The organism is Spirosoma koreense (assembly GCF_054777875.1).
Window position 1 is genome coordinate 2,710,562 of the sequence record NZ_BAAHAC010000022.1, and the last position, 57,671, is coordinate 2,768,232.

Consider the following 57,671-nt stretch of genomic DNA (forward strand, 5'->3'; position numbering starts at 1 on the left):
CTTTGCCCGGTGCGGGTTCGAGGTAGAGGCCCGTCGAGCCCCGAAACTGCAAAATCTCCATGTCCTGATTGACCACCACGCTGGCCGGTACGTACTGGTTCAGCAGCAGATTGTCTACCAGGCTGTCCAGGTCGGCCCCTGACGACCACCGATCCTGCCTGGGCGACTGGCTACGGCCGGTCGTTTCGGGCAGCAGGGGCGGAGACAGGGCAATCGTCGGGGGGCGGTTTATCCCACGGTCGCCTTCGAGCTGGCGGGGCGTCATGGTAAACGTCACCCGGCTGTCGATGTCGTTCTTGCGCGAGAAAATCTTGTAGTTTTTCTCGATCTGCGAGAACATCTGTGCCGACGTGCCTACCGTTTCGGACTTACCCAGAATTAGATAACCGTTTGGGTTGAGGGCATAATGAAAGGTAACGATGGCTTTGCGCTGAAGGCTCGTGTCGAGGTAAATGAGCAGGTTGCGGCAACTGATCAGATCGAGCCGCGAGAAGGGCGGATCTTTCAGCAGGTTGTGCGGAGCGAACACGCACAGGTCACGTACCGACTTGTTGATGCGATAATGATCGTCTACTTTGGTAAAAAAGCGCTGCAGCCGCCGGGCCGATATGTCCATCACTTCCCCGCGCGTATAGCTACCCAGCCGGGCTTTTGCCACCGCCGACTCGCTGAGGTCGGTGGCAAACAACTGAATGTTGCGGCTGAGGGCGCGCTCGCCCAGCACTTCCAGCAGCATGATGGCGATGGAGTAAGCCTCCTGCCCGGTCGAACAGGCCGGCACCCAGATCCGGATCGGCTCCTGCGGGTTTTTTTCCCGTACCAGCTGTGGCAACAGCACTTTCTGGACGTAATCCATCGTGTCGGCATCGCGGAAAAAGCTGGTTACGTTGATCAGCAGATCATCGTAGAGCTGCGTGGCTTCGTCGGGGTGCTGGCGCAGGTAGTCGGCATATTCGCGGAGCGAATTGAGCTTAAAGAGCAAGGTCCGCCGGATGATGCGCCGGCGAATAGTGGTTATTTTATAGTGGCTGAAATCGACGCCGGTAGCCCGGCGCAGCAACTGGATGATGCTCCGCAGGTCTTCGCTGGAAGCCGCCGAGGGGTCTTCCAACTGCGTCTCCAGGTTTTCACCTTCCTGCGCTTCGGTCGTCGTCGTTTGCTGGAAGAGCGCTATCTGCTGGCTCAACCGCTTCAGTTCATTGGCAATTTCGGCCGGCGGCAAAACGCGGTCGACGACGCCTTCCAGGATGGCCGAGCGGGGCATGCTCTGGAACCGGGCTGTTTCATCCTGGGCAAAGGTTATTCCTCCGGCGGCCTTGATGGCCCGCAACCCCAGCGTTCCGTCAGACGCCGTCCCCGACAGGACCACCGCAATGGATCCTTCCTTCTGCCGTTCGGCCAGCGACAGAAAAAACTGATCGATGGGCATGTGCAGCACCGGGCGGGGTAGCCGGGGCTGCAAGGTCAGTACGCCGTCGAGCACTTCCAGATCCCGATCGGGGGGGATGATATAGACCTGGTTGGGCTGAATCGGCATCAGGTTCGTAGCCTCCTGAACCGGCATGGGAGTGGCCCGGCCCAGGATGTCTGAAAGCCTACTGGTCTGAGTAGGGTCGAGGTGCTGAATGTAGACATAAGCCAGTCCTGTATCGGGCGACAGATTCTTTAGGAGCTCAACCACAGCTTCCTGCCCCCCGGCCGAGGCTCCAATGGCAACGATAGGAACGCGGGAAGATCGGTTAGGTTGGGTGGATACTGGAGTAGATTTCTTTTTTGCCATGATTTAAAGGAGACTGCCAAACTAAGTTGCAGAAGGGCGGTTTACTGAGTGAGCGTAATCGACTTGCCGGTATACTGATCCTGATGGCTATGACGGTGTCTACTAAAAAGACGGGGAAAGCGTAGGAGAAAGTCAACGATTTCTGCATCGAAAACAGGTCAGCTACCTTGCCTTTTATGAATAAAACAGAAACAAAAACGGTGGGTCAACAGCGGTCAGTAGCATAAACATTTTATAAAAGTAAACTTTCCCACCAATATGGCAAAACGTGATATTATTGTCATTGGCGCGTCGGCCGGTGGCGTATACGCCTTGAAGGATCTGGTAGCCGCGCTACCGTCCGATCTGCGGGCGTCGATCTTTGTTGTCCTGCACGTATCGCCCCATTCGCCGAGTTTTCTGCCCGATATTCTTGCTGCAGCTGGACCCCTGGAAGCCGTACATCCCCGAGATGGTGAACTGATCCAGCCGGGGCGCATCTACGTAGCTCCGCCCGATCACCACATGCTGATCGAATTCGATCAGGTGATCGTGAAAAAAGGACCGAAAGAAAACCGGTTTCGCCCTTCGATCGATGCGCTGTTTCGGTCGGCGGCTTATACCTACGGTACGCGGGTCATTGGGGTAGTGCTGACGGGGATGCTCGACGACGGCACTTCGGGCATGTGGTCGATCAAGCGACTCGGCGGTGCCTGCATCGTACAGGAGCCGGACGATGCCATGTACAACAGCATGCCCAACAGTGTGCTGGATTACGTCGATGTCGATTACGCCCTGCCGCTGGATCAGATTGCACCCTTGCTGAGCCGGTTAAGTACCGAAACCGTCCTTAGCCGGGAAGACCTTAGCCCGGAAGAACAGGAACTGATGGAAACCGAAATAAACATCGCTGCGCAGGACAACGCGTTCGAACTCGGGATGATCGATATGGGCGAACTGACACCCCTGACCTGTCCGGAGTGTAATGGTAGCCTGGTCAGCATCCGAGAAGGCAAACTGATCCGGTACCGCTGCCACACGGGGCACGCCTTCACGGCGAGTTCGTTGCTGGCCGAAACCACCAAGGTGGTGGAAGAATCGTTCTGGAAAGCGGTTCGCAGCCTGGAGGAAACAGTCATTCTGCTCGAACAGTCCGGAAAGCAGTTTGCCGAAGGCGGGAATGAAGAAGCCGCAGAACAGTTTTTCGAGAAAGCGCGGGAAACCCGCGAACGGGCCCGCATGACGCATGAGTTCGCCTTTCAGACGGAAAAATTCAGTGGCGACAGCACCATCCCCAAAATCGTTTCCTGACCGTTCCGGTTTTTTTGTCGTGCCCAGACTTCGCTTCGCCCTTGACAACCAGATATTTATTGGCCGGGCATAAGCAGTTTTACCCGGTGAAGCGGCACCGGCCAATGTCTCTGCCGGCATCGTCAGATTCTGGAAACCATCTCAACGAGACCCGTCCGATCCCGGCGGTAACGAGGTAGTTTATCGCCTAAAACGTGATCGGCTGACCCTGTTACAAACCTTTTGAGAATAGTTAGGTAGCGGGCCCTTTATTTATCAACCATATCGGCAAATCGTGGTTATAACCAGGTACATACAAACTCAACTGGTTATGACAAACGTGAATACCAATTTCCACAAATCTGTTTCTTCGACCAAAACCGCACCAACGCCCATCTCGGGTCGGCTGGCTCTTCTGGGCTGCTGGCTGTCGCTCGGCCTGCTGACCCTGCTGACAGCCTGCCAGGACCACTTGGCCCCGCAACCGGGTCAGGTCATTCAGGACAACGGTCCTAAACCCGACTGGGGGCCAACCATCACCCCGCAGATGCTGGCGGTCATCAATGAATTAGGTCGGCTGGCACCTGTACCCCTTAATGTGTTGCCACCCAGCGAAGCCCGCAAACAACCTTCTTTCAAGGACGCCGTAAACTCACTGCTGGATAAGAACCACCTGGCGCGGCCGATGGCCAACGTCACCAAGCGCGAACAGATGATTCCCGGCGCGGGGGGCGTGCCGATCAGCGTAAAAATTTATACGCCCAATGGGGTCAGTGGTACCATGCCCGTCATCGTATACTACCACGGGGGCGGCTGGGTCATTGCCAATACGGAAGTTTACGAATACTCGATTCTGGCGCTGGCCGAAGAAACGAAAGCTGTGGTGATTTCGGTCGACTACCGATTGGCTCCTGAAAACAAGTTCCCGACGGCACACATGGATGCGTATGCAGCCTACAAATGGGTTCGCAACAACCAGGCAACCCTAAACGGCAATGGGAAAGTAGCCGTTGCGGGGGAGAGCGCCGGGGGCAATATGGCCATTACGGTGAGTACCATGGCGCGCGACAGCAACCTGACCAGGCCGGTGCACATTCTATCGGTTTATCCGGTAGCCGACAACGACATGACGACGCAATCGTACCTGCAGTATGCTAATGCCAAACCGCTGAATCCGCCCCTAATCAAGTACTTCACGGATAACTACTTCAACAGCCCCGCCGATGGCGACAGCCCCCTGATTTCGCTGGTCGACAAGGCCGATCTGTCTAACCTGCCACCGGTAACGATCATCGGGGCGGAAATCGATCCGCTGCAGACGGAAGGCATGAAACTGCGGGATAGGCTCGCGTTTTTTAACGTGCCGGTTACCTATAAACTATACATCGGCGTAACCCACGAATTTTTCGGCATGTATGCCATCGTTCCCGAAGCTCAGCAGGCTCAGCAACTCGCGGCTACCCAGCTGATCAATGCGTTTAAGTAAGTAGTCATCGATTAGTCATGGATCGTCATTCATGGGAAGAGGTTCGTTCTTACAACCCCTGATCATGAATGACGATCCATGACTGCTATTTACTCCAACGACTGTACCTGTATCTTCGCCAGTCTGAGCATCTGATCGGCAAGGTCGGTCATGTCCCGAAGTTCGGCGACGATTTGCTCGTAGCGGGCCAGAACAGCCTCGATGGCAAAAGCCGACCGGTCGAATACCAGCACGTGATAAGCGGAGGGCAGGATCGGAACCAGGCGAGGGGACAATTCGACATAAACGTTGGGGGCGTGGGCAGAGACATTGACACTGTTGACAAAATCGAGCTGACGAACCTTGTAACAGGCCAGGGCAAATTCATTGTCAGACATACGGCATGCGGGTGAAAAGCCTCTTCGATCGGTTACTAACGGACAAGTAATTAAAAAAAACAGCCAGCGCCAAACGCGGGCGCTGGCTGTCGAGCTAACCCATCTTAACGTAAGAACATCCTCTAAACCAGCTCACGACCGGCTCGGGCAGGGGAGTGAGGAAACGGGCAGGTGTGTACCTGAGGGGCCGAAGGCGGTCAACAAGCCGCTAAATAGAGTAAACCAACCAGGTAAATCAGTCTGAAAATTGCAAAACAATCTTCTTAGACAGGAATTTAAGGATACATGAATACCGTTTCATCCACGCCAGTACTGACCATTCCTGTCGATAGTCCGACTGTACTCGATCCGCTTCTTTCCCGAATAGCCCAGGCGGCCCCCGCTACCGATCAGGAGGGCGCTTTTCCCGAAGACGCCTTTCGCTGGCTGGCCGAAGCCGGTCTGCTGAGCATCACACTACCAGGCCGCGAGCTGGACTTTGCTACGGGTCAGACGGCCCGGTTGCTTCAACTGCTGAAGCGACTCGGCTCGGCCAACCTATCGGTCGGGCGGGTGTATGAAGGCCATATCAATGCCCTGTACCTGATTCATCTCTTTGGTACGCCCGAACAGTGCCGAAGGTGGTATGCCGACATTACGGATCATCAACGGTTGTTCAGCGTCTGGAATACCCAGGGTGGAGACGGACTACATATCGACGCGGTTCCGTCCAGTATCGAACCGAGCCACTACCGGTTGCGCGGAAGCAAATTATTCTGCTCGGGAGCCGGCTGGATACAACGACCGCTCGTTACGGGCGAAGTCGACGAGCCGGCGGGCGGCTGGCAAATGGCCATCATTCCCAGTAATCAGGATACTCCCGTGCACGAAGACAAACGGTTCTGGCAACCACTCGGCATGCGGGCATCGGCAAGCTTCAAACTCGATTTTACAGGAGTTGAGCTCACCGGGGCCGACTTGCTGGGCCAACCCGGTGATTATTACCAGCAGCCTTACTTCAGTGGGGGCGCGATCCGCTTTGCCGCGGTTCAGCTTGGGGGCGCTGAAGCCATCTACGAAGCCACCCGTCAGTTTCTGGCCGACATGCACCGCACGCAGGACACGCTCCAGCAGACCCGACTCGCCGAGATGGCTTTCCTGATCGAGTCTGGTAATCAGTGGCTGCGCGCAGCTGGCGATAACACCGATCAGTGGCTGGCCGAAGGCGAAAGCTGGCGGAAAGTCGTTGCTTATGCGAATATGACCCGATCCGCTATCGAGGATATCTGCCTGCGGGTTATGCCGCTGGCCGAACGCTGCGTGGGCGCCCGTGGTTTGCTCCGACCTCATCCGTTTGAGCGGATTCACCGCGACCTGACTTTATACCTGCGCCAGCCCGCGCCCGATGCTACGCTGGTCGATATTGGAAACTACGTACTGAACAATTCCCTTTCGGCCCATGAACTCTGGTGATACACAGGCTACCACGCTTGAGGAAGAAGCCCGTTGGCTCGACGACGTACGTACCATCGGTTCGGCACTGGTGGTGGCTCCCCATCCGGATGATGAATCCCTCGGCTGCGGAGGTACGGTGATCCGGTTACGGCAGTTGGGCTACGATGTTCATGTCGTATTCGTTAGCGACGGCACCCTGTCGCACCCGAATTCGCCCAGCTACCCGGCCGAACGATTGCGGGTGCTGCGGGAGACGGAAGCGCTGGCGGCTTTAGCGCTTCTGGACGTCGATGCGGGGGGCTGTACGTTTTTGCGATACCGGGATCGGTCAGTGCCTGCCCAACACACGACCGGGTTTGCGGAAGCCGCCGGGATCATGGCGGCATTGATCGATCAGGTTAAGCCAACGACTATTTTCGTTCCCTGGCGACGCGATCCGCACCCCGACCATCGGGCGTCGTGGCAAATCGTTCGGGAAGCACTGCGCCAAGCGAGCCACCCTTCCAGAGTCCTGGAATACCTGATCTGGTTGTGGGAACTGGGTCGGCCGTCGGATATGCCCGAACCCGGCGAAGTAAGCGTGTGGAAGGTGTCCATTGCGGATACGATCGTGCAGCGGGATCGGGCCATCGCGGCTCACCGGTCCCAGGTAACCCGAATGATCGACGACGATCCGACCGCGTTTTTTTTGTCGCCCGACTTGCTGACCCACTTCGACCGGCCCTACGAAGTATTTCTGGAAGGTTCGTTATTTACTGAACCCTGATCTTAACCCCACGACCGATGCGCACATCGCTGAACACCCTGCCCCCGAGTTATTTCGACGCGGTCTATCAGGTCAATGAAGATCCCTGGTCGTTTGCAACCAGCGACTACGAACGCGAAAAATACGGGGCTACCCTGGCGGCCCTGCCAAATCTGCGGTATGAAAACGCCTTCGAGATCGGTTGTTCGATTGGTGTGCTGACCCGACAACTGGCGCAACGCTGCGATCGACTTTTAGCGGTCGATGCCAGCGAACTGCCCCTGCCGGCCGCTCGCCAACGGCTGGCGGAGTACCCGGCCGTAACGATCCGGCAAATGGCGATACCGAACGAATTTCCGGCCGATACATTCGATCTGATCCTGCTGTCTGAAGTAGGCTATTATCTGGCTATCCCGGATCTGACCCGTGCCCGGCAACAGCTGGTCGGGCAACTGCGGCCGAACGGCCAGTTGCTGCTGGTTCACTGGACACCGCCGGTGCATGATTACCCGCTGACCGGGGATGAGGTCCATGACTTCTTTATGGAACTAACCCAAACGGGTGGGCCATTGACCCATCTGACGCACCAGCGCGCATCGACATATCGGTTAGATTTGTTTCAGCGAAATCCGGAATCATAGCCGGAATGTCAGGCGGGCAGGGAACGAAGCACCTGGCGCAACTCCCGAATAGCGAGGGTGATGGGTACGGGCTTCCAGTGGCTGCCCCAGGCACCCGTGGCCATTTGGGTTTCGACCTCGTCCCACAACTCCCCGAAGTAGGGCACCTGATGCAGCCGGACTGCCAGCCAGTGGACATCGATCAAGAGCTCGGTGGCAATGGCGTACAGATCGATCTGGCTGGCCTGAGCGAGACCATTCCGCCATATATCCCGAAGCCGACGGCGGTTCTGGATGCGCCGGACAATGGCTTCGGCCGACTCCGATATCTGGCATTGATTGGCCTGATTCTGTCGTTGCCAGTACTGCAGTTGTTCCGAAAAGCCGACGGCTACCCGACCCTGAAGCCGGGTCGAGGTAGTTACTTTCACAAATGGACTTTTCCGGATACGGACGTCTGCCCGCAACAAGGCCCGATACAGCGCTTCATCTTCCAGATGCGGAACGGACGGTAGACCGCCGACCCGTTCGTAGGCCGCACAGGTTATAGCCAGGCTGGCTCCAAAATGCTGAAAATGCCGGGGCCATGGATCGAAAGGCAGCGGATCGAGGTAGTCCTCCAGCCGCGCTTTCAGCATTCGGTAGGTAACGTCCCGCAGGTGATTGATCCGAACCGGACTGCCATCCGGACAGGTGAGAATCCGTCCGCCAACCACCTCACACCCTTTGTCGACTTCGGCCTGTATCTGGTCGAGCCAGTAGCGGTCTGCGATGGTATCTCCGTCGGTGGAAGCAATAATCCCCTGCGAACGTCCTACCCGCCGGAGCCGTCGGTGCGCTGCATCCATCAGGAGCCGCCGGGCCGTGCCGACATTGGCTTGCTCGGGTCGTAACTGAATGACTGCCAGACGCAGCGGAAAGGTGGGGTGCCGGCGTTGGTAAGCCTGGGCGACCTCGGGCGAATGATCCGTACAGTTATTCAGCAGCAACAGCACTTCGAACTCCCGGGCGGGTACGGGCCGGCCGTCGAGCCGGAGTTGATTCCGTAGTGCATCCAGCGTTAATGCCAGTCCATCGGCCTCGTTGCGGGCCGGTATGATGACGGAAATCCGCAGTTGCGGATCGGGCAACTCGTTGTCGAAAAGCGGAGAGGAACGGGAATAGGAGACAGGCGATACGGGAGTGGCAGGCCACATAACAGGCAGGTTGCAGCGTTGGTAGATTGTAGGTACGACAATTTGACTATCCCCTAACCGATGGTTCAATCAAATTGTTGAGGAATCCGACAGGCCGCGAAACGGAAATTTGGAATGCCCGGCCATGCCGAACGAGCTGTGGAGCCTAACCCATTCAGAGTCCGTACGTTATGGCTACGGTAAAAAAAACTGCCGCCACCCAACAGGATAGCGGCTGTCTGTTTCCTACCAAACACGTTGCTGCCTGTGCTGCAAGTATGGTACAGGACTAATTAAACGAGACTCTGTTAGCCGACCGACCGAATAATGAGGTAGTGGCGAATGACCGTAAGAACTGGGTTCGACTCAGTCCGTCGGTGGCTATATCATCAGCAGGCGCCAGACGCCCGACAGCAGCAGTAGCAGTAGCCCAACGGGGGTGAGTACTTTCCAGCACAGAAACATCATCTGATCCACCCGGATGCGGGGAAATGTCCAGCGTACCCACATTTGTACCAACACCGCCAGGAAGGTCTTGGTCAGCAGCCAAAACGCGCCAGAAAGGTGCCCCCAGATCGTACCGGGTTCGCCACTGGTCCAGTCGGCCAGCCGGACGGGCCCGATGTTGGGAAAAGGGGTGTTCCAGCTGCCCAAAAACAGTACCGCTCCCAGAAACGATACCAGCAGCATCATGGCATACTCGGACAGGTAGAGCAGCGCAAACCGCATGCCCGAATATTCGGTATGAAAACCGGCCACGATTTCCGACTCGCCTTCGGGTAAATCGAAAGGAGCACGGTTGCTTTCGGCCAGGGTACAGATGAAAAAGATAACATAAGCAACCAGCAGGAACGGATTGCGCAGGATGTTCCAGGCGAAAATACCACCCCAGCCAGTGACGTCGACGCCCAGGGCTTTCAGTCCGAACAGGTAGTTGATGTCGTGGGTGTAGATGCCCTGCTGGAAACTCAGCGTTTGCAGATTCAGCGTCTGGCAGATCATCACTACGCTCAGGATCGTTAGCCCGAGGGGAATTTCGTAGGAAATAATCTGCGCTACCGACCGCATGGCCCCGAACAGCGAGTACTTGTTGTTGGAGCCCCAGCCCGCCATCAGTATCCCTACCACATCGAACGAAACAATGGCCATCAGGTAAAAAACGCCGACGGCGGCTCCGGAGCCCTGTAAATCGGGAGTGAGTGGCAGGACGGCGAAACCAGCAAATACCGAAGCAAAGATGATAGCCGGCGCCAGCAGAAACAGTCGACGGTCGGCTGCGGTGGGCACAATGTCTTCTTTCTGAAGCAGTTTCAGTAGGTCGGCAAACAACTGCAGCAAGCCCCACTTGCCCGTCTCCATAGGGCCAAGCCGGTCCTGCATGAACGCCGAGACTTTTCGCTCGGTGTATACGCCGACGACCACAAAGCCGGAAGCAAGCGCCAGAAAGATGGGAAGGGCTAGCATCATGTAGTGCCGGGCCTGCAGCCCGGCCGTTTAACCGTTTCACACCGGGCCTGTGGCCCGGCATTCTTAAAATTCGGCGGTTTTCGGTGCTCTTGGGAAGGGAATGACGTCGCGGATGTTGCCCATGCCCGTTACGAACAACACCAGCCGCTCGAAGCCAAGCCCAAAACCGGCATGCGGAGCCGTGCCAAACCGGCGGGTATCCAGATACCACCAGAGCGCTTCGGGTTCGATGCCCACTTCGTGCATCCGGGCCACCAGCTTGTCCAGATTATCTTCCCGCTGTGAGCCGCCGATGATTTCGCCGATTCCCGGAAACAGCACGTCCATGGCCCGGACGGTAGGCCCAAAAACTTCGCCCCGCGTGTTTACCGCCGGTGCATCGTCCTGCTTCATGTAGAACGCCTTGATCTCGCGGGGGTAATTCGTCAGGATCACCGGTTTCTTAAAGTGCTTCTCGACCAGATACCGCTCGTGTTCCGATTGCAGATCGACGCCCCATTTGACTTCGTACTGGAACTGGCCTTTCTTCGCCGGTTTCGAGTTGATCAGAATCTCGATGGCTTCGGTGTAGGTCAGCCGGACAAACTCGTTGCTGATCACAAACTGAAGCTTTTCGAGCAGACTCAGTTCGCTCTGTTCTTCTTTCTTCTTCGTCTTTTCTTCTTCTTTCAGGCGGTTATCCAGAAACGCCAGGTCGTCGGCACAATGCTGCAGGGCGTACCGAATCACGGTCTTGACAAAGTCCTCGGCCAGGTGCATGTTGTCTTCCAGCTCATAGAATGCCATTTCTGGTTCGATCATCCAGAATTCGGCGAGGTGGCGGGTGGTGTTCGAGTTCTCGGCCCGGAACGTCGGCCCGAACGTATAAATCTTACCCAGGGCCATGGCTCCCAGTTCGCCCTCCAGCTGGCCCGATACGGTCAGATTGGTTTCGCGGCCGAAGAAATCCTGGCTGTAATCGACCTTGCCCTCTTCTGTCAATGGTGGTTTGATCGCGTCAAGTGTGGTTACGCGGAACATTTCGCCCGCTCCTTCGGCATCGGAAGCGGTAATGATTGGCGTATTGAGGTAATAAAATCCGTTGTCGTTGAAGTATTTATGCACCGCGAAGGCCAGCGCGTGACGAATGCGGAGCACAGCGCTGAAGGTGTTGGTCCGCGGGCGCAGGTGGGCAATCTCGCGCAGGAACTCCAGCGAATGCCGCTTGGGTTGCAGCGGGTATTTATCCGGATCAGCGGTTCCGTAAACCGTCACGTCGTCAATCTTTACTTCAACGGCCTGCCCCGCCCCCTGCGATTCGACCAGCTCGCCCGTCACCGACAGGCAGGCCCCGGTGGTGATCAGTTTCAGGGTTTCGTCGGCCAGTTGACCGGCTTCGGCAACCACCTGCACGTTGTGGATAGTCGACCCATCGTTGAGGGCAATGAAAACGGCATTTTTGCTTTCGCGCTTGGTGCGGACCCAGCCCTTCACGGTGACGCGGGTACCGATGGGAGCGGTTTTTAACAGGGACTGAATGGGTAAATAACTCATACTAAACGGCGACCAGATTGTGGTTGTAGCCGCAAAAGTACGGATTGTCTCCCGAATCGCCCATACCCAATTTTAATCCTCGGCAATAACTTACCAGAATGCCAAATGTCGTTCTATTTTTGTGGCAACTAGTCACGCTCAACCCGAATGCATATGACCCTTACGCTTTATATCGTCCGCCATGCCAAAGCCGAGGACCGGGCTATTTTTATGACCGACTTCGATCGGCAACTGACCTCCGACGGCCGTACGGCGGCTGCCCGCATGGGGCGTTATCTGGACAGTAAGGGCATCCGGCCCGATGTGATCATCAGTAGCCTGGCGGCCCGCGCCAAAGACACCGCGCGCGGAATAGCCGACCAACTGGGGTACGAGGAGGCTCGGATTCAGTATGACGACCGACTCTTCGAAGGTGGTGCCAAAGCCTATCTGGCCGCCATCAATGCGTTGGCACCCGAGACGGAATCGGCCATGATTGTCGGGCACAATCCCGACGTGTCGTATTTTGCCGAGTTCCTGACGCATAAACAGATCGGATCGATGAGCAAGGGAGCCGTGGTGGCTGTTACGTTCGATACTGTCAGCTGGCCCGAAGTGTCCGGCCGTACGGGTAATCTGCTGTTCGAAATCGGCCCCAAGCAACTTAAGGATGAATAAAAGAGAATGAATAATGGATAATGAAGAATGTATAATGAGTAATGGGAAGTAGTCGGAACGGACATTATGCATTATCCATTATCCATTCCCCTGTAATTAGTTATGAATCGCAATCGCCGTATTTTTATCGTCGTCTTTATTGTGTTTACGACCATCGTCGCGCTGCTGGCTATCGATATGGGCCGCCGGACGACGGCGCCGTGGAACCGGCACCGGGAGGCCGAACGGGCGCTTCCTTCGCGGGACGGAACGGCTGTGGACACGATGGCAACGGATACCCTGCTTGACCCCTGAAACCCTATGCTGAACCTATCGGCCGTCCATCACATCGCCATTATCTGCCAGAATTACGAGGTTTCGAAACGATTTTACACCGACGTGCTGGGTCTGACCGTGCTGGGGGAATATTACCGGGCTGAGCGGCAGTCGTACAAATTAGACCTGTCCCTCAACGGTCAGTACGTGATCGAGTTGTTCTCATTCCCGAACCCACCCCAACGACCGTCGCGTCCCGAAGCGCTGGGTCTCCGGCATCTGGCATTTGCCGTTCCCGATCTGGAGGCTGCCATAACCCACCTGACCGAACACGGTGTGGTAACCGAACCGATCCGCGTCGACGAAACCACCGGCAAGCGGTTCACCTTCTTCGCCGACCCCGACGATCTCCCGCTGGAGTTGTATGAGGTATAGGGCAGGGGAAAGGGCATAGGGCAGCGGGGTTAGAGATGGTCTACTTGCTTACTCAATGCCCCATGCCCTTCCCCCGATGCCCCTACACCACCTTCGTCAGTACGCGCACGAGTGCGTCGACATCGTCGGGGGTGTTGTAGAGGTGAGGAGCGATGCGCAGGACCCGTGCCCGTGCCGAAACCGATACGTTCTCCGCCTGCAATGCCTGCTGAACGGTCATGGGGTCGACATGGCTGGGGAGCCACAGCCCAACCAGGTGATGTGAACGCCCCCGGTTGCCATTCTCGGGTTCCAGCTGACAGCCAAGCTGTTCCAGCAGCGGCCAGGCATTCGCCAATAAGTTTTTGGCATATTCCTGAAGGCGGACCGGTTGCCAGTCGAGGAGCTGGGTCAACGATGCTTCCAGCATGGGCATTTGCAGAAAATGGGTGTGTTCGCCCACGTTATACCGATACGCTTTTGGCCGATAAGCCGGCTGGTAATCCATCAGCCGATGAAACTGATTGCTGTCCAGCCGGTTCATCCAGCCTTCTTCCAGCGGCACGCCCTCATCGAATGCCGGACCGAAATAAGCCAGCCCCAGCGAGTACGGACCCATCAGCCATTTGTAGCCCGCACAGACAACCGCATCGGGTTGAATGGCGGTCAGATCGAACGGTAAAGCACCAATGGCCTGCGTACCATCGATGACCAGCCACGCACCGACCTCCCGGGCCCGCTGCCCGATGGCTTCCAGGTCGAAGCGGATGCCGTACATCCAGTGGACGGGCGGAACTACGACCAGGGCAGTATCGGGCGTAATAGCCTCCAGCAGCCGTTCGTTCCAGACCGAACCTTTCGGAAACGTGTCGGGCATGCCGATAGTCGTGATTGTCAGGCCTAATTCCGTGCTAACCCGGTCCCAGGCGTACACATCGCTCGGAAATTCTTCACTGATCAGCACGATCCGCTGTCCTTTTCGAAGGCCCGGTTTCAGCGGCAGGTTGCGGGCAACGACCGCCATGCCGTACGAAACTGAGGGGATGACGGCTATCCGGTCGGGGTCCTGCCCCTGGATGAGTTGCGTAAACAAATTCCGCACCCGGACCGCATCGGTAAAGAAATCGTCGGGACGAAGCCCAAACGGATTGGCCTGTCGGGACAGGGTCTCATGACCTATCTGCTCGACGGCACGACTGAACGGAGCGCGGGTCGCACAGTTTAAGTAGTGAATCCCTTCGGGGAGACTAAATAGATGTTTTTGTGAGGTAAGCATGGGGAAATGGGGTGAGGGCAGAGGGGTAAGGGTATAGGGGTGAGGGCATAGGGGGAAGGCAGTCAGCCTTGATCTTTTCCCTTCCCCCTATGCCCTATGCCCCACACCCTTCCCTCTGGCTCTTGGGTGATATTCTTTCAGGGTTTGCTGGAGGTAATCGCGGTCGAGGTGGGTGTAGATTTCAGTGGTCGTGATGGATTCGTGTCCTAACATTTGCTGCACCGCCCGCAGGTCGGCCCCGCCTTCGATCAGGTGTGTGGCGAACGAATGGCGGAAGGTGTGCGGGCTGATCGTCTTTTTGATGCCTACCTCGGCAGCCAGTTTTTTGATGGTCGTAAACACCGAAATGCGCGAGAGTTGTTTGCCCCGCAGGTTCAAAAAAATGGTATCTTCATCGCCCTTCTTGACCTCCAGCTGACGACGAACGTGGTCGACATACACCCGCGTGTAGTGAATCGCATCTTCGCCGATGGGTACCAGGCGAACCTTATCGCCTTTACCCAGCACGCGAAGAAACCCCGCATCGAAAAAGCAGTTCGTCAACCGTAAGTTCAGCATTTCGGATACACGCAGACCGGAACTGTACAGCATTTCGAGCATGGCCCGGTCGCGGGTGCCGCCGGGCGTCGAGAGATCGATAGCCGCCAGCATGTCTTCAATTTCCGGGAAACTGAGCGTGTCGGGCAGCTTACGGCCCAGCTTCGGGGCTTCGAGCAGTTGCGTAGGGTCGTGCTGAATCAGGCTTTCGAGCAGTAGGTACTTAAAGAACGACTTCAGCCCCGACAACATCCGGGCCTGGCTGTGCGCCGACAAGCCTAGTTCGCCGAGGTAAGCCAGAAAGTTCATCAACTCCTTCTCCGTCACGGTCATGGGCGTCAGCGAGGGCTCGGTCAGCAGAATATATTCATGAAGTTTTTCGGCGTCGTGTAGGTAGGCTTCCACCGAATTTTCGGCCAGCGATCGTTCGAGCTTCAGGTAGTTCTTAAATGCGTTTATATAACTTTGCCACATAGAAGGTTAATGAATAATGGATAAGGGATGATGAATAATGTGCAACGGCAGCACTGGCTCAAAACCCCATTATTCATTATCCATTTTACATTATCCATTACAAAATGAAACAAATTCTCATTATCAACGGCCCGAACCTGAACCTGCTGGGCAAGCGCGAACCGACAATTTACGGGAACCGATCCTTTGTCGATTACCTGAAAACGCTGGAAGAGCAGTTTTCCGACGTGCAACTTCGGTATTTTCAGTCGAATCACGAAGGTGAACTGATCGACAAAATTCACGAGCTGGGTTTCGACGTAGACGGTATCGTGATCAATGCGGGGGCGTATACACATACTTCCATCGCCATTGCCGACGCCCTGGCGGCCGTGACCGCCCCAACGGTGGAGGTGCACATCTCGAACGTACACGCCCGGGAAGCCTTCCGGCATCATAGCTACCTGTCGGCCAAATGCAAAGGTGTAATCGTCGGATTAGGCCTGATGGGCTACGAAATGGCGGTCAGATATTTAATAAATAATGGATAATGTAAAATGAATAATGAACAATGTAAAATGAATAATGTATAATTTATAATGGACAAGATTCTGTAGCCCCGTTCTCCACTATCCATTCTTCATTTTACATTATCCATTAAACAATGATCACCTTCTACCCCGGCCCGTCGAAAGTTTACCCACAAGTTGCTGCGTACGCGGCTGAAGCCGTGCAGCAGGGCATTGTGAGCCTGAACCACCGAAGCCCGGGGTTTATGGAGATCGTGAAAGAAGCGATTCTACTGCTTCACGAAAAACTCGCCATTCCGGTAGACTATCACATTGCTTTCGTGTCGTCGGCCACCGAATGCTGGGAAATTATCGCCCAGTCGCTGACCGACGAAGCCAGCCTGCATCCGTACAGTGGCGCGTTCGGAAAGAAATGGGCTGAATATGCCTACCGGATCAAGCCCCCCACCAGCCTGAGCGAAGCCGACGTGCTGTGCCTGGTGCAGAACGAAACTTCCAACGGTACGCAGGTGAATATGCAGTCTATGGCGCAGTTTCGGCGGGATTTCTCGGGCCTGATTGCCGTAGATGCCGTTTCGTCGATGGCGGGGGTTGCGTTCGACTGGACCCTGGCCGATGTCTGGTTTGCTTCGGTGCAAAAGTGCTTTGGCTTACCGGCCGGGCTGGCCATACTGATTTACTCGCCCGCGGCTCTGGAGAAAGCCGAACAGATCGGCGAGAATGCCCACTACAACAGTCTGCTGTTCATCCACGACAATTTCTCGAAATACCAGACACCCTACACCCCGAACGGCCTGGGTATCTACCTGCTCCGGCGCGTACTGCAGCAGGTAGCGCCGATTGCCGATGTCAGCGCCAGTATAAAAGGTCGTGCGGCCGACTGGTATGCCTTTTTCGAGCAGGAGCTAAAGCAATCGCCATTCAACCTGCTCAATGCAGACCCCGCCATCCGCTCCGACACGGTTATTGCCGTCGAAGGTGCAGAGGCCGACATTAGTCGGGTTAAAAAAGCCGCCCAGCAGGCGGGCATCACCCTCGGCAATGGCTATGGCGACTGGAAGAGTACCACCTTCCGGATCGCGAATTTTCCGGCCATCACCGATGAAGAGATCGGAACCTTAAAAGAGTTTTTACGGTCCTACCGGTAAGGCAGCACGGACTTTTGTCCGTATGTTCGATGCGGACTAAAGTTTGTGATACGTATATGCTCAGTTTTAAAGAAATCGTTTCGGTTACGCTCATTTTGTTTTCAGTCATCGATATTGTCGGCTCATTGCCGGTTATCATCGATTTGCGGCAGAAGACCGGTAAAATCGAGTCGGAACGAGCGACGCTGGTATCGGGAGCGCTGATGGTGGCCTTTCTGTTCGTAGGCGAACGAATTCTGAGCCTTTTCGGGGTCGACGTAGCGTCCTTTGCGGTGGCCGGAGCACTGATCATTTTCCTGATCGGTCTGGAAATGATTCTGGGCCGTACCATCTTCAAGTCGGAAGTCAACACCGGAGGAGCAACCCATATTGTCCCGATCGCTTTTCCGCTTATTGCCGGCGCTGGTACGCTGACTACCATCATTTCACTACGGGCCGAATACCAGACCGTCAATATCATCGTCGGCATCATTCTCAACCTCGTGCTAATCTACCTGGTTCTGAAATCGTCGGGCTGGCTGGCTACCCGGCTGGGGCCCGGCGGGCTGGAAGTGCTGCGTAAAATTTTCGGGATCATTCTGTTGGCGATCGCCATCAAGCTTTTCAAAACCAACCTGATTCCCGGTTTTTGAGCGGGTAAAGCTGGGTCATCAACGTAACGATCAGAGTGAATCAGGACAAACGGTCTTTTTCAGGAAAAGTCCGTTTTTTTTATGTTTAGTGCCTGTCGATGAGGTATAAAGTGCCATTTAATACATTAATTTATTAATAAGCGGGCATATTATAAAGTAATAAAAAATATCCAGAAATGTTGGAAATTACTGTACCAAACGAATTAAAATTATAATATTTCCACAAAAACAGTAAAAAATACGGTCAAAGGATTTACTGGCATTCATATTTTATTGTAAAGCCACATTATATTTGCTGAAAGTAAACTAGCAAAACCCCATATACAATTCAATCCACTGTTAACATGGCAAAGTCGAAGTTAGAGTACATTTGGCTCGATGGCTACAAGCCCACCCAAAGCCTGCGTTCCAAAACTAAAATTGAAGGCGATTTTTCGGGGAAACTGGAAGATTGCCCAATGTGGTCGTTCGATGGTTCTTCGACCGAACAGGCACCCGGTGGTTCATCGGACTGCTTGCTGAAGCCGGTGTTTATTTGCCCCGACCCGCAGCGTAAGAATGGCTACCTTGTCATGTGTGAAGTGTTGAACGCAGACGGGACACCGCACGAGTCGAACGGTCGCGCTACGATTGAAGATGATGACAATGACTTCTGGTTCGGCTTCGAACAGGAGTATTTCCTGTGGGACATGAGCATCGACAAGCCGCTGGGTTTCCCGGCCGAAGGCTTTCCCAAACGGCCACAAGGGCCTTATTACTGCTCGGTTGGCGCACAAAATGCCTACGGTCGGTACATCATCGAAGAACACCTGGATGCCTGCCTCGACGCGGGTCTGAATGTAGAAGGGATCAATGCTGAAGTAGCTACGGGGCAGTGGGAATTCCAGATCTTTGCCAAAGGCGCTAAAGAAGCTGGCGACCAGATCTGGGTAGCCCGGTACATCCTGGAGCGTATTGGGGAAAAATACGGTATTTCAATCAACTGGCACTGCAAACCGCTGGGCGCTACCGACTGGAACGGCTCGGGTATGCACGCCAACTTCTCCAACACCACGCTGCGTACGGCGGGTAGCAAAGAAGTATACTCGAAAATCTGCGAAGCGTTCGCTCCGAAAGACGTCATCAAAGCGCACATCGCCGTTTATGGAGCCGACAACGAGCAACGGCTGACCGGTAAGCACGAAACTCAGTCGATCGATCAGTTCTCCTACGGTATTTCGGACCGGGGCGCTTCGATCCGAATTCCGATCGCTACGGTAGAGCGCGGCTGGAAAGGCTGGCTGGAAGACCGTCGCCCTAACTCGGCGGCCGATCCGTATAAAGTAGCGGCTATCATCATCAAAACCGTTAAGTCGGCTGATGTCCTGGAAACGGCGTAAGATAAATTATTCCTGTTTAAAGCCCGATCATGTGAGTGGTCGGGCTTTTTTATTTCCAGTTAAACCTTTCCTGCTTTTTATCTATGTTTGGCTAACTTTTCAACTAAAACCCTGAACCGTATCGATGTTAAATTATCGGTTTAAAGCGCTCGAAATTGCGCAGAATCGTCAGGCTATGCCGGTGGCCGCGCCAACCGAGCGCGTTGGTGATTTTTTCGGCAGCAATACATTCAATAACGAAGTCATGCGGACGCTGCTTTCGCCCGAGGCTTACCTGAAGGTGACCGAAGCGATCAGTACCAATGGGCAGATCGACCGCGCGATCGCCGATGAAGTTTCCGGTGCCATGAAGTCGTGGGCCACCTCGAAGGGAGCCACGCACTACACCCACTGGTTTCAGCCACTAACGGGTGAAACCGCCGAGAAGCACGACGCTTTTTTCGATATCAATATTGACGGCAAAGCCATTGAAAAATTTAAAGGAAGCGCGCTGGTCCAGCAGGAACCTGATGCCTCGTCTTTTCCGAACGGTGGCCTGCGCAACACCTTCGAAGCCCGCGGCTACACGGGCTGGGACCCTTCGTCGCCGGCATTCCTGATGGACAACGGCGCGGGCGGTAAGACCCTGTGCATTCCGTCGGTGTTCATCTCCTATACCGGCGAAGCGCTCGATTACAAAACCCCGCTGCTGAAAGCGCTGAATGCCCTGGATAAAGCTGCTACGGCCGTTTGTCAGTATTTCGACCGCAACATCACCAAAGTTATTCCGACGCTCGGACCCGAGCAGGAGTATTTTGTTGTCGACCGGGCGCTGTTCTACGCCCGTCCGGATCTGGTGCTGGCGGGCCGAACGGTATTTGGCCATCAACCCGCTCGCGGGCAACAGCTTGAAGATCACTACTTTGGTTCGATTCCGCCCCGCGTCAACGCGTTTATGGTCGACTTTGAGTTCGAGTCGATGAAGTTGGGTATACCCGTCCGGACGCGGCACAATGAAGTGGCTCCGGGTCAGTTCGAAGTGGCGCCGACCTTCGAGGAAGTCAACCTATCCATCGATCACAACGCCCTGCTGATGGACCTGATGGAGAAAATTGCGGAAAAGCATAATCTGAAAGTACTCTTTCATGAGAAACCGTTTGCGGGTGTCAATGGCAGCGGCAAGCATAACAACTGGTCGATGGGCACCAATACGGGGGTGAACCTGCTGGCGCCCAGCACCCGGCCCAAAGAAAGCCTGCGCTTTCTGACGTTTCTGGTCAATGTCATCAAGGCGGTTCATGATAATGCCGACCTGCTGCGGGCCAGCATTGCCTCCGCCGGAAACGAACACCGGCTGGGTGCCAACGAAGCCCCGCCCGCTATCGTTTCGATCTTTCTGGGCGAATCGCTGACGCAGGCACTCAACGACCTGGAAACCAAGTCGGAAGTGACGGTCAACAAAGGGGACAATGTCTACTACAAGCTGGGGCTGAACCGCATTCCAAGCCTGATGCGCGACAACACGGACCGGAACCGTACCTCACCCTTTGCGTTTACGGGCAACAAGTTTGAGTTTAGGGCCGTCGGTAGTTCGGCTAACTCGGCTTCGACCATGACCGTGCTGAATGCCATCGTGGCCGATCAGTTGAATAGCTTCAAAATGGACGTGGATGCGCGCCTGGCGCGGGGTGAAAAGAAGGAACTGGCAATTGTCGATATCCTGAAAGAATATTACACCAACACCAAACGGATTCTGTTCGAGGGAAACGGGTATTCGAACGAATGGGTCGAAGAGGCCGCCCGGCGCGGTCTGTCGAACATCAAATCGTCGCCCGAAGCGCTGGGGGTCTATGTGCAGCCCGAGTCACTGGCCTTGTTTGAGCGGACGGGGGTTATGAACCACGCCGAAGTAGAATCCCGCTACGAAATTGAACTCGAAAAGTATATCAAAAACGTGCAGATCGAGTCGCGGGTGATGGGCGACCTGGCGATGAACCACGTCGTTTCGACGGCGATCAAATACCAGAACAACCTGGCCGAGACCGCCCGGAATCTGGTCGAGCTGGGCATGGCCGCGGAAGCCGAACCGATCAAAGACCTCCTGCGTGAAATCTCGACCCGTGTGCTGGTGATCAAGAAAGGCGTAGAGGCTATGACCGAGTCGCGCAAAAAGGCCAACAATATAACCGACACTGCCGAACGGGCCCGGCTTTATGCAACCGAAGTAAAAGACCACTTCGACATTATCCGGTACGAAGTAGATAAACTGGAAGAAATCGTAGATGACGAAGACTGGCCGTTGGTGAAATACCGGGAATTGTTATTCGTCAAATAGGCCCGAATTGATGTTATTTTTCGGACTGAGTGCGGGGCTTTTGCCTGTAATCCGGGGAGAGATCTGTCGCAATCAGTTCGAAAATCACATCAATCCGGCGTATAACAGGTGAATAAAATACCTGATGCGATACTGATACAATAACGGATGCAAGTCTTAGGCGTGTTTTTCACGCCTTTTTTTATGCTCGTTATGTTGCCAATAAAACCTTTTGGCAAACGACCAGCTACACACCCGCCATCAAGTAGAGTACCCTATCCTGGGGTTAGGCTATGTTACAACCTATATATAATAATACCTATTTAAGCCACGATCTGAACATATAAGGTAATCTTTATCCGAAAACGGTATCAGGATAGCTTATTTAACACCTATTACCTACCGCTTAATTAATTTCCGCCGTTTTTTAGGCTATATGTTCGCTAAAAGGTGACGAATATTCAGAAGGGGAGTCTGTATCAGTGAATAGGAAAAAGCACTTTTAACAACTTATTATCTACTCTACCGGAAAAAATCATAGCTACGTCTACGCATATACACCATATTATCAATAGAGCTAATAGATAATATACGACTACGCATCCTTATACCAGCTGGCAGACCGTCTGATACGGTCTGCCAGACCTGAACGATTACCTCTACTCTCCCTCAACTTCAGTTATGTCTCAATACATTCGCTTTTCTTTTCTACCATTTTTCCTGCGAATACCATCCTATGGTTATCCTCTGCTTTGGTTAACCTTGTTTTTTACCATAGCCACTGGATTTCGGGGGCAGGCTCAGTCATTTGATTTTGGAGATGCGCCCGATAGCTACGGCACCCGGCTCAATAGCAATGGCCCCCGTCATATCGGGTTCTCCCGGGTGTATCTGGGCGGTGGGCTGGGAAGCGCCTATGATACAGAACCCGACGGGCAACCCAATAGCCAGGCAGACGGCGACGACACCCACGATCAGTATGGAAATTTGGTCAGTGGGCAGAGCGACGAGGACGGGCTGGTCAAAGAGTTTCCGGCGGTATGTGTGTCGCGGGAAAAATACTCGCTGCAAATTCGGGTATACAATAATTCAGGGCAAAATGCCACGGTAAGCGCCTGGATCGATATTAACAAGAACGGCGTATTCGACCCCAATGAGCGCACGCAGGCGGTGGTGCCAACGACGCCCAATCAGATTCATTACAACGGAACGGACGTTACCCTGGTCTGGACGGGGTTCAGTGGCCAGACAGCCGGGTGGACCTACGCGCGCCTGCGGGTCGCGACGAATCCAGACGAAGTAGCCAATCCGACCGGGCTGGCCAGCGATGGGGAAGTGGAAGATTACCGGGTGCAGATAAAAGATGAATTCGATTTCGGTGACGCGCCGGCATGCTACGGTACGTTCCTGAAAGACAACGGCGCCCGACACATGATCAACAACAACGTCATGCTCCTGGGACCGCTGGATTGCAGCGCCGACGATGATGGGCAGCCGACTACCCTGGCCGACGGCGACGCGGGCGAAAATTCAGTTGGGTTTCCGTACCGCCTGTCGACTGCCAAAACCGTATTCAGCGCTAATGTCAATGTGCTGAATACGTCTGGGGCCGACGCCATGCTGAGCGGCTGGGTGGATTTTAACCGAAATGGCGTTTTTGACGCCAGTGAACGTGCTCAGGCGGTTATCAATCCCGACACGAGAAACGTCGTGCTGACCTGGACGGGCTTGAGCGGCTTAACCGTCGGACGAACGTATGCCCGCTTCCGGGTAGCCACCGATGCGGCCGAAGTAGCCGATCCAACGGGTAGCGCCAGCAACGGCTCGGTTGAAGATTATACGCTGATGATCGAGGAGCCGCAATATGATTTCGGGGATGCCCCCGACAGTTACGGTACCCTGCTGGGCAGCAACGGTGCCCGCCATATCTACAATGACGTATCGACAAAACTTTGCCTGTCGGATGGCTTGATAGCCGGGAATGTCGATGCGGAAGCCGATGGACAGCCCACGGCACAGGCGACCGGCGATGACGCGCTATCGACCGATGGCTTTCCCAGTCCGTTCCGCTTCGACGACGAAACTGGCTTGTGGAAGTCGCCGGTATTGACCACCAGCAGCACGTCGTGCAGTGCCGTACTTTCCCTTCGCAACCAGACCGGAGCTAACGCGACGGTAAGTGGCTGGATCGATATCAACAGGAACGGCGTATTTGATCCCGATGAGCGCGCACAGGCGACGGTTCCGTATAATCAGGATGGGAGCCTGGTGCAGGTGCAACTGTACTGGAATAACCTGACTGGCCTCACGACGGGTACCACGTTTATGCGCTTCCGGGTAGCTTCCAGTGCCGACGAGGTGGCCAATCCGACGGGGGTAGCTAGCGATGGAGAAGTAGAAGATTATACCCTGACGATCGCACCGGGTAACCTCGGACCCATGCCTGTAGACCTGGTCCTGTTCCAGGGGCAGTGGATCGAGCCCAAAGGGAATCAGCTAAACTGGGTGACGGCCTGGGAAAAAGACAACGATCATTTCGACATCCAGCGCAGCAGCGATGCCAAAAGCTTTGAGACCATCGGCCGGGTAGCCGGTAAGGGTACCAGCTCGACGAACCAGTCGTATCAGTACATCGATGAGGAGGGCAAGCAGGCGAATCTGTTCTACTACCGGCTCCGGCAGGTCGATCAGGGTGGTAAAGCAAACTTCTCGCGGATCATTGCCATCCGGCATGATGCCCAGCCGGTGGTGTCGATGACGGTATACCCAAATCCAACGACGGATGTGCTGAACATACGCCTGGATGGCAGTCAGCTTAGCGGTATCCGGATCTATACTATCGCCGGGGTGGAAGTGCTCAGTCAGACGGGAGTTATGGAAACCGTCGATGTGCGGAATCTGCCTTCTGGCGTTTACGTGATCGAGATCCAGACTGCTGGTGGTCAGGTAGTTCGGCAACGGTTCGTCAAACGATAAGCCAATCAGACCCAATCCGATAAAACGCTGCCGTGGTCGACCACGGCAGCGTTTTTTTGTGGAATCAGGGTGGTAACCAACGCCGAAGATTCGCCAAAAACACGCTGATAACCACTCGGATTTGCGCAAAGCGGGGTAACGAAACGAGCGGGAGGGGATTGCCGGTTCTCACAATTTCCATACTTCATTGCTCATTATCCATTAGCTTTGCCCTATGGCAAACTACAAAAACGAAGGGTACGACCCGGAGGAAATCAGTGCACTCAAAGAAGAGTGCCAGCAGGAAGGTAAATCATTCGTTTATGTCGAAGACGATGATTTAGACACCCTGGAGGAAGGGGAATGCGTGCATATCCAGTTTCCGGGCCAGTATCAGGGGCAGGAGGTAATTTTCGATACCCTGGTCTACACCCTGCGGCTTCACCACAGCAGTCTGGTGTATGAAATGGGGGTCGAGCAGGTCCGAAAAACCTACCCGGAATACGTACCCCCGGAGGAGCGGGCCCTCAATTACAAAATCTCGCCCGAGCTGGAAGAAGAGGCCGAAACCGCGCTGACGGAAATCATCGAGGAGATCGAGGAAACCGAGACGATCAAAGTGCAGGAGCACGTCGAAGTAGACCTGGAATCCGACTTCGGCATTGCGCTGGATGTTTGCCTGAATGTCGACGAAATTACCGATGAGGTCATCGAAAACTTCATCCGCCATTTTAAGGCAAATACCCTCTCGCTTGACAACACCCTCTATTCGTTTACCAGCGAAGAAGAAAACTAAAAATAGTGAAGAATGAGGAGTGAAAAGTGAAGAATAGGGTTTAAGTCTTAGACTTTACTCTTCACTTTTCACTTTTCACTCTTCACTCCCTACTATGCAACAACCCGATTCGCTGAATCAGGTGGCGGAATTTCACCGCACCTTTCATGCTCCCGTTTTAGAAACGCCCCAAATTCCGTCGGAAGCCCGTTGCCAGCTGCGGGTTTCGCTCCTGGCCGAAGAGCTCGATGAACTGCGCGAGGCCATTGCCGAAAACGACCTGGTGGCCGTTGCCGACGCGCTCTGCGATTTACAGTACGTGTTGTCGGGGGCCGTGCTGGAATTTGGTCTGGGCGATCGGTTCAAGGCGCTGTTCGATGAGGTGCAGCGCTCCAATATGAGTAAAGCCTGCAAGACCGTGGCCGAAGCCGAAGCGACGGTGGCGCAGTACCAGAACAAAGGGGTTCCGTGTCATTTTATCGAATCGGACGGTAAGTTTCTGGTGTATCGCGATGCGGACCATAAAACCCTCAAAAGCGTGAATTACTCACCCGCCGATTTAGCTTCTCTTCTACCTTAAGCGCTTGAAACAGCAACTTGCCCAGATCGCGCTGGTCGTCAGCGACTACGACGAAGCCATCGCGTTTTATACCCGCAAACTACGGTTCACCCTGATCGAAGACACGCCGATGAGCGAAACCAAACGGTGGGTAGTGGTGGCCCCTCCGGGCTCGGATGGGTGCCGATTGCTGCTGGCCAAAGCGGCTACTGACGAACAGAAAAGCCGGATCGGCAACCAGACCGGCGGTCGGGTCTTTCTGTTTCTGCATACCGACAATTTCGAGCGGGATTATCAGCATCTGCTGGACCAGGAAATTACCATCGTCCGGAAGCCTTCAATAGAACCCTACGGCACCGTGGCCGTTTTCGCCGATTTATACGGCAACCTCTGGGATATGATCGAGCCGGTAAAAAAATAACCTGATCAATCAGGCAACGTCAAATGGAACATTACCAGTTTACCGCCGTGGAGCGCTTCCTGCGCTACGTTCAGATCGATACGCAGTCGGACCCGCAGTCGACAACGAATCCGAGCACGGAAAAACAAAAAGATCTGAGCCGCGTACTGGTTCAGGAACTGCTCGCCATGGGCATTGCAGACGCCGAACTCGACGAGTGGGGGTACGTCTACGCGACCATTCCGGCCAATACCGACAAGGCCAGCGTGCCGACTATCTGTTTCTGTTCGCACGTCGATACCTCGCCCGACGTAACGGGCGCGGGCGTGAAGCCCATGATTCACCCGCGCTGGGACGGTACGGACATTCGCCTTCCCGACGACCCCAGCCAGGTGATCCGCGTCGCCGACCATCCTGATCTGGTGCACCAGCTGGGCAACGACATCATCACCGCCAGTGGTACCACGCTGCTCGGGGCTGACAACAAAGCGGGCGTTGCCGAAATTATGGATGCCGCACATTACCTGCTAACCCATCCGGACGTGAAGCATGGACCGATTCGGCTGTTGTTTACTCCCGACGAAGAAGTGGGCCGGGGCACCGAAAAAGTCGACATGCCGAAGCTGGGCGCTGATTTCGGGTATACCATCGATGGCGAAGCACTTGGCACGCTCGAAGACGAAACATTCTCGGCCGACGCCGTCAGGATCACCATCCATGGCGTCAGCACGCACCCTGGCTTTGCAAAAGGCAAACTCGAAAATGCGCTGAAAATAGCTGCCGATCTCCTGGCGTCGTTGCCTAAAAACGCCCTCTCGCCCGAAACGACCGATGAGAAAGAAGGTTTCGTGCATCCGACGCGTCTGGAAGGAAACCAGGATCAGGCCGTACTCGAATTTATCATCCGCGATTTTACGGTGGTGGGTTTGCAGGAAAAAGAAACGTACCTGCACAACCAGTTGAACGACGTGCTGACCAGTTACCCCGGTTCGTCGGCTCAGTTCGCGGTTAAAGAGCAATATCGCAACATGAAAGAGGTACTGGATCAGCATCCGGCGGTTGTGGAGAACGCCCTCGAAGCCATCCGCCGGGCCGGTCTGTCGGCCGAACGACGCAGCATTCGGGGCGGTACCGATGGCTCCCGGCTGTCGTTCATGGGGCTGCCCTGCCCGAATATTTTTGCGGGCGAACACGCCTTTCATTCGCGGCTGGAATGGGTGTCGGTGCAGGATATGCAGAAGGCCGTCGAGGTGATTGTAAACGTTGCTCAGGTGTGGGAAGAACGTAGCTAAGTTCAGGGCCACAGGCGCACTATGCTGAACATTCGATCCGCTCCATGGGTTGAGCCCTAAAATCTCAACCATTATGGAAAGCGAACTCGAATTACCGGTCGATACTCAGTTAGCATCGCCCTACGACGTAACGCCTGATGTCGCCGGGCTAAAAACCCTGTTTGTCAACGTTTTTTTTATTGGCCAACCCGGCGAGGGCAATCCCTGGGTGCTGGTCGATGCGGGCCTGGCTGGTTATGCCGGATCGATTAAGAAGAAGGCCGAACAGCTCTTTGGCGAAGGTACGCAACCACAGGCCATCGTGTTGACCCACGGCCACGCCGACCATACCGGTTCGCTCAAGACCCTGCTGGAGACATGGGATGTGCCCGTATACGCCCACCGGCTTGAACTGCCGTATCTGCAGGGGAAATCGAGCTACCCACCACCTGATCCAGCCATCGGCGGGGGCGGTATGGCCTATATGTCGTGGATTTTTCCCATCGGTCCCAGCGACTTTGGCGACCGTATTCAGGTGATTGCCGACAATGGGGCCATTCCGGAGCTACCCGACTGGCGGGCCATTCATACGCCCGGCCACGCACCAGGTCATATTTCGCTGTTCCGGGATAAAGACCGGACACTGATTGCCGGGGATGCATTTGTCACCACGAATCAGAATGCGCTGTCGGCCGTGGCAACCCAGCGGGAAGAGTTCCACGGGCCACCGGCCTATTTCACCTGCGACTGGCAGGCCGCCAAACAGTCGGTGCTCAAGCTGAATAACCTCAATCCGCATGCGGCAGGAACCGGACATGGCGTTTCCGTTCATGGGTTGGAACTGGCCCTGGGCCTGAACCGACTGGCACACGAATTTGAAGCCCGGTCTATCCCGTCTGAAGATGGGCGTTACGTCAAACAACCAGCCATCACCGATGAAAACGGCGTTGTCGATATGCCGCCCCCCATCTCGTTCCACGTGGCCCGGACGGCGGCCTGGAGCCTATTGGCGGGGCTGACGCTTTACCTGGTCTGGACTGGCGTTCGCAAAAATGAATAATCAGTAGTCTTCATCGTTTCAAAAAAAAGGCATTCCAATGATCATTGGAATGCCTTTTTTTTGAAGTGTGACGGATGAATCTGTGCTATTTTTGCAAAAATGAATACCTGATGCCCGCTAAAAAGCCAAAATTTTATGTCGTCTGGCAAGGCCGGAAACCTGGTGTATACGATAGCTGGGACGATGCCAAAGTACAGACTGACGGCTTCGCCAAACCCCTCTTCAAAGCATTCGATTCGAAACCGGCGGCTTTAAAAGCCTTCAGCGAAAAGCCCCACATTCATATCGGTCAGGGGCCAAAGCCGGCTGGTAAACAGTCAAAAATAACCGGTTTGGTTGGATCGCCGGTGCAGGATAGCCTGGTTGTCGATGCGGCCTGGAACACGGCTACCGGCGACATGGAATATCAGGGTATTTATCTGGCAACACGCCAGCGGCTTTTTCTGAAGGGGCCCTATGCCGACGGCACCAACAACATTGGTGAGTTTCTGGCTATCGTGCATGCGCTGGCCTTTCTGCACCAACAAGGCAGCAACATACCCGTTTACTCCGACTCCCGCACGGCCATTGGCTGGGTGCAGAAAAAGAAAGCCAACACCAAACTGGAGGAAACAGCCCGCAACGCCGAACTCTTCGACCTGCTCGACCGGGCCGAAACCTGGCTCCGGACGCATAAATACGCCAATCCCGTTCTGAAATGGGAAACTACTGTTTGGGGCGAAAACCCGGCTGACTTCGGCCGGAAATAGAAGCACCGGGTCGATCACTTACACGGGCCGTTTCGGAGAAACTTTGCCCTTTTCGTGCTTAGTGAGCCTACAGGGCAGTATAGTAATCAGAAGCGTAATCCCACTGAGTAAGTAGAAATCGGCCAGTTTTTTGTTTTGCCATAGTTAACGGAATCCAAACTCGGTCTACCCTTCTTCGTCATGTTTTTTCGAACCGTTTTGAGCAGCGGCCTGTATGGGTCAGTAGCCGAAAAGATGGGTACGATAAAACAGTAATTGGCTAAAAGCAGAAGGGCTCGCAGGCACTGAACTACTTTATTCCTACTTATTCCCTTAGTTGTATGAAAAAATCTATTCTTGACCATTTGCGCTACGCTTCACCGGCCGAACCCGTTGGTCAACCGAAGAGTCAGGTGACCGATCGCCGGGATTTCTTCAGGAAAAGCGCACTGGGCGGCCTGTCGCTGGGTATGCTGTTCGATCACCATGCGGAGGCTGAAATGGAGTTTATTACCCAGAAAGTACCCCGCGATTCCAAACCATCGGATTTGAAAATCACCGATATGCGGATCGCCGTATTGCAGGGAGTGCCATTTAGCAGCCCGATTATCCGGATCGACACCAACCAGGGGCTGATTGGCTGGGGGGAGGTGCGCGACGGAGCCAGCGCTAACTACGCCCTCATGCTGAAAAGCCGGATACTGGGTAAAAACCCCTGTAACGTCGAGCAGATTTTCAAAATCATTAAGCAGTTTGGTGGCCACAGCCGGGCGGCCGGTGGCGTTTGCGGGGTTGAGATGGCCCTGTGGGATCTGGCAGGCAAAGCCTACAACGTTCCCGCGTATCAACTGCTGGGTGGCAAATACCGCGATTTTATTCGTCTCTACGCCGACACACCCGAAGCGAATACCTACGAAGGGTTTGCCGAAAACATGAAGAAGCGGAGAGACCAGGGGTACACGTTCCTGAAAATGGACTTCGGGATCGGTATGCTGGCCGATCAGCCCGGCATGCTGGTCAACGCCAACAATTGGAGCGTAAAACAGCAGTGGAATGATCGGGAGGCCGGCAAACTCGGTAACTATGCCAACACCAAGCACCCCTTTACCCGGATTCAGGTGACGAAGAAAGGCCTGGACCGGCTGGCCGAACACGTCGGGAAGGTGCGCGAGATCGTGGGCTATGATACGCCCCTAGCCGCCGACCACTTCGGACATTTCGATGTCAACACCGCCATCCAGATCGGCAAAGCGGTCGAGCCGTTCCGGCTGGCCTGGCTCGAAGACCTCGTCCCCTGGTTCTACACCGACCAGTGGAAACAGATTTCGGATGCCATCGATACACCCACACTGACGGGAGAAGATATTTACCTGAAAGAAGGGTTCATGAAGCTGATCGACGCCAAAGCCATCGATATGATCCACCCGGATCTGGCTACATCGGGCGGGTTGTTGGAAACGAAAAAAATCGGCGATTATGCCGAGGAAAAGGGTATTCCGATGGCTATGCACTTTGCCGGATCGCCCATTTCGATGATGGCGAATGTGCACTGCGCGGCTGCTACCGAAAATTTCGTAGCGCTCGAACACCACGGTGTCGACGTCGTGGGCTGGGAAGATCTGGTGACGGGCATGAAGCCGATCGTGGAAAAAGGGTTCGTCCGCGTACCCGAAAAGCCCGGTCTGGGAGTCGAACTCAATGAAGAAGTTGCCAAAAAATTCCTCCGGAAAGGGGCTACCTGGTTTGCCCCCACCGATACCTGGAATACCAAAGATTCCGCGGACCGCGACTGGAGCTAGAGAATGTCTGAACCGGGATTTATTTGATTATATTGACTGACTATGATTTACCCAAATCCAGACTTTACTTTCTGTTATGGATGTCGTTGATCAGGCTAATCAATAAAATCAGTTAAATCCCGGTTCATGTTTCGTTTCAAACAATTCACCATCCATCAGGATCGCACGGCCATGAAGGTCTGCACCGATGCCTGCGTGCTGGGCGCCTACGCCGACGTGACGACCGGCCGGGTAGAACACATCCTGGATATCGGCACGGGTACCGGACTGCTGGCGCTGATGGCTGCACAACGGAACCTAACGGCCACCGTCGATGCGGTCGAAATTGACGATTCGGCCTACGGTCAGGCTCAAGAAAATATAGCCGCCAGCCCCTTTGCCCCCCGGATCAAGGCGATTCATTCCCGCATTCAGGAAGTAACTGGTCCGACTGTTTACGACCGGATTCTCACGAATCCTCCGTTTTATACCAATCATCTGCGCTCGCCCGACGCGTCCGTGAATCGGGCGCTGCATACCGACGATCTTTCCTTCGGTGACCTGCTGGCTGCCGTTACGCGGTTATTGACACCCGATGGGCAATGGTGGGTGCTGCTGCCGCCCTACGAAACTACAAAGCTAACCGAGCAGGCATCTGTCGTTGGGCTGTTTCCGTTTCATACCCTGTTTCTACGCCATAACACGCGTAAACCGGCCTTCCGGGTGGTGACTGGCTTTTCATGGACGCCAAAGCCAGTCGAAGAAGATAAGCTGACGATCTACGAACTGGACGGCCAGAGTCAGGCGGGCAGTACCTACACCGACGAATTTCGGACACTGCTTCGGGATTTTTACTTAATATTCTAATTCTCTTCCGACCTTTGCGGCTTAAGAATTAATGACGTTCAGATCGCGTTATAGCTACGTGCTAAACTGAACCTCATCAATCAGTACATGACCGAATTACTTCAATTAACCGTTCTGATCCCGCTTTACAACGAAGATGAGTCGTTGCCCGAACTGCACGACTGGATTGTACGGGTCGTGACGGCACAGCCCTACACTTACGAAATTCTGTTTGTCGACGACGGGAGCACCGACACGTCCTGGAGCGTTATCGAGCGACTGGCTGCGGGTAACCCCCATGTGCGCGGCATTCGGTTCAACCGCAATTACGGCAAAACCATGGCGCTGCAAACAGGCTTTCAGGCTGCCCGCGGGCAGGTCGTCATTACGATGGATGCCGATTTGCAGGACAGCCCCGACGAGATTCCGGAACTGTACCGGATGATCACCCAGGAAAACTACGACCTGGTATCGGGCTGGAAACAGAAACGTTTTGATCCGATCACGAAGACGCTGCCCACCAAACTCTTCAACGCGGTTTCGCGCTGGATATCCGGTGTGCAACTGCACGATTTCAACTGTGGGCTAAAAGCTTATAAGCAGAAAGTCGTGAAAGTCATTGCGCCCGCCCTTTATGGCGATATGCACCGCAATCTGCCGATTGTAGCGAACTGGAACGGGTTTCGGCGGATTGGGGAGAAGGCCGTGCAGCACCAGGCCCGCAAATACGGAACCACTAAATTTGGGCTCGAACGCTTTGTCAACGGATTCCTGGACGTGCTTGTTATCGGTTTCGTTCACCGGTTTAGTAAGCGCCCCATGCACTTTTTCGGGACGTTTGGTACCCTGTCGTTCTTCATCGGCTCGGTGCTGGCAATCTGGCTCATTGCCGAAAAATTAATTAATATTTCCAGGGGGGTAAAATTTCGTAATGTTACCGACAACCCGCTGTTCTTTTTAGGGCTGGTAGCGATTATACTGGGCGTACAGCTATTTCTGGCGGGTTTTCTGGGCGAAATGCTGGTACGGCAAAGCCTGAACCGGTCGACGGATCAGCTGGTGGCCGAAAAAGTAGGATTTTTAGAGAAAAATAGCCCGCTACATCAACCAGTTGTGTAGGTTTGCAAATAAAACCGAGCTTTGTCGGTGTATCGGGCCACGGTTCGGAACCGTGGCCCGATACACCGACAAAGCTCGAAAAACAATCAAAATACAACCAGTTTCTTAAATCGAATGAAGAGTAATTTTAAAGCGCATCCCTGGCACGGTATCCCGATCGGTAATGCGGCCCCTCAGGTGGTGACGGCATTCATCGAAATCGTACCGACCGATACCATGAAGTACGAGATCGATAAAGCCACGGGCTATCTGAAAATCGACCGGCCTCAACAATATTCCAACGTATTGCCGGCTCTGTACGGCTTTGTTCCTCAGACCTATTGCGGTGAAGGAATTGCCAAACTGGCCACCGAAAAAGCGGGTAAAATAATCGAAAAAGGTGACGGCGATCCACTCGACATCTGTGTGCTGACCGAGCGCGAAATTACCCACGGCGATATCATCCTGCAGGCCATCCCGATCGGTGGATTCCGGCTGATCGACAAAGGTGAAGCCGACGATAAAATCATTGCCGTACTGAAAGGCGATGCTATGTATGGTCAGTTTACGGAACTGGGCCAACTGCCCGAAGCGGTCGTAAAGCGTCTACGGCATTACTTCCTGACCTACAAAACCCTGCCCGAAGAACCAGCCGTGATGGAACTGGCTAATATTTACGGTCAGGCCGAAGCCTGGGAAGTCATTCAGGCGTCGATCAACGACTACAAACTGATGTAGTGGTGGGTAGGGGTAAGGGTACAGGGCATAGGAAGTAGTAGTTACCCCTTTGCCCTAACCCCTACGCTTTTCAACCATTCGTCCGTAATTTTTACGCATTTAACATTTTTATAGCCTGGAAACCTGCTTCCGGGCTATCTTTGTATATGGCCTGGTAACCAGAGGCCTATTACTCTTTTTTTATTCATGCGACAGTTTCTTAAGTATGTGCTGGCCACGATTGTAGGCCTGCTATTATTTTCATTTATCGGCTTTCTACTGCTGCTGGGCGTAGGCGCTGCCTTATCGTCGTCGGATAGCAAGCCGGTCATCAGCACGAATTCCGTTCTGAAAATTAACCTGGACGAACCCGTAGAAGAGCGGAGCAGCGAGAACCCATTCGGTAATTTAAGTCCCATTCAAACATCGGGAGATGCCATTGGGCTGGTTGAACTCAGAAAGACGCTCCGGGACGCCAAAGAAGACGACAATATCCGTGGTATTTATCTGCGAACCGAAGATCCGGCAGCGGGCTGGGCTTCGCTCGAAGAAATCCGGAATGCCCTGATCGACTTTAAACAATCGAAAAAATTCGTTTATGCCTACGCCGAGTCGATGAACGAAAAAGGCTATTACCTGGCGTCGGTAGCCGATAAGATTTATCTGAATCCTGCCGGTGAACTGGAATGGAACGGCCTCAATGCAGAGCTGACCTTCTTCAAAGGCACCCTCGATAAACTGGGCGTAAAACCCGAAATCTTCCGGGTGGGCGAGTTCAAAAGTGCCATCGAGCCGTTTGTGCGCGAAGACATGAGCGATCCTAACAAGCTCCAGGTGACGTCGTTCCTGAATTCGATCAACGATCACATGCTGGTACGGGTGGCCCAGAGCCGCAACCTGCGGGTCGATTCGCTGAAGTACTACGCTGATAAACTGGTGATTCAGAAACCTTCGGATGCGCTACGGACACACCTGATTACCCACGTTGGCTACGAAGATGAACTGGAAAGCGTGATCCGGAAGCAACTGGGCATCGAAGAGAAAAAGAAAATCAATTATGTATCCCTCGATAAATACGAACGCTCGGAAAGCGACGAAACGGGAGGCAGCGGTTCGAATCGGATTGCCGTAATCATAGCCTCGGGCGATATCCACGGCGGTAAAAACGGGGATAACAGCATCGGTTCCGAAACCATTGCCGAAGAGCTGCGCAAAGCCCGGCTCGACGATAAAGTGAAAGCCATCGTGCTGCGGGTGAACTCGGGTGGCGGCAGCGCCCTGGCCTCCGACGTGATGTACCGCGAAGTGCAACTCGCCAAAAAAGCGAAACCCGTGATCGGCTCCATGTCCGACTATGCGGCTTCGGGAGGCTATTATATGCTGATGGGGTGTAGCAAGATTGTGGCGCAACCCAATACCATTACAGGCTCCATTGGGGTATTCGCGCTCCTGTTCAATACCGAAACCTTCTTCAAAGATAAGCTTGGTGTGACCTACGACCGGGTGAAAACCAACGAAAATGCGGATTTTCCGGCGGCTACACACGAAATGACGCCGTTTCAGAAGCAGGCTATGCAGCGGTCGACCGAGCGAATCTATACGGATTTTACCAGCAAAGCGGCTGCCGGACGAAAGCTGCCGGTCGACAGCATCCGGGCCATCGCGGGCGGGCGCGTCTGGACCGGTAGTCAGGGGAAAGCCATTGGGCTGGTGGATCAACTGGGCGGTCTGGAAGATGCCATCAAGCTGGCGGCTCAGTCGGCGAAGCTTAAAGACGGCGATTACAAACTGAGATATCAGCCCCGAAAAAAGCCTTTTCTGGAGCAGTTTATGAGCTCTTTGTCGGGCAATGAAGAAAGCAAAATTCAGGCTCAACTGGGTGAGCTGGCACCGTATGTAACGTATCTTAAAAAGCTTAAAACGATGGAAGGCATTCAGATGCGGCTGCCCTTCGAGATCGACATTCGATAGTAAAGTTAGGTTTGCCAGTAGTTAGACCCGTGCGATTCCTGAACCGTATGGGTCTTTTTTTTATCTTACGTGCCGTAATTGACTACCGATGCAAACACAACCTGTCCACCTCGATTGGTTCGCCCTGGTTATTCTGCTGGGGATCGCGCAGGGCTTGTTTCTGGGGGTGTTTTTTCTGACCGGTGAGCGGAGGGAGAGGGTTGCCAACCGGTGCCTGGGGCTGTTCATGCTGGCCATATCCGCCATTATAACCGAAATTTTCCTCTGCTACACGAACTACATGTTTGGGCTCCTGGAACTGATCGATTTTTCGGAGCCGTTCAATTTTACGGTAGGGCCCCTGTATTTCTTCTTTGTCTTTGCCCGTATTCATCACCGGCTTCCGCGGGGCTGGGGCTGGCACCTGGTTCCGTTTGGTATCTGGGCCGTTGATTCGATTACCTGGTTTTACCAGCCCATCGAGTTTAAGTACAACTCCTACATCCATGCCTACCATCCGGAACTGGCGTATGTACACTCGGACGATTACATCGCGTCGGACTTTACCCACCTGCGCGATTATGTGACGGAAATGACTCTGCTCAGCTGCCTCATCTACGGAATCTGGGCGGGCCTTGTTGTCTGGCAGATGTACCGACAGACGGGCGGGAATTTCTTTGGGTGGTCGTCGGGGCGGCTCGGTCAGTTGCGTAATCTGACTTTGCTGAATGTTTCCTTTCCGATCGTCATCAGCGTCATCAAGCCGAATTATTACGAAGACCTGGGCGATTACATTCTGGCCTGCTACGTCACCGGAATCATCTACACGACCAGTTACCTGATTATGCGGGGTTCAAACTTTTTCAGCCTTGAGCCGCTCCAGCCCGAAACTGCTGCGGCAGACGTCGATCCGCCGATTCTGGAACCCCGGAAGAAATACGAAAAATCGGCCCTGTCGGAAGAGATCGAAAATGCGGTGCTGGAAAAACTGACGCGCTTGCTCGAAGCCGAAAAACCGTACCTGGAAAGTGATCTGTCGCTACCCAAACTGGCCGACCGACTTGGCACCAGCCCACATCACCTGTCGCAACTGCTCAACGACCGGCTGGGGCAGAATTTCTTCGACTGGCTGGCCACGTACCGCATTGCCGAAGCCAAATGCCTGCTGAACGATCCGGCTACGGCTTACCTGAAAATCGACGAAATTGCGGAGCGGGTCGGTTACAATTCACCCTCGGCTTTTCATACGGCGTTCAAGCGCCTGACGAGTCAGACTCCCGCGCAGTATCGGGCGAAGGGGTTAGGGCAGGGGGCGTAGGGCTCGGGGCAGAGGGTTAGGGGGTTAGGGGCTGGATACAGGGCAGAGGGTGAGGGCATAGGGAACAGTTTATCGGTGAGTTGACTTCGTCCCGGTCGGCGCGAACTTCATTGTTGTCGGCAGATAGGGCTTTAGGGCTATGCAGGGGCCACTTTTGGGCATCAGATCAACCCCTATGCTTATGCGACCTTCTGCATCCCGCGTACCATACCCTACACCCTCTGCCCTGACCCCATCCCCCGGAACCTCCGCCCAACGCCGACACGACCTCGACTGGCTACGGGTCATTGCCATTCTGACCCTGCTGTTTTACCACACCGGCATGATCTACGTTTCCTGGGGCTGGCATATCCAAAGCCCGAAGCACAGCGAACCGATGGAGTTCGTTATGCGCTGGCTTCACCTCTGGCGGATGCCCCTGTTGTTTTTTATTTCGGGTGGTGGTACGTACTTCGCCCTGCGAAACCGCTCGTTGGGAGCCTACGCGGGCGAGCGGTTTCGGCGATTGTTCGTACCACTCGTGTTTGGGATGTTCGTGATTGTACCACCCCAGATTTACATCGAATGGCTGTTCCGCGGCCGATTTGCGGGCAGCTATGGCGAGTTTTATCCCGAAGTGCTCAAGTTTCAGGTATATCAGGAAAAAGGATTGGGAGGGGCCTTCAGCTGGCACCATCTCTGGTTTGTGGCGTACCTGTTTTTGTATTCACTGATCAGCCTTCCGGTGTTCCGCTGGCTGAAGGGCGAAACGGGGCAGCGTTTCATCGACCGAATTGGCCGGCTCATCGCCCGTCCGGGTGGCGCGCTCTGGCTGGTAGTCTTCCTGCTCCTGAACGACGTGATATTAGGTGGCTTCTTTCCTAACGAAACCCATGCGCTCATCAACGACTGGGCGTATTTTATGAAAAACCTGCTGCTGTTCTGGCTGGGGTATGTGCTGATCAGCCGACGAAGCTTCTGGCAAACGTTAACCGACCAACGCCGTCGGTTTCTGGTTGCTACGCTGTTATGCACCCTGGTAATGTACGCAGCCCCGTATATACTGGGCCGTGAGGCCATCTACAGTTCCCGCTGGCTGATTACCCTGTACAGCTTTGACCGGATCGGCGTAACCTGGTTTTCGGTGCTGTCCACGGTGGGCTATGGCTACCGGTATCTGAACCGGAACCCGGTTTGGAACGGTCGCCCGGTCCTGCCGTACCTGAACGAAGCGGTTTATCCGTTTTATATTCTGCATCAGACTGTCATCGTGCTGATCGGTTATTACGTTCTGACCCGAACGCAGGCTGGCGTATACGATGGTTTTCTGCTCGTCAGCTTCTCGTCTTTGCTGGTCTGCGTAGCAATCTACACGTTGCTGATCCGACCGTTTAAACTGACGCGGATGTTATTTGGCCTGAAGGGCTGACTATGTGATTTTTACGTAAAAAGAATGGTGTTTCCAACGGTTTGTCAGTGAATAAAGTCTACTTTAAACACTACATCCATGAGGAAACACTACCAGGTACTGGGAATCCTGTATATAACTTTTTTAGCTGGAATTAAGGTGAATAAAATTTCTGTGCTGAGTTTTGTAACGGCCACTATCGTTAGGTTAAGGAAAATCAATGGCTTATGAAAGCTATTCTATATGTGCTCCTTTTAATTAACTGTTCCCTCTGCCTGGCACAAACTCGTCGGGGAACACACACGATTCAAAGAGAGAGCAATGCTGCAATAAATGAACCAATACTTAGTGGTTCTGTGGTTGAATTAGCCACTAACAAGCCGCTCAGAATGGCTATTGTCAAGATCGATACCACATTAATTTATACCGATACACTTGGGCATTTTCGGTATGCGTTACCTGTTGGAAAATATAGAATACGCGCCGGATTTATTGGCTATTACCTGATTGATTTAGGTAAAATCAGGCTACACAAGGGCGAGCTGGTTCATATTGTATTCCGGGTCAAAGAGGACCTTACACCTTTAATAGACTAATAGTTTAACTGAGCGAATGCACCTATCTGGGTTTAGCGAAGCATAATTCTTTAATTATCTCTTCGGGCCTAAATTTGCTATTACGTCTGAATTCCGTTCGATTATAGCCATGAGTCTCTTTCAGGCCCATTTATCAAGTATGAAAGAGACCTATGGCTCTTTGCTATATAAAGCCCGGTAATCCAACCCTTTGGTCCGGAAGATGGTCCTGAAGGCATCAACACGTCCGTCATGTAAATGTATGCGGTTTTTTACACTAGCGTTTCTGCTTATCGGTTTCGTGCAGTACAGAGGCTTTGGTCAGGCTACCGCGTCGGATAGTTCTTTTGTAGGGGCCGCGCAGGAGCAGGCCGTTCGTCAGTACGAGCGCACCCTGCGGCTTCAGGCACGCGTCTACGAAGGCAACGAATACATCAGCCACGATCCCCGCATAAAAATTCATCCGTATTACCTGATCGACAGCGTACAGATCGGGACCCTCGTTTATAACGACGTGCGGTATCGAGACGTGGGAATGTGGTATGATATCGTACGGGATGAGCTGGTCGTTCAACCGCCCGAAGGCGGGTATCGCCTTCGGCTGCGCACCGAAAAAATTGCCTCGTTTACCCTGGGAAAACACCAGTTTGCCCGCATCGTCGGCGACAGCGTGGCGGGTGTTCGTACGGGTTTCTACGAAATCATCTACGGGGGCAAGGTGAAAGCCCTGGCGAAACGACAGAAAACCATTCACGAAGATCTGTCGAGTGGCACTTACAAGGGCGATTATCTGCCGAAGGATCGGTTCATTGTGCTGAAAGATGGCGCTTTTCACGAAATCAATACAAAACGGGCTTTGTTGAACCTGTTTCCGGACCAGGCGAAGGCGCTGCGAAAATACATACGCACAAACCGCCTGAAGTTCAGGGCCGAACGGCGCGAAGAAGCCATTGCCCGGGTTACACAACGGTATGACGAATTAACGCAGTAATTATGGGGCCACTTTACCGGATTGTTTTTCTGCTTGCGGGATTGATGTGGGCGATGCCAGCCGGCTATGGCCAGGCAACGACCGACAAACCCATCAGCGGGGAATTTACGAACCAGCGATTTACCCAGTTTGTGCAGACTGTCGAGGCCCAGACGCCCTACCGGTTCTTCTACAATCCCGCCGAGGTCGATAGCCTCGTCGTCGATTTAAGAGTCGAGAAACAGTCGCTGTCAGCGGTGCTCAAACAACTGTTTACCGGCAGTAAATTCGCTTTTGCCATCGACCAGCAACAGCGCGTTTACATCACGATCTCCCGGCCCATCCGAACGGAGCTGCCCATTGGGTTTTTCGTGCGCGGATCGAGCGAGTCGGACACCGATTCGACGGGCGCGGCCTACCTGACCGAGAGCCGGAAGAAAATTGTCGAGCCCGAAACGAAACTGTACGAAATCGGAAAACGAACTACACCGATCCGGCCTGGCCGGTCGACCCTCGCCGGGTCGGTGCGAAATGTGGCGTCGGGTGAACCAGTGGTGGGTGCTGCTGTCTACATCGAAAATCCCCGATTAGGCACGGTTACCGATCAATTTGGCTATTATTCCATTACCCTGCCCCGCGGCCGGCACGACCTTAAACTGCGGAGTATTGGCATGAAAGACACCCGTCGCCGGATTGTTCTGTATGCCGACGGTAAGTTCGACATCGACATGGAGGACGACGTCATTGCGCTGAAAGAAGTGGTGATCGAAGCCGAAAAAGATGCCAATATCTCCAGCCTGCAGATGGGGCAGGAGCGGGTCGATATCAAAAGCATCAAGCAGGTACCCACGGCTTTGGGTGAAGCCGATCTGCTGCGGGTTATTCAGACCTTACCGGGGGTGAAAACCGTGGGCGAAAGCTCGACGGGCCTGAACGTCCGTGGGGGCGCTACCGACCAGAACCTGATCCTCTACAACGACGCGACCATTTACAATTCGTCGCACCTGTTCGGGTTTTTCTCAGCTTTCAACCCCGACATGATCAAAAGCGCCGAACTCTACAAAAGCGCCATCCCATCCCGATTTGGGGGGCGGCTATCGTCGGTGCTGGACGTGCAGACGCGCGACGGTAACAAAAAGAAGATCATCGGGTCGGGCGGAATCGGTTTACTGACGGGGCGGCTCACCCTCGAAGGCCCGCTGATCAAGGATAAAACCTCGTTTATCATCGGCGTCCGCTCGACCTACTCCGACTGGTTGCTGAAGCAGTTACAAAACGCATCGTACCAGAAAAGCCAGGCGCAGTTCTATGACCTCAATCTGCACGTTACCCACGATTTCAACGAAAAAAATACGGTGTACCTGACCGGCTACCTGAGCCGTGACCGCTTCCGGCTCAACAGTGATACGGCGTACCGCTATCAGAATCAGGTCGCTACGCTCAAATGGAAACATATTTTCAACAACAAACTATACAGTGTTTACACCGGCAGTTACAGCGGCTATGAATACACCGTTTCGAGCGAGAAGAATCCGGTCAATGCCTATCAGCTGGATTTCGCCATTCACCAGTCGCAGGTAAAAGCCGATTTTAACTTTTACCCAACCAATCAGCACGCGGTCGATTTCGGCATCAGCACAACCCACTATAAACTGTTTCCGGGGAATTTTCAGCCTAAAGGCAGCCAGTCGCTGATCATGCCCGACGTAGTAGCGAACGAGCAGGGGTTGGAAAGTGCGGTGTACATCGGCGACCGCTTCGACGTCAATCAGCGGTTGTCGGTCAGTGGTGGGCTGCGCTATTCGATCTACAACTACCTGGGGCCGCACGCGGTGTATCAGTACGTACCGGGCCTGCCCCGAAGCGTCAACACGATCACCGACACGCTCAATTATGGCCAAAATCAGTTCATTCATACCTACCATGGCCCCGAGTACCGGTTCTCGCTGCGGTATGCGCTGTCGTCGTCCGCGTCGATCAAAGCGAGTTTCAACCGCACCCGGCAGTATATCCAGATGCTGTCGAACACCACCGTAATTTCGCCCACCGACATCTGGAAACTCAGCGACCCGAACATCAAACCGCAGGTGGGCGATCAGTACGCGGTTGGTTTCTACAAAAACAACCGGGTCAATACCATCGAGATGTCGGTTGAAGCGTATTACAAAACCCTGCAGAATCTGCTGGATTACCGGAGTGGGGCCACGCTGATCCTGAATCATCACATCGAAACCGACGTGGTGAACGCCCAGGGGATGGCTTACGGAATCGAGTTTCTGGTGAAAAAAATGACCGGAAAGCTGAACGGCTGGCTGAGTTATACCTACGCCCGGACCCTGCTGCGGACGAACGGAGCGATCGGTTCCGACGTCATCAATAAAGGCGAGTTTTACCCCAGCAACTACGACAAGCCGCACGACCTCACGATGATCGGGAATTACAAGATCAATCGCCGGTTTAGTCTCTCGCTCAATTTTACCTACAGCACTGGTCGGCCGATTACCCTGCCCGTCGCTAAATATACCGTCGACAATGCCCTGCGGCTGTTGTATTCCGAGCGAAACCAGTACCGGATTCCTGACTATTACCGGGCCGACTTTGCGATGAACATCGAAGGAAATCACAAAGTAAAAAAGCTGGCTCACAGTTCCTGGACCATTGCGGTGTATAACCTGACGGGTCGGCATAATTCGTATTCGGTTTATTTCAAATCCGAGAACGGAGTCATCAATGGCTACAAGCTGTCCATATTCGGCGAGCCGATCCCGTCCATTACCTATAATTTCAGATTTTAAGCGCGACAGTATCCACGTATGAAAAACCGGATATACAGACAGGCGATAGGATGGCTTATGACCCTGGCGGTTGGCGGATGCGTCGATCCCTACCGGCCCCCGGAAATTACGGCTCCCGCTTCCTACCTGGTGGTCAATGGCTTTTTCAACAGCGAACCCGGTACCACCTCGACGATCCAGCTAAGCCGGAGCCAGAACCTGACTGACAATAAAGCACCAACCGCCGAAACGAAAGCCAGGGTCACCTTCGAAAGCGGGCACAATGCCATTTATTCCCTGACCGAAGGCAGCGCAGGTGTTTATTCGCTGTCGGGCGTGACTCCCCTGTCGGGCGAAACGTACCGGCTGCACATCCGGACGGCGAAGGGCGCCGATTATTACTCCGAGTATGTGCCGGTCATTACCACGCCCCCCATCGACAGTGTCAGCTGGCACGTGGAGAACGACGGCGTACAGATCAGCGTAAACACCCACGATCCGCGAAACAACACCCGGTATTACCGCTGGGAGTACGATGAAACCTGGGAGTATAACGCGCTATACAACTCGACGTATGAATACATCGGTACGACCCGGCAGATTGAAGGCCGCTCCGAGAGTGTGTTCACCTGCTGGGCAAGTTTCACCTCCAGAAATATTATGACCAGCTCGACGGCCCGGCTCAGCCAGGATATCGTCAGCCAGTATCCACTAACGTTCATCGACGGATCGTCGATCAAACTGGGGAGTCGGTACAGCATCCTGGTGCGGCAGTATGCCCTGAGCCAGGCAGGCTATGATTATTATGATCAACTGGCTAAAATAACCCAGAATATCGGATCGATTTTCGATCCGCAGCCGTCGCAGCTTACGGGGAATATTCAGTCAAAGGCAGACGCTACGGACCTGGTGCTGGGCTTCTTTCGGGTGGGAAGCATCACTACCAAGCGGATTTTTATCAGTAAGTACCAACTGCCTCCCTGGCTTAGCTACACGGGCTATTCGCCTACATCCTGTCCGATCGACACTCTGACGCTGGGTGAGATTCGCGAAACGCCGACGGGGATTATTACGGTTTATGATCGATTCCTATACCTGACTGCGCCCTTCGAGTGCATCGACTGCCGGCTGCACGGAGGAGTTACGAAACGACCCGATTTCTGGTAAATAAACAGTCTTGTGCGATAAAAAACGGCAAATTAAGTCGGTTATGAAACTACAGATCCAGTGTTTCCGGGCAATTCTGCTGCAACTGCTGAGTGCAGCCTGGGCATTCGGTCAGACACCCACGCCAGTCAGTGCGTTAGTGCAACCGTTTGATGCGTATCGTCGGCAGGCGGTGCAGGAAAAACTGTTCGTGCATACCGATCAGGGGTTTTACCTGACCGGCGAAACCCTATGGTTTAAAGTGTATTATGTCGATGGGGCGTTTCATAAACCCATCGATCTTAGTAAGGTAGCTTACCTAGAACTGCTGGATAGAGAAGGAAAAGCCGTTCTGCAGACGAAAATCAGCCTGACCGCTGCCGGGGGAAGCGGCACGTTTTTTCTGCCGTCGTCGGTCAATTCAGGGACTTATCGGCTGCGGGCGTATACGAACTGGATGAAGAATTTCAGCGCGGATTATTTCTTCGAAAAAAGCCTGACGATCATCAATCCCTTCAAACGCTTAGGCCTGCCGCTGCTCCGCGAGCCTTCCGATTACGACATTCAGTTTTTTCCGGAAGGCGGAAATCTGGTGCAGGCGTTACCCAGTAAAGTTGCTTTTAAAGTGGCCGATGAGGCTGGTCGGGGCGTAGCAGTCCAAGGTTGGTTGTTAAATGCCCGGAACGACACCCTCGAGCGCTTTGCGTCCCACAAGTTTGGAATGGGTCATTTCACCCTGACACCCTCGGTCAGCACGACCTACCGGGTGGTGGTTCGGGATGCCGGCGGGCGCACGTTTTCCCGCCCGCTTCCCGCCATTCAGCCGCAGGGGTATGTTATGCACCTGGCGGAAACGGGTGCCGACCAACTAACCGTTACGGTTCGTACGAACCTGTCCACGGCCGCTACGGTGTATCTGCTGGTGCATACCCGACAGGTGATCGACGTGGCGGAAATGCGTTCGATTCAGGGTGAAACTACCTTTCGAATCGAGAAAAAAGCGTTGGGAGAGGGCGTTTCACACCTGACCCTGTTCGATGCCGACCGAAAACCCATCTGCGAACGCCTGTATTTCAAACGACCGGCCAGGCCGCTGACCATCGCCCTGAAAACGGACCGGGCCGACTACCCGTCCCGCACTAAAGTAAGCCTGGAAACCGCAGTACAGGCTGCGGCTGGTAAGCAGGCGGCATTGTCGCTGGCCGTTTATCGACTCGATTCGTTGGGCGATCTGCATTCCGGGAACATCCGTTCCGGGAATATCCATTCGGGGAACATCCTGAGTTATCTGTTGATGACCTCCGACCTGCCGGGGCTAATCGAATCGCCCGACTATTATCTTCAGCCGGAAACCCCAGAGGTTCGGCAGGCAACGGATAACCTCATGCTGACCCACGGCTGGCGTCGATTTCGTTGGGAAGATGTGCTAAAAAATGATGGGAAGGGTTCGTCGACGGCAACGCGGGAATCGTTTTTTCGGTACCTGCCCGAACACAACGGCCCCATGCTGGAGGGTCTGGTTACGGACCCGGTGTCGGAAAAGCCAGTTCGAGGCATCGTCACGTACCTGTCGTCGCCGGGTAAGCTTATTCGACTGGCGGTTTCCCGGAGTGATACGGCCGGCCGGATTCGCTTCGAAATGCAGGATTGTTACGGTCCGCAAAACCTGATGGCGCAGACAAACCCGGCGGATAGCAGCTACCGGATTCGTCTGAACAGTCCCTTTTCCCTTGCTGCACCGTCGGGTCGGCTTCCGGCGCCATCGGTAACAGAGTCGCAGGCAGACCCGCTCCTCCGCCGATCGGTGGCGATGCAGGTGCAGGGCACGTACTGGGGTGACCGGCCGATTCAGTATCGGTATCCGGCCGTCGACAGCACGGCTTTCTACGGTAAAGAGCACGAGAGTTATTTGCTGGATGCATACACGCGCTTTCCGCGGATGGAAGAGGTCCTGCGCGAGTATGTGCTCGGCGTAATGCCCCGGAAAAAACAGGGCCATTTTCAGCTGTACGTTCTGAACTTTCCCTATCGGGCCATTTTCGAAGATTACTCACTGGTCATGATCGATGGGGTACCCGTGTTCGACATGGATAAGGTGATTGAGTTCAGCCCGTTGAAAATCCGGAAGATCGACGTGGTTACGAACCGGTATCTGATGGGCCCCATGATGTTCAACGGCATTATCAACTTCATGACCTACAGGGGGGATCTGGCGGGGTTTCCGCTCGAACCGAACCTGGTGAAGGTAGATTACGAAGGCTTACAGCTTCAGCGGGAGTTTTACGCTCCCCGTTACGATACGGCCCGGCAACTCGAAAGCCGCCTGCCTGACGGCCGTACCCTGCTCTACTGGAATCCGGACCTCGCAACCGACGCCGGCGGGCGGGCCCGAACCGAATTCTATACGTCGGATCAGCCCGGAACCTATTTGGTCGAAGTCAACGGCTTAGCGAAAGACGGAACCGCCGGAAGCCAGCAAATGCTGTTCGAGGTGAAAAACAACCCGAAATGAAAAGCTGACGTACTGCGGACTAAAGTCCGCAGTACGTCAGCTTTTCCAGGCACCCAGTAAACGCCGGATGAGGATGATTTCACCTACGTGATAGGCCGTATGGTCGGCAATGAGCAGAGCTTCGCGTAACAGCGTCTGCCCGTCGCCGTGCGCAAAGGGTGTGAACAAATCCTGTTCAGGATCTGTCAGCAGGGCCGCAAAGGTCTCGCGATCCGTGCGGATCTGTTCCAGTGCCTGCTCCCAGGTAGCCTCATCGGCGGGGGCCGGTTCGGTAGGCCAATATTCGGCGGGCCAGGAGGGCGACTCATGAGAAGGGTCGCGGGAAAATTCGAGAATGTCCCACTGGACAATGCGGATGTGGTCCACCAGTTGCCAGATGCTGTACGGCACTTTGTCGGGCCTGATTCCCCGTAGGTCAGCGGGCAAATCCTTGATAGCCCTATCGAAGGATTGGTGAGCTGACCGGCTGGTCAGTAAAGAAACCAATTGCTTTCGCAGGGCGGTATTCGTGTCGGTAACGGGTTGATCGGAAGAAGCCATGTTGGTTGACGTTTGTGGCCTGTTAGCAGCCAATGTGACAGGGGTTGCGGTTAGATGATTACTTGCTGTACAGGTTCCTGGCCAGAAACTCGTTGCGGAACTTACCCTTCGGGTCGAACTCGCTGACCAGCTTTTTAAAATCCGCCACCTTTTCGTAGCGTGACTGTAACGTAGCTGGAGCCAGGGTGAAAAGTTTGCCCCAGTGCGGCCGGGTCTGAAAGGGAGCCAGTTCCCGTTCGATCATCGGCAACACCCTCCGCACCGAAGCCCAGTCCTGCTTCCAGGTAAAATGAATGGCCAGACTTGGTTGTTTGTAACACGGACTCATCCAGAACGAGTCGGCGTCGATGGTGCGCAGTTCCGAGATGAGCAGGTGTGGACTGATGTGATCCCGTAGCCGCTCGACGGCCAGAATGGCTTCTACCGCGTTTTTGCGGGGTACAAAATATTCCGATTGCAACTCTTTTCCGCTGCTGGGCGTAAATCCCATGCGGAAATGGGGCAGTCGTTCGTACCAGGGTCCTGGAACCCCCATCTGTTCGGTGCAGTTGACGGCCGACAGTTCGGCAATCGGGTGAAGGTTTTTCGTCGCGAGTTTAGCCCCGTAGAATTCGGATTTGGTCTTGTCATCGCTTTTCCCAGCGCGGCTTTTTATCCAGACTTCGTTGATCCGCTTCTTTTGCCAGTCGGTAAACAGACTGACGCTGTAGCCGCCCGATACGATGGCTTCGAAATGGTTTTTGAGTTGATCCAGGGGGAGATTTTCGTACACATACTGCCGCATCTGGTAGGTCGGCTGAATGTCGAGAGTCACTTTGGTAATTGCGCCCAGCGCGCCTAGCCCTACCACGGCCCCCTGGAAGGTCTCGCCGTCTTTGGCGCGGGTAAGCGTGCGCACCTCACCGCTGGCCGTGACGATTTCGAGGGCGGCTACGGCCGTAGCCAGGTTCCCGTTTTTGACCCCCGACCCGTGCGTGGCCGTGGAGCAGGCACCCGCCACCGAAATATGGGGTAAAGATGCCAGGTTATGTAGCGCAAACCCTTTTTTGTCCAGATAGGGGGCCAATTGCCCGTAACTCATGCCGGATCCGAGGGTCACCGTACGCGCTTTGGGATCTAAGTCGATCACCTGATCCATCTCCCGAAGCGATAGGAACTGGTGGGTGCTGTCGGCAATGTTGTTGAAGCAATGACGGGTACCGAGCACTTTTAGCTGACCGTATTTCCTGACGATGGCCTGAGCGGTTTTGAGCGAGTCGGCTTTGTCGAGTTTGTCGGTGCTATATTCCAGGTTGCCCGCCCAGTTTTTCATCTTCTCCCGCGCCATCCAGTCGGACAGGGGAGAAAACACAGGAGCCGCCATAAAGGTCGATGATAGTTTTAAGAACGTTCTTTTTTTCATGGATTTAGGCCTTTATGCGAAACTACTGGTATAATTTGACAATCGCAGGACTTTCCTGAACAAATCCCGGAATCAACGAACGGTCGACGGCTGACCGCTTTTTCAGTACGGCCAGTTTGTCGTCGTCCAAGGGGAGGAACTACCCGAACAATTTGTCCATTTTGTAAGGATCAACTACTTTTGACTAACTGACTTTTGACTGACAACTTTATGACTGCTCTCCGTACCGACTGGACGCGCGCCGAAATTGCCGAAATCTACAATGCTCCTGTGCTGGATCTGATCTACCGGGCTGCTACCGTACATCGGGAGCATCATGACCCGCAGGAAGTTCAGGTTTGTACCCTTTTGTCGGTAAAGACGGGCGGCTGTCCGGAAGACTGTGCGTACTGCCCGCAAGCCGCGCGCTACCATACCGCCGTGAAAACGCATAAGCTCATGGAAGTCGATGAGGTGCTGACGGCGGCCCGGCGAGCAAAAGACACTGGCAGTACCCGGTTTTGCATGGGCGCTGCCTGGCGCGAAGTGCGCGACAATCGCGACTTCGACAAAGTACTCGATATGGTGCAGGGGGTCAATGAATTGGGCCTCGAAGTGTGCTGTACGCTGGGCATGCTGACCGAAAGCCAGGCGCAGAAACTGAAAGACGCGGGGCTCTATGCGTATAACCATAACCTCGATACCAGCGAAGAATTTTACGGCGACATCATCACCACCCGAACCTACGACGACCGGCTGGACACGCTGGGCCACGCCCGGAAAGCGGGTATTTCGGTTTGCTCGGGCGGTATTATCGGGATGGGCGAGTCAGATCAGGACCGGATTGGCATGCTGCACACGCTGGCTACACTGCCCCAGCATCCGGAGTCGGTACCCGTCAATGCGTTGGTGCCTGTAGAGGGTACTCCCCTCGAAGAGCAACCACGGGTATCGGTCTGGGAAATGGTTCGGATGATTGCCACCGCGCGTATCATCATGCCCAAAGCGATGGTTCGCCTGTCGGCCGGGCGGGTTCGGATGAATACCGAAGAGCAGGCACTGTGCTTTCTGGCCGGGGCAAACTCTATTTTTGCGGGCGACAAACTCCTGACTACGCCTAACCCCGACGAAGATGCCGACCAGCAGCTGTTCCAGACGCTGAACATCCGTCCGCGGAAAGCTTTCAAAAACAACGATCAGCCCGCTGTTGTCTTCGAACAAATACCACTTTAGAAGACACGGTTAGTCTACTAACCCCCTGTCATGCAAAAGGGGTGTTGAAACTAGTTTCAACACCCCTTTTGCATGACAGACTTTATTTTGATTACAACCGCTTCACATATTCATTGGCGGAGATCTTCTCGATCAGTACTTCTGTCAGCGACTCAGCCTGCTTCTTCTTCGTTTCGGCGTTGCCTTTGGTTTCGACGGTTACGCTGATGATGTGGTTGTTGTACAGCACGTGCATCGCTCCCGTTGTAGGGTCCCAGAGGGCTTTATCCCCCACGTTGGCTACGGCTTCGTAATTGCCTTTGCTGACGGCTGGTTTCGTGAGGGGCGGAGTGCCGGCCGACACACCAGCGTGGTTCGGGTGCTTGTCGTCGGTATTCGCGTGGGTCGAATCTGCGGCCGACGACTCAGCGTTGGTGCCTTCGGTATGCGGGCCACTGTCGGCTTCCTGGTCCAGAGCCTGTTCGGAAACGGCGGGCAGCGGTTCAGATTTTTTGCCCTGATACATTTTATCGAAGTTGAATTCGGCCTGATAAACGGAAGCGAAAGGGCGTTCACCACCAAAAGCGACGACCACTTTGTTTCCACCCCATTCGAACTCGCAGCCATTCAGCGCGTGAGTTTCTTCCAGCTCGGTCTTTTCGTCCAGACTGAACGTCTCCCGGACATATTCTTCCCCCAGGATGTTACAGGGTTCATCGTAGTTGAAATCAGTCGAAAGCGCCCTTACACCGGTCGGGACTTTGGCATGAATCGGATTGGCCTCCATGTTATTGGCCGGATCGGAAGGGGAACTGGGGCTATTACAGGCAAAACACAGGGCAGGAAAAGCGAGTATCAGTGATTTAAGTTTCATAAGATGTTCTGGGAAAGCCCAAAAATAGCGTTTTCTTAAATACCATGTAATCGGTACGAATGTTTTTGCCCCGGCGTAAAACACCATCCGCTTAAGGCTGAAGACGTTGGCTAGACTAAGAAGAAAGCAGACCAGCCCGCCTGGTGGCAGAAATGTCGGTCCGAAAAAGACTTGTGTATACACGAACCGGGTTCGTTCCGTAGTTTTGCGGTCGAATTGCCGTATTCATGTCTGCTATCGAAACCATACCACTCTCCCCAGGCCGCAGGGTCTATTTTGCTTCTGATTTTCATTTAGGAACCCCTCCGCCCGAGCAGAGTCGTATCCGCGAACGCGCCGTCGTGAACTGGCTGGATACGATCCAACCCACCGCCGAGGTTGTTTTTCTGGTAGGCGATGTGTTTGATTTCTGGTTCGAATACAAGCGGAGTATTCCCAAAGGATTCGTCCGACTGCAGGGGAAACTGGCCGAACTGACCGACGCCGGTACACGGATTGTGCTGTTCACCGGGAACCACGATATGTGGATGAGCGACTATTTTACGCAGGAAATGGGGATTCCGGTTTATCGCCAACCACGTCGCTACGACATTGGCGGCAAGCGGTTTCTGATTGGCCATGGCGATGGGCTCGGCCCCGGCGATTTTGTGTACAAGCGCCTGAAAACCGTCTTCGAAAGCCACCTGGCCCGACAGTTGTTCAGCTGGATCCATCCGGACCTGGGTATCGGACTGGCCCAGGCATGGTCGCGAAAAAGCCGTATCCGTAATCAGGAAAAAGGGGAGGAAGTATTTATGGGCGAAGACCGGGAATGGCTCATGCAGTACTGTCGGGAGGTAGAAGCCAGCCTTCACCACGACTTTTATATTTTCGGGCATCGGCACCTACCCCTCGATCTGGCCGTTTCGCCGACCAGCCGCTACGTAAATCTGGGCGAATGGGTTTATGCCAAAACCTATGCCGAGTTCGACGGAACAGCCCTGGCACTTAAAACCTGGACCACCGACCCGAGGCCGTGAGGGCGGTTACCTGAAGCGGGTTTGCCTAGTTATTATCGTCCTGGAGAATATCTTTCCGCGAGACATTCTCGCGGGGGGCTTTATTCAATTCACTGCGCCATTCCTTATTCTTCAAATCACCACGTTTGACGGAGCGGATGAAGTTCGCCCAGGCAAACGGATTAGTGAAGGAGAACGTTGGCGTCTGGCTGCGCCCAATGACGGATTCGCGGCCGAAAAACTGCTGATTGACGAAGTTCTGGTGGTTGGCCAGGGCGCTCATCGGCATGGTAGCCGCCTGCCGTAGAATGGCCTCTGGGCTGGTATTTTTAGCTAAATTTTCGCGTTCTTTCTCGTCAGGAAGCTTCAGGTTAACGAACGCTTCCTTAAACAATTCTTCCGTTGCGTAGGGATATACCTTAACTTCAGCCAGGGTTTTTACATCCTCCTGCAACGCTACGACAGCCGAGTACGTAAGGTCAGTTAGTCGATTGGGGATGATATGGTACTGGGTTTTAAAGCCCACATAACTGAAGATAATGCTGTCGCCCGGAAAAACCGGTAACGCAAAATAACCGTTCGGGGCAGACAGTACCCCCCGGCCAGCTTTCGGAATATAGATATAAGCGCCGGGCAAAGGCTCATTGGTTTTACCACCCGTCAGAAAACCGGTGAACGTAACCTGCCGCTCCTGGCCCTGGGCCCGTGCCGTAGAAAATAGACCGCCCAGGCTGAGTAAGACCAGAACGAACCCGATTGCCGTCAACGTTTTTTTCATACACCTCCAATCCATACTACAAAGTAAACGAGGAAAAGGCAAGATATGGTTTCGAATACCCGATTTTTAAGAAAGTTTATAATTTGATTCGCTGGTATTGGCCGCATCTGCGTAACCTGCTGAACGGACTTGCCGGAACAAGCCCGTGTCAGGAGAAATGCGCATAGGCGCATCCATCGGGGGTTTATCGCTCGGCGAACCGCCCAGGCTGGTCTCCGGCTTCTGGGCTTCGGTTAAGTGTCAGTGAAATCTGGCCGGCATGGTGCGCATTGTGAAACAGGATATGCGCAAAAAGGCGCATGCGGGATACGGGTCCGAAAAATGGGGTGTCGATGGGGTCGAGCCAGGCTGCGTCGGGTGTGGCTTTAACGTAGGCTTCGAGCCGCCGAAACCCGTCATCGACCAACGAACGGCTGGTGTCGAGGTCGCTTCCCTGTCCCGTATCGGTCTGGCCCATGGTGGTGTTGCCGACGGCGGTGGGTAGGCCAAGAAATAAGCCGAACAGGTTGAGGGTTTCACCGATGTGTCGATAGATAAACCCGATCGATGCCGTCTGGTCGTTTAGCCGTAGGTCGAGCGTGGCTGGGGTAATCCTACTGAAGGCGAACCCGCAGGTTGTTTGGTTCTGGAGTAGCATGTCCAGAAGAAGTTCTTTCTGCATGAACGTTTTTCTACAAAAAGAAGCTTTCGAACCGTTCTACCCGGTTCGGCCCCGAGCGAATGACCGACGAAGGCCCTCCGACGCTTACCCGTCCCGGTTTAGGCGAACAGCTTCAGGAAGGTGATAATAAAAGGAGCCGCCAGCAGCAACCCATCGAACCGATCCAGAAACCCCCCGTGCCCCGGAATGCTGCTGCCTGAATCTTTGATGGCAATACTGCGCTTGAACAAAGATTCGACCAGGTCGCCGTAAGTTCCCGTCACGACAATGATACCACCTACGCAATACCACTGCCAGGGCTTCAGCTCGGGGGCCCAGATGGCCAGTCCCAGCGCGATCAGGGCGGCCGCGAAAGCGCCCCCCAGGGCGCCCTCCCAGGATTTTTTGGGTGATACCCGTTCGAACAGTTTCCGACGACCGAATTTGGTGCCGGCAAAGTAAGCACCGATGTCGCTGGCCCACAGCAGTAGCAAACAACCCGTAATGATCATCGGATGAAAACTTCCTCCCCGCAGTGCCAGGATGATCAGCAGGGCAAACGGCATGGCGACGTATATGATGCCCAGAAACGTGAACCCGATATTGGTAAAGGGCTTCATATCCCGTTTTTTGTACAGCTTGATGAGAAAGATCATCGACGACGCCGGGCAGATCAGAAAATAATGACCCATGCTGATCTGATCGGTTTCAATAAAATACGCCAGTACACAGATCATACAGCCAACGAGCGTACCGTAGGCCGTTAAGGGCTCGAAGCCGTCGAGGCCGAGTAATCGGTAGAATTCACGCTGGGTAAGGGCACTGATGACGCAAAAGAGCAAGGCAAACGTCCAGGCTTCATACCAGATCATAAACATTATAAAAGGAACTCCCACCACCGCAGCAAGCACACGTTGCTGGAGGTTCGTCATGTTAGCTAAACGTTGCTTCATGCTCTAATATCACTTTTGCCAGAATCGCGTCTTTTGCCAGTACGTGGACTTCGCTTTTTCCCCAGCCGATGGTGGGGTAACTGCTGCTTTGTTTGTTTATAACCACGGCTGCGATATCATGTTCGAGCAACAAGGCTTTGGCCAGTTCGGCCCGGTGGGGTAGCGGGGTCGTATAAATGGATTCCCAGGTTTCTTGCATGGTGTCTGTCGGGGTAAAGACGCCCTACGTCGAGACTACGTAAGGGGTCGGTTAAGCTGTTTAAAATAGTACAACAGGCCAGCGGTGAAACCAAAAGCGACCACAGCACCCAGTATGGGAACCGATTCGGTGCTTTCGATATCGATGCCCACCAGTTGCTTCTGGTGCAGATAAACCATCAGTACCGTAAAGCCATTATTGACGAAGTGGGCCAGGATAGGTATCCACAGATTGCCCGACCAGAGATACAGATACCCGAATAAAGCACCCAGTAGCATACGGGGAAAGAAGCCCAGAAACTGGACGTGGATGGCGCTGAACAGGGCGGCCGCCAGCCAGATGCCCACGTGAGGGTTCCCCGTCCAGTAGCTCAGATTTCGTTGCAGAACCCCCCGAAAGAGGGTTTCTTCGCCGATGGCCGGTATTACGGCAATAACCAGCATGGCTACCAGCAATTGCAGGGGCGACTCGAAGGTGGTCAGGTATTTAGTGATGCCTTCCAGGTTTTTCTCCTGGTCGCGAACCCACTGTTCGACGGGAGCCAGGGTTTCGGGCAGGTGCAGGTTCTGATTCCACTCGATGATCAGGCCGTCGAAGGGCATAAAGGCAATAACGATCAGGACGACCAGCCCTAAACCCGTTACGGCCGAAACCGGCCGGGCGTTGAATTGTTGCCAGCTTCGGCGTTCGATGAAGGCCCAGTAGGCCAGCGTAGGTAGCAGAAACGTACCCAGGTGATTGACTGCCTGAAGGATCATCAGTTCGTACCAGCGGCTGGGAGAAGCTGTCGGATGGGCAGCCAGGTCGCTCAGATACACCTGCGCCTGTTCTAAACCGATGCCTTTGCTAAGGGCCAGGAACCCAAACAAAAGCAGCGTACTGACCACGCCCCCCAGAAGCACAAAACCGATGAGCATGATCAGCCCGCCGAGCGTAGGAGGGCGCGATGCCGAGCCTTCCGGTGTGTAAATAGGCTGCATATTTTTGTGAAATTATAAAAAGATATACAACCCGTTGATTAATAGGCGTTTAATAATGGCCTGCTGACGCGATACTGGAATGAACATTGATTTGGCTACGTTGCACACGCAATTTACGACAAAAACCACAAAAGCCGGGCGTTGGCTGTACGGAGGGTAAGACCTGACTATCCGTTGCTGTCGGGCAACCGGCCCTGTAAACGGCTCGTTCGGGCGAAAAGCCCGGCACTTAGAGGGCTCTGACCAGTAGATCCGGAACCGGACGCCATTACTGCCGAGTCAGTTGATCTTAAGCAGGTCGATCTGAAAGATAAGAATCGAATTCGCCGGGATATCCCCCTGTTCCTGGGCACCGTAAGCCAGTGAAGGCGGTAAGTACAGGGTAATGCGGCCACCGGGAGCGATGAGGGGAATGCCTTCCTGCCAACCGACAATCAACTGATTGAGCCCAAAACTGACGTCTTTTCCACTGTCGAAGCTGGTACCGTTCGTCAGATGACCTTCGTAGTTGACGCTGACGTTGGAACAGATGGTAGGCTTTGCTCCGCTGCCGGGGGCCTGAATGGTATAATAAAAGCCTCGTGCATCGGCCGTTGCTTTACTGCCGCTCGACTCGATAAACTGTTTAAGACGGGCAATTTCATCGTCAGGGGCTTTCGTCGTAACAGGCGTTGGTTCACAGGGCGATTGAGTAGCGGACTGGCAACTGACCAGCAGCCAGAAACTGGCTATACCCAGCAGGATGGTCTTCGATAACGTACAAAACATGGCTACAAGGTAGGATTTTTTCACGAGCATGGCCTAATCGTCGTCCTCGTCTCCATCCCCTTTTTTGCCTAACCGAACGAAAGCACCGCGTCGGGGAGCCGGCATCGTACTCGAAGCCCCGCGCACGGTTTGCCAGACAATCTCGCTAAACACCAGATCGTCGATATCGTCGGGGTGAGTCAGGTTGAACAGCGACGAGCGTCTGGAATTCCGATTGACTGCCACATTTTTTTCGGCCAGATCGACACCCGGCTCCTGGGCCTGAAAAGGCGTCGAATCGGCTTTTTTGTTGAAGCAACGCCACATGGGGGTTGCGGCTGCATCGTACTGACTCATCGGTTTAAGCCCCAGAATCAGCTCGATGGTTCGTAACATGCCCGAGGTAGAATACAGGGTGTGATCGACAACACCACGTTTTACCAGACCACCGGCCAGAAAGGCAATCGAGCGGTGGGCATCAACATGATCGGGACCATTCTGAGCATCATCTTCCAATACAAACACCACCGATTCGTTCCAGATCGGGCTTTTGGACAGATGCGCCACCAGGCGACCCACGGCCAGGTCGTTGTCGGCAACGGCTGCGTCGGGCGTGGGTAAGCCGACCCGCGCGCCCGACGTGTGATCATTGCCCAGACGTATCGTGTTGAGCCGGGGTAATGCTTTAGCGGTCACCAGCGAGTCGAAGTCTTTTTCCCAGGCTGCTTCCCGGTCGATGTCCAGGTAACCCAGATTGAACCCCCGGAAACCAGGGCAATAATGTCCCTGCAGGACCTTGTCTTTTGGCTTTTCGTCGGTAAACCAGCCATAACTTCGATAGGGGATACCGGCCCGCTCGCAGTGATTCCAGATGAAGCCATCGCGGGGGTAGGCAATCTCCTTCTGCCCTTCGTAATCATACGTGCCACCCCGACCGCCGTAGCTGGTTACCCAGTTTTTTTCGACGTAATCGTTCGCATAAGCCGCCGATGACCAGTTGTGTCCGTCGGCGCTAACCTCCGCATCCACGTAAAAATTATCCAGTAGTACAAACTGCTTCGCCAGCGCGTGCTGGTTAGGGGTCACTTTTTGCGGAAACAAACAAAGAGCTGCGGCACCGTTTCCTTCTTTCACATCCCCCAGAATCTGGTCGTAGGTCCGGTTTTCCTTGATGATGTAAAACACGTATTTGATGGGCGATGGATCGCCGACCCGCATCGGTACCGGATTCCCGGTTTCCCCTTCCGCCTGACTTTCCTTTGTTTTGGTATAAGGCGTGTTGGCGTAAACCAGTCGCGAATAAGCGGCCAGTATGTCGGCATCGGGGGAATCGATAATCGAGAGCGTACCTTTAAACAGCCCTGCAATGTACTGCACCGGACCAGGGTTGGCCTGCGGATTAGGGCCCACCTGCTGGGGTGTCCGCGTTTTCACGGGGTTAGGCCCTTTGGGGTTCGCTTTCGAAGAGAACCCTTTCCCGTTGGTGACGAAAAGTTTGGAGCCGATCACCTTAACCGCCGTCGGATACCAGCCCGTAGGAATAAATCCACTCGAATGACTATGTCCTTTCCGCGTGACATCGAAAACCGCCAAACAGTTGTTATCGGCGTTGGCGATGTACAGGGTGTTCTCGTCTTCGCTCAGGGCCAGGCCATTAGGGGTAGTGCCGACGGGCGCATCCGGAAAGAGCGATGCCGTGAGGGTTTCGGTTACCTGACGCCGGGCCACGTCGATCAGCGCTACCGTGTTGTCGTTGCCATTTGCCACGAAGAGGTATTTTCCGTCGCGGGTCAGCAGCAGGTCGTTCGGGTTTTTGTTTGTCGCGATTTCGGCCACGTTGGCCTGAGTTTCGGTATTGACAACCAGGATCTTAGCGCCACCCCAGAGTGAGATATAAAGTTCTTTTTTATCCGGCGACAACAGGCAGGTGTAGGCTGCCGACCCAATGTTTATCCGCGAAAGGGTTTTACGGGTTTGCGTATCGACGGTATACAGGGCACTGTCTTCTTTCGTGACGACATACAGGCGATTCCGGGCATCATCGACACACAAACCGGTGGGCGAAATCTTCACCGGCCAGGGTTTTCCTA

51 protein-coding genes (2 of these 51 running past the window's edge) are annotated in these 57,671 nt (G+C 54.2%); 34 read left to right on the forward strand and 17 right to left on the reverse strand.

Annotation, left to right across the window (positions count from 1 at the left end):
- Positions 1 to 1,780: the 5' end (the start) of a CheR family methyltransferase gene (locus ACYVC2_RS24750; RefSeq protein WP_461106829.1), read on the reverse strand. Its footprint begins 3,107 nt before the window's first position; 1,780 of the gene's 4,887 nt are visible here — the first part of the coding sequence; its start codon is at positions 1,778 to 1,780; its stop codon lies off the left edge, out of view.
- Between the two features lie 258 nt (positions 1,781 to 2,038).
- Here ACYVC2_RS24750 and ACYVC2_RS24755 point away from each other — a divergent pair, with 258 nt between their 5' ends.
- Complete coding sequence (locus tag ACYVC2_RS24755; protein ID WP_461106831.1) at positions 2,039 to 3,070, forward strand: chemotaxis protein CheB; 1,032 nt, start codon at positions 2,039 to 2,041, stop codon at positions 3,068 to 3,070.
- Between the two features lie 310 nt (positions 3,071 to 3,380).
- The gene (locus ACYVC2_RS24760) at positions 3,381 to 4,535 is read left to right on the forward strand and encodes an alpha/beta hydrolase (protein ID WP_461106833.1); all 1,155 of its coding nucleotides are present in this window, start codon (positions 3,381 to 3,383) and stop codon (positions 4,533 to 4,535) included.
- An 89-nt stretch (positions 4,536 to 4,624) separates the two neighbouring features.
- Here ACYVC2_RS24760 and ACYVC2_RS24765 read toward each other — a convergent pair whose 3' ends face one another.
- Complete coding sequence (locus tag ACYVC2_RS24765) at positions 4,625 to 4,912, reverse strand: hypothetical protein (protein WP_461106835.1); 288 nt, start codon at positions 4,910 to 4,912, stop codon at positions 4,625 to 4,627.
- A 285-nt stretch (positions 4,913 to 5,197) separates the two neighbouring features.
- Here ACYVC2_RS24765 and ACYVC2_RS24770 point away from each other — a divergent pair, with 285 nt between their 5' ends.
- Genes ACYVC2_RS24770 through ACYVC2_RS24780 form a run of 3 tightly spaced genes read left to right on the forward strand, consistent with a single transcriptional unit; the run spans position 5,198 to position 7,732 of the window.
- Positions 5,198 to 6,364: an acyl-CoA dehydrogenase family protein gene (locus ACYVC2_RS24770; RefSeq protein ID WP_461106837.1), complete on the forward strand. Its 1,167-nt coding sequence runs from the start codon at positions 5,198 to 5,200 to the stop codon at positions 6,362 to 6,364.
- Complete coding sequence (locus tag ACYVC2_RS24775; protein ID WP_461106838.1) at positions 6,351 to 7,112, forward strand: PIG-L deacetylase family protein; 762 nt, start codon at positions 6,351 to 6,353, stop codon at positions 7,110 to 7,112. Before ACYVC2_RS24770 ends, ACYVC2_RS24775 begins: the two co-directional genes overlap by 14 nt.
- A 17-nt stretch (positions 7,113 to 7,129) precedes the next feature.
- Positions 7,130 to 7,732 carry a class I SAM-dependent DNA methyltransferase gene (locus tag ACYVC2_RS24780; RefSeq protein ID WP_461106840.1) on the forward strand — a complete coding sequence of 201 codons (603 nt, stop codon included), beginning with the start codon at positions 7,130 to 7,132 and terminating at the stop codon, positions 7,730 to 7,732.
- 8 nt (positions 7,733 to 7,740) lie between these two features.
- Here the strand turns inward: ACYVC2_RS24780 and ACYVC2_RS24785 are convergent, their stop codons facing one another.
- The 3 genes from ACYVC2_RS24785 to asnS form a co-directional block, all read right to left on the reverse strand.
- Complete coding sequence (locus tag ACYVC2_RS24785) at positions 7,741 to 8,907, reverse strand: glycosyltransferase family 2 protein (RefSeq protein ID WP_461106842.1); 1,167 nt, start codon at positions 8,905 to 8,907, stop codon at positions 7,741 to 7,743.
- A gap of 360 nt (positions 8,908 to 9,267) precedes the next feature.
- Positions 9,268 to 10,350: a complex I subunit 1/NuoH family protein gene (locus ACYVC2_RS24790; RefSeq protein ID WP_461107235.1), complete on the reverse strand. Its 1,083-nt coding sequence runs from the start codon at positions 10,348 to 10,350 to the stop codon at positions 9,268 to 9,270.
- Positions 10,351 to 10,416: 66 nt separating this feature from the next.
- The gene (gene asnS / locus ACYVC2_RS24795; protein WP_461106844.1) at positions 10,417 to 11,886 is read right to left on the reverse strand and encodes an asparagine--tRNA ligase; all 1,470 of its coding nucleotides are present in this window, start codon (positions 11,884 to 11,886) and stop codon (positions 10,417 to 10,419) included.
- 153 nt (positions 11,887 to 12,039) lie between these two features.
- Here asnS and ACYVC2_RS24800 point away from each other — a divergent pair, with 153 nt between their 5' ends.
- The 3 genes from ACYVC2_RS24800 (at position 12,040) to gloA2 (ending at position 13,233) form a co-directional block, all read left to right on the forward strand.
- The gene (locus ACYVC2_RS24800; RefSeq protein ID WP_461106846.1) at positions 12,040 to 12,543 is read left to right on the forward strand and encodes a SixA phosphatase family protein; all 504 of its coding nucleotides are present in this window, start codon (positions 12,040 to 12,042) and stop codon (positions 12,541 to 12,543) included.
- A gap of 102 nt (positions 12,544 to 12,645) precedes the next feature.
- Complete coding sequence (locus tag ACYVC2_RS24805) at positions 12,646 to 12,837, forward strand: hypothetical protein (protein WP_461106848.1); 192 nt, start codon at positions 12,646 to 12,648, stop codon at positions 12,835 to 12,837.
- Between the two features lie 6 nt (positions 12,838 to 12,843).
- On the forward strand, positions 12,844 to 13,233 hold the full coding sequence (gene gloA2 / locus ACYVC2_RS24810; RefSeq protein ID WP_461106850.1) for an SMU1112c/YaeR family gloxylase I-like metalloprotein: 390 nt from the start codon (positions 12,844 to 12,846) through the stop codon (positions 13,231 to 13,233).
- Between the two features lie 82 nt (positions 13,234 to 13,315).
- Here the strand turns inward: gloA2 and ACYVC2_RS24815 are convergent, their stop codons facing one another.
- Both ACYVC2_RS24815 and xerD read right to left on the reverse strand, forming a co-directional pair.
- Positions 13,316 to 14,488, reverse strand: coding sequence for an aminotransferase class V-fold PLP-dependent enzyme (locus ACYVC2_RS24815; protein WP_461106852.1), 1,173 nt, complete (start codon positions 14,486 to 14,488; stop codon positions 13,316 to 13,318).
- A gap of 87 nt (positions 14,489 to 14,575) precedes the next feature.
- Entirely contained in the window at positions 14,576 to 15,499 is a 924-nt protein-coding gene (xerD, locus tag ACYVC2_RS24820) for a site-specific tyrosine recombinase XerD (RefSeq protein WP_461106854.1), read from the reverse strand.
- Positions 15,500 to 15,603: 104 nt separating this feature from the next.
- On the opposite strand from xerD, the gene aroQ reads away from it, so the two are divergent.
- The 24 genes from aroQ to ACYVC2_RS24940 all read left to right on the forward strand — a co-directional run bounded on the left by aroQ (position 15,604) and on the right by ACYVC2_RS24940 (position 46,279).
- Positions 15,604 to 16,029 (forward strand): type II 3-dehydroquinate dehydratase, encoded by a 426-nt coding sequence (gene aroQ / locus ACYVC2_RS24825; RefSeq protein WP_461106856.1) that lies wholly within the window; start codon positions 15,604 to 15,606, stop codon positions 16,027 to 16,029.
- Between the two features lie 113 nt (positions 16,030 to 16,142).
- Positions 16,143 to 17,156, forward strand: coding sequence for an aminotransferase class V-fold PLP-dependent enzyme (locus ACYVC2_RS24830; protein WP_461106858.1), 1,014 nt, complete (start codon positions 16,143 to 16,145; stop codon positions 17,154 to 17,156).
- Between the two features lie 56 nt (positions 17,157 to 17,212).
- The gene (locus ACYVC2_RS24835) at positions 17,213 to 17,788 is read left to right on the forward strand and encodes a MarC family protein (protein ID WP_461106860.1); all 576 of its coding nucleotides are present in this window, start codon (positions 17,213 to 17,215) and stop codon (positions 17,786 to 17,788) included.
- A gap of 344 nt (positions 17,789 to 18,132) precedes the next feature.
- Positions 18,133 to 19,167, forward strand: coding sequence for a glutamine synthetase beta-grasp domain-containing protein (locus ACYVC2_RS24840; RefSeq protein WP_461106862.1), 1,035 nt, complete (start codon positions 18,133 to 18,135; stop codon positions 19,165 to 19,167).
- 124 nt (positions 19,168 to 19,291) lie between these two features.
- A complete protein-coding gene (locus tag ACYVC2_RS24845; RefSeq protein ID WP_461106863.1) occupies positions 19,292 to 21,481 on the forward strand; it encodes a glutamine synthetase III family protein in 2,190 nt (729 codons plus the stop codon).
- A 741-nt stretch (positions 21,482 to 22,222) separates the two neighbouring features.
- Positions 22,223 to 24,436 carry a GEVED domain-containing protein gene (locus ACYVC2_RS24850; protein ID WP_461106865.1) on the forward strand — a complete coding sequence of 738 codons (2,214 nt, stop codon included), beginning with the start codon at positions 22,223 to 22,225 and terminating at the stop codon, positions 24,434 to 24,436.
- Between the two features lie 214 nt (positions 24,437 to 24,650).
- Entirely contained in the window at positions 24,651 to 25,211 is a 561-nt protein-coding gene (locus tag ACYVC2_RS24855) for a hypothetical protein (RefSeq protein WP_461106867.1), read from the forward strand.
- A gap of 94 nt (positions 25,212 to 25,305) precedes the next feature.
- Positions 25,306 to 25,770, forward strand: coding sequence for a pyrophosphohydrolase domain-containing protein (locus tag ACYVC2_RS24860; protein ID WP_461106869.1), 465 nt, complete (start codon positions 25,306 to 25,308; stop codon positions 25,768 to 25,770).
- A gap of 4 nt (positions 25,771 to 25,774) precedes the next feature.
- The gene (locus ACYVC2_RS24865; protein WP_461106871.1) at positions 25,775 to 26,170 is read left to right on the forward strand and encodes a VOC family protein; all 396 of its coding nucleotides are present in this window, start codon (positions 25,775 to 25,777) and stop codon (positions 26,168 to 26,170) included.
- Positions 26,171 to 26,193: 23 nt separating this feature from the next.
- A complete protein-coding gene (gene pepT / locus ACYVC2_RS24870; protein WP_461106872.1) occupies positions 26,194 to 27,441 on the forward strand; it encodes a peptidase T in 1,248 nt (415 codons plus the stop codon).
- A gap of 73 nt (positions 27,442 to 27,514) precedes the next feature.
- Positions 27,515 to 28,480: an MBL fold metallo-hydrolase gene (locus ACYVC2_RS24875; RefSeq protein WP_461106874.1), complete on the forward strand. Its 966-nt coding sequence runs from the start codon at positions 27,515 to 27,517 to the stop codon at positions 28,478 to 28,480.
- Positions 28,481 to 28,590: 110 nt separating this feature from the next.
- Positions 28,591 to 29,229: a ribonuclease H1 domain-containing protein gene (locus ACYVC2_RS24880; protein WP_461106876.1), complete on the forward strand. Its 639-nt coding sequence runs from the start codon at positions 28,591 to 28,593 to the stop codon at positions 29,227 to 29,229.
- A gap of 320 nt (positions 29,230 to 29,549) precedes the next feature.
- On the forward strand, positions 29,550 to 31,007 hold the full coding sequence (locus ACYVC2_RS24885; protein WP_461106878.1) for a mandelate racemase/muconate lactonizing enzyme family protein: 1,458 nt from the start codon (positions 29,550 to 29,552) through the stop codon (positions 31,005 to 31,007).
- Positions 31,008 to 31,133: 126 nt separating this feature from the next.
- Positions 31,134 to 31,853: a tRNA1(Val) (adenine(37)-N6)-methyltransferase gene (locus ACYVC2_RS24890; RefSeq protein WP_461106880.1), complete on the forward strand. Its 720-nt coding sequence runs from the start codon at positions 31,134 to 31,136 to the stop codon at positions 31,851 to 31,853.
- A gap of 87 nt (positions 31,854 to 31,940) precedes the next feature.
- Complete coding sequence (locus ACYVC2_RS24895) at positions 31,941 to 32,951, forward strand: glycosyltransferase family 2 protein (RefSeq protein ID WP_461106883.1); 1,011 nt, start codon at positions 31,941 to 31,943, stop codon at positions 32,949 to 32,951.
- A 114-nt stretch (positions 32,952 to 33,065) separates the two neighbouring features.
- Entirely contained in the window at positions 33,066 to 33,668 is a 603-nt protein-coding gene (locus ACYVC2_RS24900; protein ID WP_461106885.1) for an inorganic pyrophosphatase, read from the forward strand.
- A gap of 186 nt (positions 33,669 to 33,854) precedes the next feature.
- The gene (gene sppA, locus ACYVC2_RS24905) at positions 33,855 to 35,618 is read left to right on the forward strand and encodes a signal peptide peptidase SppA (protein WP_461106887.1); all 1,764 of its coding nucleotides are present in this window, start codon (positions 33,855 to 33,857) and stop codon (positions 35,616 to 35,618) included.
- A gap of 88 nt (positions 35,619 to 35,706) precedes the next feature.
- A complete protein-coding gene (locus ACYVC2_RS24910; RefSeq protein WP_461106889.1) occupies positions 35,707 to 36,915 on the forward strand; it encodes a helix-turn-helix domain-containing protein in 1,209 nt (402 codons plus the stop codon).
- Positions 36,916 to 37,096: 181 nt separating this feature from the next.
- Positions 37,097 to 38,323 (forward strand): acyltransferase family protein, encoded by a 1,227-nt coding sequence (locus ACYVC2_RS24915; protein ID WP_461106891.1) that lies wholly within the window; start codon positions 37,097 to 37,099, stop codon positions 38,321 to 38,323.
- 206 nt (positions 38,324 to 38,529) lie between these two features.
- A complete protein-coding gene (locus ACYVC2_RS24920) occupies positions 38,530 to 38,898 on the forward strand; it encodes a peptidase associated/transthyretin-like domain-containing protein (protein ID WP_461106893.1) in 369 nt (122 codons plus the stop codon).
- Between the two features lie 241 nt (positions 38,899 to 39,139).
- Positions 39,140 to 39,868 carry a hypothetical protein gene (locus ACYVC2_RS24925; protein ID WP_461106895.1) on the forward strand — a complete coding sequence of 243 codons (729 nt, stop codon included), beginning with the start codon at positions 39,140 to 39,142 and terminating at the stop codon, positions 39,866 to 39,868.
- Between the two features lie 2 nt (positions 39,869 to 39,870).
- Positions 39,871 to 42,642, forward strand: a complete 2,772-nt coding sequence (locus ACYVC2_RS24930; RefSeq protein ID WP_461106897.1) for a TonB-dependent receptor — start codon at positions 39,871 to 39,873, stop codon at positions 42,640 to 42,642.
- An 18-nt stretch (positions 42,643 to 42,660) separates the two neighbouring features.
- Positions 42,661 to 43,788: a DUF4249 domain-containing protein gene (locus ACYVC2_RS24935; protein WP_461106899.1), complete on the forward strand. Its 1,128-nt coding sequence runs from the start codon at positions 42,661 to 42,663 to the stop codon at positions 43,786 to 43,788.
- A 43-nt stretch (positions 43,789 to 43,831) separates the two neighbouring features.
- A complete protein-coding gene (locus ACYVC2_RS24940) occupies positions 43,832 to 46,279 on the forward strand; it encodes a hypothetical protein (protein ID WP_461106901.1) in 2,448 nt (815 codons plus the stop codon).
- Between the two features lie 36 nt (positions 46,280 to 46,315).
- Here ACYVC2_RS24940 and ACYVC2_RS24945 read toward each other — a convergent pair whose 3' ends face one another.
- Complete coding sequence (locus ACYVC2_RS24945; RefSeq protein WP_461106903.1) at positions 46,316 to 46,819, reverse strand: DinB family protein; 504 nt, start codon at positions 46,817 to 46,819, stop codon at positions 46,316 to 46,318.
- Positions 46,820 to 46,877: 58 nt separating this feature from the next.
- Positions 46,878 to 48,221, reverse strand: a complete 1,344-nt coding sequence (locus tag ACYVC2_RS24950) for a D-arabinono-1,4-lactone oxidase (RefSeq protein ID WP_461106905.1) — start codon at positions 48,219 to 48,221, stop codon at positions 46,878 to 46,880.
- 210 nt (positions 48,222 to 48,431) lie between these two features.
- On the opposite strand from ACYVC2_RS24950, the gene bioB reads away from it, so the two are divergent.
- A complete protein-coding gene (gene bioB, locus ACYVC2_RS24955) occupies positions 48,432 to 49,433 on the forward strand; it encodes a biotin synthase BioB (RefSeq protein ID WP_461106907.1) in 1,002 nt (333 codons plus the stop codon).
- Between the two features lie 91 nt (positions 49,434 to 49,524).
- Here the strand turns inward: bioB and ACYVC2_RS24960 are convergent, their stop codons facing one another.
- Positions 49,525 to 50,286: a hypothetical protein gene (locus ACYVC2_RS24960; RefSeq protein ID WP_461106909.1), complete on the reverse strand. Its 762-nt coding sequence runs from the start codon at positions 50,284 to 50,286 to the stop codon at positions 49,525 to 49,527.
- A 227-nt stretch (positions 50,287 to 50,513) separates the two neighbouring features.
- Here ACYVC2_RS24960 and ACYVC2_RS24965 point away from each other — a divergent pair, with 227 nt between their 5' ends.
- Positions 50,514 to 51,305, forward strand: a complete 792-nt coding sequence (locus tag ACYVC2_RS24965) for a UDP-2,3-diacylglucosamine diphosphatase (RefSeq protein WP_461106911.1) — start codon at positions 50,514 to 50,516, stop codon at positions 51,303 to 51,305.
- Positions 51,306 to 51,330: 25 nt separating this feature from the next.
- On the opposite strand, the gene ACYVC2_RS24970 is transcribed toward ACYVC2_RS24965, so the two are convergent.
- From ACYVC2_RS24970 to ACYVC2_RS25000, 7 genes are all read right to left on the reverse strand, one after another.
- On the reverse strand, positions 51,331 to 52,062 hold the full coding sequence (locus ACYVC2_RS24970) for a carboxypeptidase-like regulatory domain-containing protein (RefSeq protein WP_461106913.1): 732 nt from the start codon (positions 52,060 to 52,062) through the stop codon (positions 51,331 to 51,333).
- A 184-nt stretch (positions 52,063 to 52,246) separates the two neighbouring features.
- A complete protein-coding gene (locus tag ACYVC2_RS24975; protein ID WP_461106915.1) occupies positions 52,247 to 52,723 on the reverse strand; it encodes a DinB family protein in 477 nt (158 codons plus the stop codon).
- A gap of 98 nt (positions 52,724 to 52,821) precedes the next feature.
- Entirely contained in the window at positions 52,822 to 53,655 is an 834-nt protein-coding gene (locus ACYVC2_RS24980; RefSeq protein ID WP_461106917.1) for a phosphatidate cytidylyltransferase, read from the reverse strand.
- On the reverse strand, positions 53,636 to 53,854 hold the full coding sequence (locus ACYVC2_RS24985; RefSeq protein WP_461106919.1) for a putative signal transducing protein: 219 nt from the start codon (positions 53,852 to 53,854) through the stop codon (positions 53,636 to 53,638). The genes ACYVC2_RS24980 and ACYVC2_RS24985 overlap by 20 nt, the downstream gene beginning before the upstream one ends.
- A gap of 35 nt (positions 53,855 to 53,889) precedes the next feature.
- Positions 53,890 to 54,771, reverse strand: a complete 882-nt coding sequence (locus ACYVC2_RS24990) for a lysostaphin resistance A-like protein (protein ID WP_461107237.1) — start codon at positions 54,769 to 54,771, stop codon at positions 53,890 to 53,892.
- A 342-nt stretch (positions 54,772 to 55,113) separates the two neighbouring features.
- Positions 55,114 to 55,602, reverse strand: a complete 489-nt coding sequence (locus ACYVC2_RS24995) for an FKBP-type peptidyl-prolyl cis-trans isomerase (protein WP_461106921.1) — start codon at positions 55,600 to 55,602, stop codon at positions 55,114 to 55,116.
- Positions 55,603 to 55,635: 33 nt separating this feature from the next.
- Positions 55,636 to 57,671, reverse strand: the 3' portion of a protein-coding gene (locus ACYVC2_RS25000) for a bifunctional YncE family protein/alkaline phosphatase family protein (protein ID WP_461106923.1). The gene runs 400 nt beyond the window's last position; 2,036 of the gene's 2,436 nt are visible here — the last part of the coding sequence; its start codon lies off the right edge, out of view — the gene reads right to left on this strand; it ends in the stop codon at positions 55,636 to 55,638.

What these genes read in the sequence shown, in the direction of transcription:
- ACYVC2_RS24755 (WP_461106831.1), top strand. Translation starts at nt 2,039, where the DNA reads ATGGCAAAACGTGATATTATTGTCATTGGCGCGTCGGCCGGTGGCGTA.
- ACYVC2_RS24760 (WP_461106833.1), top strand. Translation starts at nt 3,381, where the DNA reads ATGACAAACGTGAATACCAATTTCCACAAATCTGTTTCTTCGACCAAA.
- ACYVC2_RS24765 (WP_461106835.1), bottom strand. Translation starts at nt 4,912, where the DNA reads ATGTCTGACAATGAATTTGCCCTGGCCTGTTACAAGGTTCGTCAGCTC.
- ACYVC2_RS24770 (WP_461106837.1), top strand. Translation starts at nt 5,198, where the DNA reads ATGAATACCGTTTCATCCACGCCAGTACTGACCATTCCTGTCGATAGT.
- ACYVC2_RS24775 (WP_461106838.1), top strand. Translation starts at nt 6,351, where the DNA reads ATGAACTCTGGTGATACACAGGCTACCACGCTTGAGGAAGAAGCCCGT.
- ACYVC2_RS24780 (WP_461106840.1), top strand. Translation starts at nt 7,130, where the DNA reads ATGCGCACATCGCTGAACACCCTGCCCCCGAGTTATTTCGACGCGGTC.
- ACYVC2_RS24785 (WP_461106842.1), bottom strand. Translation starts at nt 8,907, where the DNA reads ATGTGGCCTGCCACTCCCGTATCGCCTGTCTCCTATTCCCGTTCCTCT.
- ACYVC2_RS24790 (WP_461107235.1), bottom strand. Translation starts at nt 10,350, where the DNA reads ATGCTAGCCCTTCCCATCTTTCTGGCGCTTGCTTCCGGCTTTGTGGTC.
- asnS (WP_461106844.1), bottom strand. Translation starts at nt 11,886, where the DNA reads ATGAGTTATTTACCCATTCAGTCCCTGTTAAAAACCGCTCCCATCGGT.
- ACYVC2_RS24800 (WP_461106846.1), top strand. Translation starts at nt 12,040, where the DNA reads ATGACCCTTACGCTTTATATCGTCCGCCATGCCAAAGCCGAGGACCGG.
- ACYVC2_RS24805 (WP_461106848.1), top strand. Translation starts at nt 12,646, where the DNA reads ATGAATCGCAATCGCCGTATTTTTATCGTCGTCTTTATTGTGTTTACG.
- gloA2 (WP_461106850.1), top strand. Translation starts at nt 12,844, where the DNA reads ATGCTGAACCTATCGGCCGTCCATCACATCGCCATTATCTGCCAGAAT.
- ACYVC2_RS24815 (WP_461106852.1), bottom strand. Translation starts at nt 14,488, where the DNA reads ATGCTTACCTCACAAAAACATCTATTTAGTCTCCCCGAAGGGATTCAC.
- xerD (WP_461106854.1), bottom strand. Translation starts at nt 15,499, where the DNA reads ATGTGGCAAAGTTATATAAACGCATTTAAGAACTACCTGAAGCTCGAA.
- aroQ (WP_461106856.1), top strand. Translation starts at nt 15,604, where the DNA reads ATGAAACAAATTCTCATTATCAACGGCCCGAACCTGAACCTGCTGGGC.
- ACYVC2_RS24830 (WP_461106858.1), top strand. Translation starts at nt 16,143, where the DNA reads ATGATCACCTTCTACCCCGGCCCGTCGAAAGTTTACCCACAAGTTGCT.
- ACYVC2_RS24835 (WP_461106860.1), top strand. Translation starts at nt 17,213, where the DNA reads ATGCTCAGTTTTAAAGAAATCGTTTCGGTTACGCTCATTTTGTTTTCA.
- ACYVC2_RS24840 (WP_461106862.1), top strand. Translation starts at nt 18,133, where the DNA reads ATGGCAAAGTCGAAGTTAGAGTACATTTGGCTCGATGGCTACAAGCCC.
- ACYVC2_RS24845 (WP_461106863.1), top strand. Translation starts at nt 19,292, where the DNA reads ATGTTAAATTATCGGTTTAAAGCGCTCGAAATTGCGCAGAATCGTCAG.
- ACYVC2_RS24855 (WP_461106867.1), top strand. Translation starts at nt 24,651, where the DNA reads ATGGCAAACTACAAAAACGAAGGGTACGACCCGGAGGAAATCAGTGCA.
- ACYVC2_RS24860 (WP_461106869.1), top strand. Translation starts at nt 25,306, where the DNA reads ATGCAACAACCCGATTCGCTGAATCAGGTGGCGGAATTTCACCGCACC.
- pepT (WP_461106872.1), top strand. Translation starts at nt 26,194, where the DNA reads ATGGAACATTACCAGTTTACCGCCGTGGAGCGCTTCCTGCGCTACGTT.
- ACYVC2_RS24875 (WP_461106874.1), top strand. Translation starts at nt 27,515, where the DNA reads ATGGAAAGCGAACTCGAATTACCGGTCGATACTCAGTTAGCATCGCCC.
- ACYVC2_RS24880 (WP_461106876.1), top strand. Translation starts at nt 28,591, where the DNA reads ATGCCCGCTAAAAAGCCAAAATTTTATGTCGTCTGGCAAGGCCGGAAA.
- ACYVC2_RS24885 (WP_461106878.1), top strand. Translation starts at nt 29,550, where the DNA reads ATGAAAAAATCTATTCTTGACCATTTGCGCTACGCTTCACCGGCCGAA.
- ACYVC2_RS24890 (WP_461106880.1), top strand. Translation starts at nt 31,134, where the DNA reads ATGTTTCGTTTCAAACAATTCACCATCCATCAGGATCGCACGGCCATG.
- ACYVC2_RS24895 (WP_461106883.1), top strand. Translation starts at nt 31,941, where the DNA reads ATGACCGAATTACTTCAATTAACCGTTCTGATCCCGCTTTACAACGAA.
- ACYVC2_RS24900 (WP_461106885.1), top strand. Translation starts at nt 33,066, where the DNA reads ATGAAGAGTAATTTTAAAGCGCATCCCTGGCACGGTATCCCGATCGGT.
- sppA (WP_461106887.1), top strand. Translation starts at nt 33,855, where the DNA reads ATGCGACAGTTTCTTAAGTATGTGCTGGCCACGATTGTAGGCCTGCTA.
- ACYVC2_RS24910 (WP_461106889.1), top strand. Translation starts at nt 35,707, where the DNA reads ATGCAAACACAACCTGTCCACCTCGATTGGTTCGCCCTGGTTATTCTG.
- ACYVC2_RS24915 (WP_461106891.1), top strand. Translation starts at nt 37,097, where the DNA reads ATGCGACCTTCTGCATCCCGCGTACCATACCCTACACCCTCTGCCCTG.
- ACYVC2_RS24920 (WP_461106893.1), top strand. Translation starts at nt 38,530, where the DNA reads ATGAAAGCTATTCTATATGTGCTCCTTTTAATTAACTGTTCCCTCTGC.
- ACYVC2_RS24925 (WP_461106895.1), top strand. Translation starts at nt 39,140, where the DNA reads ATGCGGTTTTTTACACTAGCGTTTCTGCTTATCGGTTTCGTGCAGTAC.
- ACYVC2_RS24930 (WP_461106897.1), top strand. Translation starts at nt 39,871, where the DNA reads ATGGGGCCACTTTACCGGATTGTTTTTCTGCTTGCGGGATTGATGTGG.
- ACYVC2_RS24935 (WP_461106899.1), top strand. Translation starts at nt 42,661, where the DNA reads ATGAAAAACCGGATATACAGACAGGCGATAGGATGGCTTATGACCCTG.
- ACYVC2_RS24940 (WP_461106901.1), top strand. Translation starts at nt 43,832, where the DNA reads ATGAAACTACAGATCCAGTGTTTCCGGGCAATTCTGCTGCAACTGCTG.
- ACYVC2_RS24945 (WP_461106903.1), bottom strand. Translation starts at nt 46,819, where the DNA reads ATGGCTTCTTCCGATCAACCCGTTACCGACACGAATACCGCCCTGCGA.
- ACYVC2_RS24950 (WP_461106905.1), bottom strand. Translation starts at nt 48,221, where the DNA reads ATGAAAAAAAGAACGTTCTTAAAACTATCATCGACCTTTATGGCGGCT.
- bioB (WP_461106907.1), top strand. Translation starts at nt 48,432, where the DNA reads ATGACTGCTCTCCGTACCGACTGGACGCGCGCCGAAATTGCCGAAATC.
- ACYVC2_RS24960 (WP_461106909.1), bottom strand. Translation starts at nt 50,286, where the DNA reads ATGAAACTTAAATCACTGATACTCGCTTTTCCTGCCCTGTGTTTTGCC.
- ACYVC2_RS24965 (WP_461106911.1), top strand. Translation starts at nt 50,514, where the DNA reads ATGTCTGCTATCGAAACCATACCACTCTCCCCAGGCCGCAGGGTCTAT.
- ACYVC2_RS24970 (WP_461106913.1), bottom strand. Translation starts at nt 52,062, where the DNA reads ATGAAAAAAACGTTGACGGCAATCGGGTTCGTTCTGGTCTTACTCAGC.
- ACYVC2_RS24975 (WP_461106915.1), bottom strand. Translation starts at nt 52,723, where the DNA reads ATGCAGAAAGAACTTCTTCTGGACATGCTACTCCAGAACCAAACAACC.
- ACYVC2_RS24980 (WP_461106917.1), bottom strand. Translation starts at nt 53,655, where the DNA reads ATGAAGCAACGTTTAGCTAACATGACGAACCTCCAGCAACGTGTGCTT.
- ACYVC2_RS24985 (WP_461106919.1), bottom strand. Translation starts at nt 53,854, where the DNA reads ATGCAAGAAACCTGGGAATCCATTTATACGACCCCGCTACCCCACCGG.
- ACYVC2_RS24990 (WP_461107237.1), bottom strand. Translation starts at nt 54,771, where the DNA reads ATGCTCATCGGTTTTGTGCTTCTGGGGGGCGTGGTCAGTACGCTGCTT.
- ACYVC2_RS24995 (WP_461106921.1), bottom strand. Translation starts at nt 55,602, where the DNA reads ATGTTTTGTACGTTATCGAAGACCATCCTGCTGGGTATAGCCAGTTTC.